Here is a 53,276-nt window from a genome sequence, read left to right as displayed (position 1 = left end):
CTCTCAGAAACTTGTCAATTCGGGGGGCTGTCTAGAAGCAAACCTCTAGGCCGCCAGCGGCGCGCCGCCCTCGTTGGTGAGCCGGGTTATAGGCGCGCCGCTCAGGGGTGTCAACAAGGCTGTGCAGATTTTTCAACAACTCCCTGTAGCCGTGGCGGGTCCCACCCTGCCCGCGCCATACCATCGCTTGGCAGACCGCTTACTGGCAGACCCTATCCTGCTATGGACAACGTCGCGCTAGAAGCAAAGCCCGGCATCCGCCGCCCTGCTCGTGCACGGCCGATAATTGCCGTAATACTGGCTCCTGTAGTAACGGTTACCATAATAACGGTTACCATAATAACGGTTACGGTAATGCCTGCCGTAATATCGGGTGCCATAATATGGTTGACGATAATATCCGTCACCATAGTAGTAACGGTTATCGTAATATGGTTCAGGATAGTATCCGCCACCATAGTAGCGACTTCCGTAGTAGCCTCCGTAATAGCCGCTGTTGGCGATTATGCTGCCGATCAACGCTCCGGCGACAAATGCCCCACCGGGGAGCCAGAAGTCGTCGTGCCGATGGTATCCCGAGCCATAGTAGCGGTGGCCACCATAGCCCCTGTGCCAGCCGTAATTGCCGCCTCCTCGAAAGCCATCCCGGATCTGGATGACATCGGACTGCGCGCTTTGAGCCCTCGGCACAAAGATCGGTGCGGCATCAAGTGGGACAGTGGCTGTTAGTGTAAAGGTTGCGACCAAGGCGGTCGCCAATGTGCCTGACAGGAACTGCATTGTCGCGTCCTCGCTATGGCAATCTTCGACAACGCCGTTCCCTGCTATTTTGTTCCGCGCAAATCGGTCGGGTCAAACGGAAGCAATCAATAATATTGGGAAGAACGCCCGCCGCAATAAGTGGCGGGCTTCTGGCGATTCGAGGGGTCGGGCCATAAGCTTGGCGCCTAAAGCACGTCGCGATCTTTCAGATTCGCTTGCCGCGCTTTAGGTCCTTGTTTTTGAGTATGTCTTTATCCCGAAACCGGTTCCCACTTTCGGGAGACATGCTCTACCTCCCGGCCACCTCGATCGCCGAGATGATTCCGCGTGTCATGTCGGTGGTGGTGCCGGTTCCCCTGATGTCCTTCGTCCTGGTGGCGGGGTTGGCGAGCGCCTTGACGATTGCCGCATCCATCAGGGCAGCGGCATCCACCGCTTCCGTGATCTTGCGGTTGTGGCCGAGCCACTCGATCATCATGCGGGCCGACTGGATCATCGCAAACGGATTGGCGAGCCCCTTGCCGGCAATGTCGGGGGCCGAGCCGTGTGTGGCCTGCGCCATGGCGATGTTGCCTTCCCCGATGCACAGGCCGGGAGCCATGCCCATTCCACCGACAAGCCCGGCTGCCTCGTCGCTCAGGATATCGCCGAACATGTTGGTCGTCACCACCACGTCGAAGCTTGCAGGGTCGCGAAGCAGCCGCATCGCCATCGTGTCGACGATCACCTCATCGACCGTCACCTCCGGAAACTCGCTGGCAACGCGGTGGCATTCCTCCACGAACATGCCGCAGCCGAGCTTGAAGACGGTGTTCTTGTGCACCACCGTCAGCCGCTTGCGCCGGTGCTGCGCAAGCTCGAAGGCAGCGCGGGCGACACGCGCCGAACCCGCCCTGGTGATGACGCGCACCGAGATCGTCACATCCTCGGTCGGCCGGAACTCGCCGGAGCCGACAACCACATTGCGGTCCGGCTGAAAGCCTTCATTGTTCTCGCGCACGATCACCAGGTCGACGCCGTCATGGATAGCGCCGAGACCGGGATAGGAGCGCGTCGGGCGGATATTGGCAAACAGGCCGAAGCTCTTGCGCATGATCGGATGCGGATTGATCGCGCCGGCAACCTTCGGATAGGCCTGATGGCCGATCGGCCCCAGGATGAAGCCGTCCATTTTTGACAAGGCTTCCATGGTGCCGGCAGGAAAGGTCGAGCCATGCGTGTCGAGCGCGGTGCGGCCTATCGGCAGCGGCCGCCAATCGATCGCAAGGCCGGCTTTGGCGGCCGCGACCCGTGTGACCTCGACTGCCGCCGGCACGATCTCATGGCCGATATCGTCGCCGTTGAGTATCCCGATGACGAGATGGTTGTTCATGAAAAGGGTCCTTTGGTGACTGGAGGATCGTGAGCGGGTCAGGTGCTTTTGCCGTCCATCCGGCGCGACAGGGTCTCGAAGGCCCTGAAAGTGAAAAGGATCGTCGTCATGACTACCGCGATGCGCATGATCTGGAATGCGGTTACGGTGGCGGCGTCCAGATGCATGGCGGTTGCGGTCAGGACCATCTCGGTGATGCCGGCGGGCGCGACGGCAAGCAGGCTGGTGACGAAGGAAAGGCCCGTCATCGCCGACAGGGCCAAGGCGAATAAAGAGGCGGCAGCGATGAGGAAGGCCGTGGTGACGAAAGCCGCGACGGTCACGCGCGGCAAACGCCTGACCATCTCCCGCCGGAACCGGCAGCCGAGCCACACGCCGATCACGACCTGGGCGACCGTCAGCACGGCATGCGGCACCGCAAAGGGCCCGAAACCGAAGCCGGCAACCAGCGCACCAAGGGCGGTAGGAACCAGCAGCCAGCTGTTGGGAAACCGCAAACGCCGCACCAGATAGGCCGCCGCACCGGAAACCGCGAACAGCGCCGCCAGCACCAGCGCCTCGCCCTCGAACCGCACCGGCACGGTGTAGACCGCCCCTTCCGCGCCGAAGATCGTCACCAGGAACGGCACCGTGGTGACGATGGCGATCACCCGGACGAGATGCACGACGGCGACGATATCGCTGTCGCCACCCTTTTGATGGGCGACGACGGCCATTTCCGCCAGGCCCGCGGCCGCGGTGGCAAAGAATGCCGTGCGCCGGTCGATCCGGGCGAGTTTATGCATCATGATTGCTGCCGTCGTGGTGGCGACAATGGTGGCGAGCGTGGCGAGAACCATCATCGGCATGAGTTTCAGCGTCGCCACCATGACTGCTGGAACGAAGCGCAGGCCGATCGCCAGGCCGACGGCCACCTGCCCCAATTCGCGGCCATAGGGAACAGAAGCGACCGGAGCGCCGCAAACCGCCGCAACGGCGCAAGCCGCGAGCGGTCCAAGCAGGTATGGCAGCGGTGCGCCGGCAAGCTTTGCAGCGCCCGCGCCGGCAAGCCCGACCACAAGCGCCAGGAAAATCCTTGCCGGCGAGCCGCCGAAAAAACCTCGCTCGCCGCTCCCATGAGTGGCCGGTTCGCGCATCGTGACGCTTGATGCGGTCAGGCGATCGAGATCAGGCGGCGGGTCACTTCATCCAGTGAAGTAAGGCTCTCCAGCTTGCGCACCAGTTCGACGATCTCGGCCGCCTTACCGTGAGCCATGCCGGCGAATTCGGCGTTCTCGATGAATTTGCCGGCAACCTCGTCATAGCTCATCGGGAAGGCCGGGCTGCCCTTGCCGAAATCGGCGCGGCCGGAAATCTTGCGGCCATCGGCAAGCTCGATATCGATCAGCGTGGTCATGAGGTGGTAGCCGGCGGCCTCGGCCACGTCGTCGATCACGAAGTCCACCTTCTCGATCATCGCCTTGACGTCATCGCGCTCGACTGCCGCATCGGTGAATTCGCTAAGGCCCGCACGACCATCCAGAAGCAGGATCGCCATGCAGAATTCCATCGAGAACTTGGCCTGGAGCTCGTCCTTCGGCCGGTGGTGGATAAGCGCGTTGGGCATATTGGAGTTGGTGCCGACGCGCACATGCCTGACGTCCTCGGCGCGGATATTATGCTCCTTGATGAGGCGCAGCATCTCGGTCATGCCCGGATGGGTGAGCGACCCCGACGGGTGCGGCTTGATGGAGACGCCGGGGCTGACGAATGTCCACGGCGCGCCGAGCTTGCCGAAGATGGCGTTCTGGTCATAGCCGCCGCCCGCCGCGGAGAAGAAGCCGCGCGGCGCTTCCAGGATGCGCGATGCGGCGGTCCATCCATAAGAAGCGAATTGCGCCGCCGCCACACCGCTTTCGGAGGCGCGTCCGGCATGGAAGGGCTTGGTCATGGTGCCGAAGTTCTCACGCAGGCCCGCCGACTGGCTGCCCGCGATCGACAGGGCGCGCTGCGTGGTGGGAACATCGAAGCCCAGCAATTTGGCACTTGCCGCCGCAGCCGCGAAGGGGCCGCAAGTGGCGGTCGCGTGAAAGCCGGTCTGATAGTGGCGCGGCGCTATGGCCTCGGCGATCTTGCACTCGACCTCGACGCCAAGATGATAGGCCAGCATGAAGTTCGAGCCGGACGCCTTGACCAGTTCGGAAACGGCAAGGGCTGCCGGAAGCGCCGGTGCGGTCGGGTGGGTCAGGAGCCCATAGACCCGGTCCTTGGCGACGGCGAGCTGGGTGTCGTCATAGTCGTCGGCATGGATGCCGACACCATTGGCAAAGGCGGCAAAGCGCGGCGCCACCTTGCGGCCCCCGCCGATCACGGTTGCAGCGCCCTCCCCCAGGGCGAGGTCGTCGAGATGCCGGCGAACCAGTTCGCCGCTTTTGGCGACAGCCCCCGAAAGCGCCAGGCCGAAGCCATCCAGAATCGATTTCTTTCCAAGTTCGACGAGTTCGGCCGAGAGGTCGTCGACTTTCGCCCGGACGATGAAATCGGCCACATATCTCGTCAGCTCGACGTCGATTGCACTGTTTTGGTTCATGCCATTCCTCTTCGGCCGCAACTGTCTGGGGAGTGAATCTCCAGCCGAAGATTGATACGTCAACTGTTAATTGTCAACAGTATTGTCTATGGAAATGCGGCGCTCTCCCAGCCGGGAGCCGGATGAATCAGGATTTTCCGGTGGCGTTCGGCGCGGTTCGCGACTTGCGCGCCGGTTTCGAGGGCGCGGACGCCGCCGTTTCCCCGGGCCGCCCCGCATTGCGGGTGCGCACTATGCCGTTGAGGATATGGGCCCGGCCCGCCGTCAGGGCGCGGATCGGGTCGCGCGATTCCAGCGCGTCCACGATCTCACGATGTTCGGCATTGGAAATCTTCAGCACATCCTGGCTCGCCAGGGCGCGGTAGCGCTGGATATGGAGTTCACGCACGAAGCTCTGATAGATCAGATGCAGCCGGTTGTTGCCCGCCATCTCGCCGATCTGCTTGTGGAATTCGAGATTGACGGGATAGTAGACATGGTAATCGCCCAGTTCGACGATCTCGTCCATGCGTTGCAGCAGCGCGCGAAGAATGGCTATCTGCGCATCCGTCACCCGTTCGGCCAACATCATGGCCATGCAGCCGAAAACGGCGGCGCGTGCTTCCGAAAGGTCCTGCGCCTCGTCGTTTGAAAGCGCGCGAATGAAGAAGCCGCGATTGGGGATTATCTCGATGAGTCCCATCGCCGCCAGCGCGCTGCAGGCTTCGCGGATCGGCCCGCGGCTGACCCCCAATTGCTGCGACAGGCCGTTCTCGTTGACGCGCTCATTCGGCTTCAATTCGCCATCGACGATCATGCGCTCGATTTCTGCCTGGACGACATTGGCAAGAGAGCGGGTGCGAAGGAAATCGATCGCGGAAAAATTAGGTGACTGTGTCAGATTGTCCGGCATCCAAAACCATCATGAGTTCCAGAACGAGGGGCATGTGGCGCGTAGTCGATATCCGCCCTTCTGTGAACCCTTCTCGTTCCATTTAGCAACAAAAACAACGAAAAGCGACGACCAACCTGCTCCGGCAGTGCGGCCGGCAGCTTGTCGCGTCGCTAGCCGCGCGCATTCATCTGCGCACCGCCGAGCACCGGAACACGATTGGCGGCAAACACGACCGCAAACGATGCGACAAGCAGAAGGATGCCGAGCACGCAGATCGCGCCAAGATCGCCGCTTTCATTGAGGTCGTAAATGATCACCGACACGAGCTTGGTGTTTGCCGTCGTAAGCAGGATGGTTGCCGACAATTCACGGATCGTCCCGACGAAGACGAAGCACCATGAGGCAACCACGCTGGTGCGCAGGAGCGGGGCGGTGATTTCCCAAAGCGTGCGCAACCGGGACGCGCCAAGAATGCGGCCCGCTTCCTCCAGTTCGGGATGCACGCCGGCAAAGGCCGAAGACATCTGCTGATAGCCGGCAGGCAGTTCGATCGTCATGAAAGCGATGAGCAGGATCCAAAGCGTGCCGTAGAGCTGGAAGGTCGGATTGGCATAGCTCAGGAACAGCCCGACACCCAGCACGATGCCCGGAATGGCCACCGGCGCAGTGGCGAGGAAGCCCAGATATTTCGCGCCGGGGATCGTCTTGCGGATCGCCAGATAGGACACCACCAGGGCGATTGCCGTCACCACGGTTGCCGTCAGGAAGCCCAGCAGGATGGTGTTGTAGAGGGCCATTCGCGTCGCCGAGAAATCGAACAGCACGAAGTTCCAGTGCCGCAGCGTCAGCGTATCGAAATTGATCGGATCGCCGACAGTCACGGTGAACGCCGTCTTGATCAGCGCCGCATAGGGGAAGAATATCGTCAGGCACAGCACGCCATAGACGAATGCCATCGCAGCCCATTTCCAGGGGCCCAGGCTCGTCAGCCGCGGCGTGCCGCTCTTGCCGCCCAGCACGGTATAGCCCCTGCGTCCGAGAATGGATTTCTGCGCGCGCAACAGCAGCATGGTGATCACCAGCAGCGGCAGCGCCGAGGCGGCCGCCAGCCCCAGGCGCGGCGGAAACTGGAACAGGCTCCATATCTTGGTGGTGATGACGTGGAAGCCGGCCGGCAAGGCCAGGATCGCCGGGGAGCCGAACATCGTCAGCGCCTGCAGCACGGCAATCAGCGTTCCGGCGAGTATGGCAGGCAGCACCATCGGGATCGTGACCTTGCGCAAGGTCGTCAATGCCCTGCCGCCGAGAATGGAGGAGGCATCCTCCAGGTCGGCAGGCACCCGGTCGAGCGCATTCGCCACCAGCGTGAACACGTAAGGGAAGGTGAAGCAGGCGATGGCAAAGACCAGCCCGGTGAAAGTGTAGATATTGACCAGATACGCGCCTGGTTCGAGCCCGAACACATAGCGATAGATGATGTTGACAATGCCGCTGTTGGGCGCGGCGATGATCTCATAGGCGATCGCGCCGAGAAATGGCGGCGTCACGAACGAGGCGGTCACCAGCATGCGGATATGGCGGCGGCCCGGCAAGTCGGTGCGCGCCACCAGCCAGGCCATCGGGGTGGCGACCAGGCAGGCCAGGGCACCCACGCCAAGCGCCATGCCGATCGCCAGCGCGTAGGCACGCACGAGTGCCGGATCGGTGACGAGGGCAGCAAAGTTGTCGAGCGTCGCGCCGCCGCCGGCATCGCTGCGAAAGCTGTAATAGATAAGCCAGAACAGCGGCAGGATGACCAGGATGCTCAGCACCACGGTCAACAGGGCGAAGGTAGGCCAGGAGAGGTCGATGCCGCGGCGCTGCGCGCCTTCGTTAAGTGCGATGCTGGTCATTGTCCTCATACCGGGCTGGAGGCTTTGGCGCATTCCCCGCCGGAGCGCGACCGGCGGGGAATGCGGGATTGCTGGGTCAGTCCGTCACGTCCCGAAATACTTCTCGTAGTTGGACTTGATCGTCAGGATCTCCGGCTCGAGCTGGGCAGGGTCGGAGTGCAGGAGCTTGATCTGCGAGATGGGCAGGCGTCCCTCCTTTTCCTTGACGTCGGGATGGAACGACCGCAGGCCGCCGAAATCGCTGTTGAGCTGCTGTGCTTCGAGCGAGAACAGGAACGAATAGAACAGCTTGGCCGCATTGGGGTTGGGTGCGTGCGCCAGCACGGCGGCGTTGCCGACCGCAAGCGGCGTGCCCGCCTCCGGATAGACGATCTTGATCGGCACGCCCTCGTCCTGCAGGCGGAAGACGTTATATTCGTTGCCGTCGACCTCAAGCACGCGCTCGCCCTGCGCAAGCTTCTTCGGCGGCTCGGTCGAGGACTGCACCTGCATGACGTCCTGCGTGCCGAGCTTCTCGAAATAGTCCCATCCAAGCAGGCTGGTGAGCGCAAAGGTGGCGGTCATGACGGTGCCGCTATAGCCGGGATGCGCCTTGACCATCTTTCCCTTGAAGCGGGGGTCGAGCAGGTCCTCCCAGGTCTTGGGCGCCTCGGCATCCGGCAACAGGTCCGAGCGATAGGCGATGACCGAAAGATGGGCGCGATAGGCAGCGAAATTGCCGTCGGGATCGCGTTCGTCGGCAGGCCACTTGTCCGCCACCTCCTGTGGAACCATCGGTTCCAGCCAGCCCTCGCGCTTGAAATAGGCGAAATGCACCGCATCCGACGTCTCGATGACATCGGCATTGTAGATGCCGGTGGAATATTCCTGGCCGATGCGCTGGAACACGCGCTCAGAGCCGGCCCGCTCCACCTGGACGGTGATTTCGGGATATTTCGTCTTGAACAGCTCGGCGAGCTTTTCTGCCACCGTCACATCCGTGGCGGTATAGAAGACCACCTTCCCCTCGGCCTTCGCCGCCGCTTCGAGTTCCGGCGTCACCTGATATGGCGCCGGCGCTTCCGCCATGGCGGACGACGACGCCATCATGCCCACCGCGAGAAGCGCGGCGGTAATCGGTCTATTCCACATGTTTCCTTCCTCCACTATTGCGCGAGCGCCCGACAGCTGTCTGGCGGAAAATTCAGCCAGACCTGCTGACCCACCGGGATCGCGACATCGACCGGTGCGATGGTGCGCACCGTTTCTCCACCAGTCAGCGAGACGAGATAATCGCGATGCGAACCCAGATAGATCTGGCGGGAGACGGTTCCCGTCGCCCAGTTCATGTCGACACTCGTCGGCTTTTTTTCCGAAAGCCGGATATCGTGGTGGCGTATGGAGACTGCCGTCTGCCCCTGCGCGGCGAACTCCCCGCTGGCGCAGCGCAATTTGATGTCGCCATCACAGACGACCACGTCGCCAGCCCCCTTCTGCCCCTTCAATATGTTGGTGCCGCCGATGAACCTGGCCACGAACTCCGTCTGCGGCCGCTGGTAGATGTCCTCGGGGCTTCCCGCCTGCTCGATCCTGCCGTCATTCATCACCACGATGATGTCGGCCGTCGTCATCGCTTCCACCTGGTCATGCGTCACATAGACGGTGGTGTAGCGGAACTCGTCGTGCAGCCGCCTTATCTCGAACCGCATCTCCTCGCGCAGATTGGCGTCGAGATTGGAAAGCGGCTCGTCGAGAAGCAGGATTTCCGGCTTGACCACCAAGGCGCGCGCCAGCGAAACGCGCTGCTGCTGGCCGCCCGAGAGTTCGCCCGGGTAGCGGTCCTCCAGCGGGGTAAGCTGCGTCGCCGCCAAGATGGTGCGCACGCGCGCGGCGGTCTCGATCGCCGGAACCTTGCGCAGCTTCAGGCCGTAGGCGACATTCTGGAATACCGTCATATGCGGCCAGAGCGCATAGCTCTGGAAGATCATCGACATGTTCCTTGCTTCCGGCGGAACCGTCGAATGCGCGGACGAGACCGTCTGCCCGCCGACCCGGATCGACCCGGCATTGGCCGGCACAAAGCCGGCAATGAGCCGAAGCGTCGTCGTCTTGCCGCAGCCGGACGGCCCCAGCAGGCAGACCAGCTTTCCCTTATCGACCGAGAGATTGACGTTTTTTACGACAGTCAGATTGCCATAGCTTTTGGCCAGGCCATCCAGTTCAAGAAACGACATCACACCTCCCCGTGTGACGGAGTCCGATCAGGACTGCTCCGTCGTCTTTTCATAAAACCTATGAGTGGAATTGCAGATTGTCAACAGATTACTAATAAGGCCGAAACTAGCAAAAGCTTATTAAGAAGGGTCACGCCCGGTAAAGAATTTCCACAGCGCCTCGTGGACGAGATCCGGTCGCTGCTCCTGCGGATAGTGGCCGCTCGGCAGCGCCCAGCCCCGTAGATCGGGCGCCCAGGGTGCCCAGGCCTCCAGCGGCCGGAAATGGCGGCCGCAATGGCTATTGTCTCCCCAAAGCACGAGTACGGGACAGTCGATCTTCCGCTTTCCGAAATCGGCGGTATCCATGGCCAGATCGACACTGACGGTCGCGCGGTAGTCCTCGCAGACGGCGTGAATCTGTTCAGGCGTCGCGCAGCGCTTGTATTCGGCCATCGCCTGTGGACTGAATATCTCCAGCCCGACGCCTTTCTTGTTGAGCTTGTAGTCCATGTAATAATTGAGATCGGCCGACAGCAGCTTTTCCGGGAAAGGCGCCTTCTGCGCCATGAAGAACCAGTGATAGGCTTCTATGCCCCAGCCGAGATTGATCCCCGTCAGCATATGATGGGTGGGCACGATGTCCAGCGCGGCCAGCCGTTCGATCCGCTCCGGAAAGTCCAGCGCCATGCGGAAACCGACGCGCCCGCCGCGGTCATGGCCGGCGACCTGGAACCGGTCGAAGCCGAAATGCGTCATGATCTCGGCATTGTCCTCGCCCATCGCACGGAAGGAATAGGCGGAATGATCCGGCCCTCCATCAGGTTTGGAACTGTCGCCATAGCCGCGCAAATCCGCCGCCACGACCGTGAAGCTCTTGGCCAATGTCGGCGCAACCTTGTGCCAGCTCACATGGGTCAGCGGGTTGCCATGCAGGAGCAGCAGCGGCGGGCCCTCCCCGGCTATCGCGACATTGATCTCTGCTCCCAACGTGCGCACCCGCTCATAACGGAAACCATCCATCAGGCCGGGATGATCCTTCGGAAGCTGCGGCATCATGGATGAGGGCTGGCTTGCTGACATCACGCTCCTCCTTCGCATCGGCACCGGTCGAGGCGCCATATCGATACATCATTCCTCATCATCAAAATTGTCAACAGTTTTTAATTGACAATTTTGATCCGCTTCGGCATCGGATATAACGTCAGCCTGCAGAAGAGGGATTCACATGCCAAACTACCGGATTGCCGCCATTCCCGGCGACGGCATCGGCAAGGAAGTCATCGCGGCGGGCCTGCGCGTGCTGGCGGCCTGCGCGGCACGCGACGGCGGTTTTGATCTCGCGGTGGAGCAATTCGGCTGGGGGTCGGACTACTACAAGGCCCATGGCGAGATGATGCCCGCAAACGGTTCGGAGCTGCTGAAACCCTTCGACGCCATCTATTTCGGCGCTGTCGGTGCCCCCGACGTGCCCGATCACCTGACGCTGTGGGGCTTGCGCCTGTCGATCTGCCAGCCGCTCGACCAATATGCCAATGTGCGCCCGACCCGCATATTGCCCGGCATCGCAAGCCCCCTTCGCGGCGTCACCGCGAAGGATCTCGACTGGGTTATCGTCCGCGAGAACTCCGAAGGCGAATATGCCGGCCAGGGCGGCCGTTCGCATCGCGGCCTGCCCGAGGAGGTGGCGACCGAGGTTGCGATCTTCACGCGCGCCGGCGTCGAGCGCATCATGCGCTTTGCCTTCGACCTGGCCCGCTCGCGCCCGCGCAAGCTCTTGACCGTGGTCACCAAGTCCAATGCCCAGCGCCACGGCATGGTGCTGTGGGACGACATCGCCCGCGAAGTCGCGAGCGATTATCCCGATGTCGCCTGGGACAAGATGCTGGTCGATGCCATGACCGTTCGCATGACGCTCAACCCCGCCTCGCTCGACACCATCGTTGCCACCAACCTGCATGCCGACATCCTTTCCGATCTGGCGGCGGCCCTTGCCGGGTCGATCGGCATCGCCCCGACCGCCAATCTCAATCCCGACAGGCGCTTTCCCTCGATGTTCGAGCCCATCCACGGTTCGGCCTTCGACATCACCGGCAAGGGCATCGCCAATCCCATCGGGACGTTCTGGTCCGCAGTGATGATGCTGGAACATCTCGGCGAAGCCGCGGCAGCGCAAAGGCTGATGCGGGCCATCGAGCGCGTCACCTCGGATGCTTCGCTGCACACGCCCGATCTTGGCGGCACCGCGACGACAAACCAGGTCACCGAGGCGGTCTGTGCCGCACTCCTGGGCGACAACCTGTAGGGAGGACTTCAGTTGACAGCCAGGCAATTCAGGATAGCGGTCATTCCCGGCGACGGGATCGGCAAGGAAGTGATGCCCGAAGGCGTTCGTGTCCTTGAAGCCGCGGCGGCCAGATTCGGCCTTGACCTCCACTTCGACCACTTCGATTTCGCCTCTTGCGACTATTATCTGCAGCATGGCCGCATGATGCCGGAGGACTGGAAGGACCGGATCGGCAGGCATGACGCCATCTATTTCGGTGCCGTCGGCTGGCCCGAAACGGTGCCCGACCACATCTCGCTCTGGGGCTCGCTGCTCCAGTTCCGGCGCGAATTCGACCAATATGTCAATCTTCGTCCCGTTCGCCTGATGCCTGGCGTGCGCTCGCCGCTGGCCGACCGCAAGCCGGGCGACATCGATTTCCTGGTCGTGCGGGAAAACACCGAGGGCGAATATTCCTCGATCGGCGGGCGGATGTTTCCGGGAACCGACCGCGAAATCGTCGTGCAGGAGACGCTGATGAGCCGGGTCGGCGTCGACCGCATCCTGCGATTCGCCTTCGATCTCGCCCGCAAACGGCCGAAGAAGCACCTTACCTCGGCCACCAAGTCAAACGGGATTTCGATCACCATGCCCTATTGGGACGAGCGGGTGGAAGAGATGGCCGGAGCCTTTCCCGATGTGCGCTGGGACAAATATCACATCGACATATTGTGCGCCCATTTCGTCCTCAACCCTGATCGCTTCGACGTGGTGGTCGCCTCCAACCTGTTCGGCGACATCCTGTCCGACCTCGGCCCCGCCTGCACCGGCACGATCGGCATCGCCCCCTCGGCCAATCTCAACCCGGAGCGCAACTTCCCCTCGCTGTTCGAGCCGGTGCACGGCTCCGCGCCGGACATAGCCGGCAAGGGCATCGCCAATCCGATCGGCCAGATCTGGGCCGGCGCCATGCTGCTCGACCATCTCGGCCATGCCGATGCGGCCGCGGCAATCGTCTCGGCCATCGAAATGGTGCTCGCCGACCGGAGCCTGCGCACCGGCGATCTCGGCGGCAGCGCCGATACGGTTACCTGCGGCAAGGCCGTCGCTAGCGCGCTCACACAAGCGCCGGTTGATGCCAGGAGGAGCGCATGACCGCTCTCCCGATCATTGCGCTGACGCCCGGCGACGCCACCGGCATCGGTCCCGAACTGACCGCGCGCATCCTGCATGACGGCCGCATGGCCCAAACCGCCCGGATCGTCGTCATCGGCGATGCTCGTGTGCTCGATCTCGGCATGCGGCAGGCCGGCGTTTCATTCGCCTACCGGCGCCATCACAGCCCTTCCCTGGTCGATTGGTCGGACAAGGCCGTCCCGCTCATCGACCTCGCCAACACCGATCCGGCCCTTTATGCGCCCGGCATCGCCAGCGCCGAGTCGGGCCGTCTCACCGGCGAAACCCTGGCGCGCGCTATCGATTTCGCCAAGGCCGGGGAAGTCGATGCCGTCACTTTCGCGCCGCTCAACAAGCGCGCGCTTTTCGACGGCGGCTGGAAATTTCCCGACGAACACAAGATGTTTGCCCATCTTCTCGGCCACACCGGCTATTTCAGCGAAATGAACGTGCTGGACAATCAGTGGATGTCGCGCGTCACCTCGCATGTCTCGCTGCGGCAGGCGCTCGACCAGATCGACCGGCCCTCGATCGAGGTTGCGATCGAACTGGCGACGACAATGATGAAAAAGGCCGGCATCGCCGCGCCGCGTCTGGCTGTCGCCGCCCTCAATCCGCATGGTGGCGAAGGCGGCCTGTTCGGAACCGAGGAGATCGACATCATTCGCCCGGCCGTCGAGGCCATGTCGGCCAGGGGCATTGCCTGCCAGGGGCCGTTTCCGGCCGACACGGTCTATCTCAAGGCATTTGCCGGCGACTATGACGGCGTGCTTGCCATGTATCACGACCAGGGCCAGATCGCGACCAAGATGCGCGGCTTCAACCGCGGCGTCACGGTCACCGCCGGGCTCGACATCGTCTTCACCACCCCGGCCCACGGCACGGCTTTCGACATCGTCGGCAAGGGTGTCGCCAGCACCGGCGCCTTCGAAGCGGCGATCGCGCTGGCCAGCCGGTTGGCCGCTTAGGTCGTGGACTCATAAATATGATCGAAATGGCGCCTGAAACGGCGATGAGATGCCAGGAGAAGCCCGCCGGTCGATGTGGTTCATCGGCCAAGGGCTTCGACGCCGCAGCTCGAAGCCGTTTCGGCGTCCGCAGGATGTGGTCCCTCTGGCCGGCTACTTTGTCGAAAAGGACTTGAAAATGGTCGACATTTCCGGCGCCTTTTCTCCTCGTATCCAACCAGATGGCCTCACACCATTTCGACCAGATTTATGAGTTCACGACCTAGACCGGCCATCGAACCGGCGATGCCTACACCATCAGCGCGCCGCCATTCACATGGATCGTCTGTCCGGTGACATAGCGCATTGCCGGGCCAGCCAGCATCCTTGCCATCGCGGCGACATCCTGCGGCGTTCCATGGTGCCCCAGCACATTCGTGCGGCTTGCATGGTGTTTGGGGTCCGCACCCGCGCGCTTGGTTTCGATCAACCCCGGCGCCACGCAGTTGACCGTGATCGCATCCTTGCCGAGATCATGCGCAAGCGCCTTGGTCAGCCCGACCAGCCCGGCCTTGGCCGCAATCACATGGGGGCGGTTGGCCGCGCCGCTATGCCCTGTAAGTCCTCCGATCGTGACGATGCTTGCCTGGTCGCTGAGCCGCAGCGGCTTCAGCGCAGCCTGTGCAAGGAGGAATACGCTGTCGAGGCAGAGCGCCATCACCTTGCGCCAGTCGGCGTAGGTCAGTTCGTCGATCGACGCCTCCGGCCGGATTGCGGCATTGGCAACCACGATGTCGAGCTTTCCGAATGCGGACAAGGCGCTTTCCACCATGCGCGCGGGAACCGCCGGATCGGCAAGGTCGCCGAGCACGACCGCCGCCCTTCCACCCGCCGCCTCGACATCACGTGCGGTCTGCTCGGCACTGTCGCGATCCTGCTGCGCATGGACGAGCACATGCGCTCCACCCTCCCCCAGCGCCACGGCAATCGACCGCCCGATATTGCGCGAGGCGCCGGTGACGATCGCAACCCGGCCTTCAAGTTCGTGAGCGCTCATTTCATCCTTCCTTATTTTCCGCCCGCCTAAGACAGGCGCGGTTTTCTCATCTTCGCGAAAAAGGGTTTGCCGACCGAGCCGAGCACGAACAGCGTCGCGACTGTCAAAAAGCCGAGCGAGATCGGGTCGGTCACGAAGATCGAATGATCGCCTCCCGAAATCACCAGGGCGCGGCGGTAATTGCTTTCGACGAGGAACCCAAGCACCAGACCGAGCACGGTCGGCAGGAACGGAATGTTCAAAAGCCGCATGATGAAGCCGACGACACCTGCGGCAAGCACAAGGCCGAGATCGAACAGGCTCTGGTGGATCGAGAACACGCCCGAGAAGATCAGCGCGAAGATGAAGGCGTTGAGATAGGCGCGCGGGCGGTTCACCAGCCAGATGCAAGGCCCCATCATCGCCATGCCGATGGCAAGTTGTGCAATGGAGGCAACGAGCAGCCCGCCATAGAGCCCGTGGACGACGGCGGCGGATTTGACGAAAATCATCGGGCCGACCGTGATGCCATGGATCAGGAAGCCGCCGAGCAGCACGGCCGTCGAGTTCGAGCCGGGGATGCCGAAGGCCAGCAACGGGATGATCGCCGTTGCCGACACCGTGTTGTTGGCGGTTTCCGGCGCGGCAATGCCTTCGGGCGACCCCTTGCCGAATTCCTCCTTGTGGCGCGACCAGCGCTTTGCCTCATTATAGGCGATGAACGACGCGACCGTGCCGCCGGCGCCCGGCATGATGCCTTCGAAAGTGCCGACCACATTCCCGATCATCTGGGAGGGTAGCAGGCGCTTGGCCAGTTTCCATCCGGGGAACTGGATTCTGGCCTTGCTCTCGACACGGATCGGCGCGTCTTTCTGCGTCGCCTGCACGAGGAGTTCGCTGACCGCAAACAGGCCGACCATGACCAGAACCGGCTCGATGCCGCCGAGAAGCTCCGCCGTGCCGAAGGTGAAGCGATTGCCCCCGGTCACCGGATCGGTGCCGACCGTTGCCACCATGAGGCCGAAGATACCGGCAATCATGCCCTTGACCAGCGAGCCGCCCGAGAGCGTGACGATGACGCTGAGGCCGAGGATGCCGAGGGCGAAATAGGACGGCGGACGGAAGGAAAGCGCGATGCGTGCCAGCGGCTCGCTGAGAACGACCAGCATCACCAGCCCGAACAGGCTGCCGATCACGCCGGAATAGAGCGAAATGCCGAGCGCCAGGCCCGCCTTTCCCTTCCGGTTCATCTCATAGCCGTCGATCACCGTGGCGGCGGCGGCATTGGTTCCGGGCGTGCGGATCAGGATCGCGGGGATCGAGCCGCCATATTCTGCGCCGACATAGGTCGAGGCGAGCAGGATGATCGCCGATGTCGGATCGAGCGCATAGGTAAACGGCAGCAGCAGGGCCATGGTGATGGACGGCGACAAGCCCGGCAGGGCGCCGCCGAGAATGCCCCAGGCAACGCCGACACTGGCCATCAATATCGCCGGTGTGGTGAACAGGATCTGGATCGACTGGGCAAGCGTGTCCAAAGCGATGGAATCCGGGCTAGAAGTAATTGATGAGTTCACCCGCCGGCAGGGGAATGCCGAGAACGAGCACGAAGAGGAGGTAGTAGAAGACTGCCCCGGCGATACCGATTGCAAAGACCCGCCACGTCAGGGCTGCGCCGCCATAAAGGGCGGCTGCGATGATCAGTGCGGCGACGGCGGGAACATATCCTGCGGTCCTGACGATCAGCAGATAGCCGATGCCGATGGCGAGCAGCCCGCCGGCGCGGGCTATGCCGCCCAGACCGCCGCGCTCGATTTCACCGGCCTCATCGTCTTCCGCCGCCGTGTCGGCCGCCTTTCCGGCTGCCAACGACCGGCGCCTGCGCCGCTCCGCCAGCAGCGCCTGCACTGAGAGGACGATCCCCAGCAAGACCATCGCCGTTCCGAGAACCCGCGGCAGGCCGGCAGGGCCGATGGCATCGTCAAGCGAGCTCGGCTGGATCTGCAAGGCCATTGCGAGGTAACCGGCGCCGAGCAGGATCGCCAGGACGCCACCCACCAGTTCGCGTGTCATTGGAGACGTTCTGCCGCTCGAAACCCCAGGCACGGCGCCGGGCGGAAGATCGCTTCGCAGGCAGCGGTCACTTGATCACACCTGATTGCTTCAGGAAGGCTTCGGTCTCGGCCGCGAAGGACTGGATGAACGGGCCATATTCGGCATGCGGGATGAAATCCGGCCGCAGGTCCGACGCCGTATAGGCTGCCTTGTATTCGGGATTGTCGAGAACCTCGGGGATCGCCTTTTCCCAGGCCGCGATGACATCGGCGGGAAGGCCCTTCGGGCCGGCTATGCCACGAAACTTCCGGGCAACGACGTCATAGCCAAGCGACTTGACGGTCGGGACATCGGGCAGTGTTTCGAGCTTCTCGTCGCTGAAGGTCGCCAGCACGCGGATCTGCTTTGCTTCGAGCTGCGACTTGACTTCCTGCACCTCGCCCACGCCGACATCGAGCGTGCCGTTCAGCACGTTGATCATCATGTCGCCACCGCCCTCATGGGTGACGATTGCGGCATTCTCAGCCCCCGCAGCCGTTTTCAGGCGCTCCAGAAGCTGACGTTCCAGAGAGGCCGGATTGGCCGCGCCCCATGTGCCGCGCTCTGCCTTGGCGTGGTCAATGACCGCCTGCAGCGAATCGTAAGGGCTGTCAGCGGCCGTATAGATCACCTCCGGATCGGTGAAGACATTCACCACCGGCTCCAGGTCCTTGTAGGTCGCCTCCGGATTGCTGAGGAGCGAGGTATAGATGAAGGTCGGCGTCGTCGCGTAGAAAATGGACCCGTCCGCAGGTGCCGAGGCAAGGCGTGCCAGGGCGTTTGCGCCCGAACCGCCGGTGACGTTCTCGACAATGACATTGGCGCCAAGTGCCGACGAAAGATATTTCGACAGCTCGCGCAAGAACACATCACTGCCGCCGCCGACGCTGGAATGGGTGATCAGCGTCACGGTGTCCTTCGGATAATCCTGCGCGGATGCAGATGCAGAGAACGCAGCGATGCCGAGCGCGAATGCGCCCGCCATGAACAAATGGCCTTTCATGAAACCCTCCCGGAGCAGTTCTTATGTCGGGCGATGAAGGCATACGGCACCTCATCTCCTCCCCGGCAGCGAACACTGCTACCGGGTCTGTAAATTGTCAAGTGTCTACAATTATCAACGCAATGGCATTTGCGCGGCCCGATGCCCTTCCCCGGCGCGCTTCACTTCTGTATCTGTCAAGGCGGGGTGGCTGACAGAGCGAATGGAGTGAATATCCGATGCGGAAGATCATTATCGCCGTGGCGGCTGTCGCCGCATTGAGCGGCTGCACCACGACCGAAAAGGACGTAAGCGTTGGCACGGCGGCCGGTGCGGTGATCGGCGGGATCGCCGGTGGCGGACGGGGCGCGCTGATCGGTGCCGGCGCGGGCGCTATTGGCGGGCTTCTGGTCCGCAACCTGCGCAATGGCTACTGCGAATACCGCGACCACAACGGGCGCATCTACACCGCCCGCTGCAGATGATTCAGTTCGTGATCCCGAAAGGGAGTCACGCGCCAACACGCAAACAGGGCAAGGTGACGATCCAGGGGAAACGTCACCTTGCCCTGCTTTGGCTGGATGCAGGTCGTCTAAAGCATTTCCAGCAAAAGTGTGAAACGGTTTTGCGTCCGGAAATGCGGCTAAAACAAAAGTTTAGAGCCGTTCCTCGATTCCGTTTAAACTAGAACGGCTCTAGCGAATCACCGGGCAGTTCGGCGCGCGGGCAAAGGTCACGTGGACGCGATCGTGCCATTTGCGTCCGCTGACCGTGATCGTGCGGCGGCTGACATCGACGATGCGAGCGCGGCGCAGGCCCATGCGGTCGGCCTTGTCGAGCGCCCGGTCGGGCGTGCAGGCGCGGCGATGGTGGCGCCGCTCCCAGCGGTCATCCCAGCGCTCACGCCGGTCCCAGCGATCGCGACGCTCCCAGCGCCCCCTGTCGTCATGATAGCCGTCCCTGACGAAGACGCCGAAACGGGCATCGCTGCCATTGCCGAGATTGAGATAGATGCCGTCGGCCTGGGCGCTGGCGGGCATCGCGGCAAGGCCGCCAAGGCCGATCATCGCCGAAAGCACCGCGGTCTTGAGCATATTGAACATTTTGGTCTCCTCGTTCGCTGCTGATCGGCGTCACTTGCCGAAGCGATGAGGCGAGATTGCGCCCTTCAAGCTGAACGGCCTTGGAACCAGCCGTTCATTTTCCATTCATCCGATAAATCATTGATAATTATTGAAATAAAGCGTGTCCGACGAGAGCCGCCGGCTCACGGCTCATGCTCCAGCATGTGGTCGAAATAGTCTTCGGGCTCGGCCATGTCGGCTTCCGACGCCGTCACGCGGCCGCGCACGGACATGCCGGCCTCATGCACGGTCTCGGGGCTGCCCGAAACCAGCGGATGCCACCAATAGAGATCGTGCCCCTCGGCCACCAGCTTGTAGGCGCAGCTTGCGGGCAGCCAGGTGATGGTGCGCACATTCTGCGGGGTCAGCCCCACGCAATCGGGCACGCGCGCAAGGCGGTTGGCATAGTCGCTGCAGCGGCAGCTTTTGGCGTCAAACAGCCGGCAGGCGACGCTGGTCCAGTAGATGTCTCCGGTGTCTTCGTCCTCGAGCTTGGAAAGGCAGCACTTGCCGCAGCCGTCGCAAAGCGATTCCCATTGCTCGCGGCTCATCGCCTCCAGCGCCGTTGTCTTCCAGAAAGGCTGTTTCATGGGCTGCATGTGGCCCGCAGGCAGGGCAAGGTCAAGGCCCGACAGGGCCGGCCACGGGTGGTGTTCACGAGAATGCCGCCTTCTTGCCAGATTGCCACCGCGCAATGACCTCGCCGCCGCCCTTATCCGGACCCGTCAGGAACCAAATTGCCGTGCTGGATGTTGGTGCAAAGTTGGGACTTATGACAGGAGAGACTAAATATGAAACGCCAACCTCGGATCTTGGCGGGGACAGCCCTTGGCCTGCTGATGGCGTCGGCGCCGTTGAGCGCCCTGCCGCTTCAGGCACAGGACACAGAATTTTCTCCGCGCTCCCAACAGATGGTTGCCAGGCAAGCTCCCTTGCTTTTTGCCCAGGCTGAAGAACAGCCGACCGAAGAGGAATTGCTGAAGCGCAAGCAACAGCAAGAGGAAAAAGCCGCGCCGGCCGAAGAGCCCGCCCCGGAACCCGAGGCGGCCCCGCCACCGCAGCCCGAACCCCAGGCCGAGCCTGAGCCGCAGCCAGAACCGGAGGAAGCCCCTCAATCCGAGCCGGCACCCGAGCCCGAAGCCGCACAACCGGAACCTGAGGCGGCCCCGCCACCACCACAGCCGGAACCCCAGGCCGAGCCTGAGCCGCAGCCAGAACCGGAGGCAGCCCCTCAACCCGAGCCGGCACCCGAACCCGAAGCTGCGCAGCCGGAACCTGAAGCGGCACCGCCGCCGCAGCCCGAGCCCCAGGCTGCGCCAGAACCGGAACCGGATGAAGCTGCGCCCGAGCAGCAGCCGGAACCCGAGGCCGAACCTCAACCTACACCGGAGGTAGCTCCCGAGCCGGAAGCAGCGCCTGAAGAGGCTCCAGCTCCGCAAGCAGCACCCGAGGCAGAACCCGAGGCAGCGCCCACGCCTGAAGCCAAGCCGGAAGCGCCGGCTGAGCCGCAGGCCGAGCAGCCAGCACAGGAAGCCCCTACCGAGGGCGAGGCTCCCACTCCCACCGAGCCCCCGGCAGCCGCGCCGGAAGCACCCGCCCCGGCCGAAGGCGAGCAGGCTCCGTCGGAAGGTGCCGCCCCTGCCGCACCGGAAGCTCCCGTCGAGGGCGAGGCCCCGGTGGAGGCCCCAGACGGCAGCGCCGCACCTATCCTCGATAGCCAGAAGGGCCAGCCCGCCGCTCCGCAGGCACCTGCCGCCGCACCGGAAGGCCAGGCTGAAGGCCAGCCTGCCGAGCAGCCGGCCGCCCCTGCGGCACCCGCCGAGGCCGCCCCCCCGCCGACCGATGACAGGGCTGCCCAGCAGGAGGTCCAGCCGGCCGAGATCCAGCCGGTCACGGCCGAGGAGGGCACGCGCGTCGAGCAGAAGAAGATCGATCTGGTTCGCCGCGAACGGCCGGAAGGCACCGAGGTCGTCAAGGAGTTCGGTGACCGCGTCATCATCCAGTTCAACAACCAGACCATCGTCGAAAGCAATGAGCGGCCGCGCATGACGCGTGGCGCGCGCGACGTCTATTACGAGGATCTGCCTCGCGGCCGTACCCGCGAAACGATCGTCCGCGAAGACGGCACCCGCGTCGTCACCATCCGCAATGCCTATGGCGATGTCATCCGCCGTTCGCGCATCGCGCCCGACGACCGGGAATATGTGCTGGTCTATGTCGAGGAAGACAATTACGACCGCGTGCGTGACTGGCGCGATCCGGGGCTCGACCTGCCGCCGCTGCGGCTCGATATCCCGGAAGAGGAATACATCCTGACATCGGAGCGGGCGAGCGACCCGGACGTCTATTATGAGTTCCTCGAACAGCCGCCGGTCGAGCGCGTCGAGCGCCTTTATTCGATCGACGAGGTCAAGCGCTCGGCCCGCATCCGCGACAAGACCCGCCGCATCGATCTCGATACGGTGACCTTCGAGTTCGGCTCGGCCGCCATCCCCGAAAGCGAAATCTCGCGGCTCGAGGGCGTGGCGACCGCCATGGAGCGCATCCTGAAGGACAATCCGGCCGAGACCTTCCTGATCGAAGGCCACACCGATGCAGTCGGCTCCGATCTCGCCAATCTGGCGCTGTCGGACAAGCGCGCCGAAGCGGTGGCCGAAGCCCTCACCAATGTGTTCGCCATCCCACCGGAAAACCTGACGACGCAGGGCTATGGCGAGCAATATCTGAAGGTGAACACACAACAGCCGGAGCGCGAAAACCGGCGTGTCGCCATCCGCCGCATCACGCCGCTGGTCGCCCCGGTGGCGAGCGCGAAATAGACGAAGCCGGCAGGGAGCGGGCGCGCTCGCTCCCTGCCGATCACGCTTTCGCGAGATGGCGGCAACGCCATTGACCCGCGAAGGTCCGGTCGCCACCTTCAAGGTGACGACGTTGGAGCATCGAACCGAAATTGGAATCCGGTGCTCGAACTGACAGACAGATCGCCAATCTGCGCTCGTCGGGTGCAGGGCGATCAGGGTTCCCTGCCCCGTCCCGCTTCAGGCGGGATCGCGGCGAAAGGGCCCGGCCGGTCCCCCTCCCCGGCCGGGCCCGCTTTTTTAAGCTTCTCCCCACCGGCGTCCGCCTTGTTGCAGTCCCGCTAATTTGACAATCCGCGATAGCCATCAATATTTCTAAGAGCTTGTCTCCCGAAAGTGGGAACCGGTTTCGGGAAAAGACATGCGCAAAACAAAGACCTAAAGCGCGCCAAGCGAATCCGAAGGATCGCAACGCGCTTTAGGAAGCCTGCGGGGGCGTTTCGGAGGAGATGCGAAATGACGGACGTTCCCGCCCCCGGCCCGGCCAAAGACACCGCCACGCTCGAGCCCAGCCTGCATCGCGTCATGGGTCCGTGGCTGCTGCTTTTGTTCATCGTCGGCGATATTCTCGGCACCGGCATCTATGCGCTGACGGGCCAGGTCGCCAAGCAGGTCGGCGGCGTGGTCTGGCTGCCCTTTCTGGTGGCGTTTGCCGTCGCCGTCGTCACCGCCTTCAGCTATCTGGAACTGGTGACGAAATATCCGCGCGCGGCCGGTGCTGCCCTTTATACGCACAAGGCCTTCGGCATCCATTTCGTCACCTTCATCGTCGCCTTCACCGTCATGTGCTCGGGCATCACCTCGCGCGCCTTTGCCGCCAATTTTTCTGAATCCTTCAACCTTGGGCTGGAAAGCGGCATCGGCGTCACCGTCATCGGCCTTGCCTTCATGGCGCTGGTCGCCATCATCAACTATCGCGGCGTTGGCGAAAGCGTGAAGGCCAATGTCGTGCTGACCTGCGTGGAACTGAGCGGCCTGCTCATCATCATCTTCATCGGGCTGTGGGCCATCGGCGCCGGCCAGGGCGACGTTTCGCGCATCACCCAGTTCGGCGGTTCGGAAAATCGCGGCGCGCTGTGGGGTGTCATCGCCGCCACCACGCTTGCCTTCTTTGCCATGGTCGGGTTCGAGGATTCCGTGAACATGGCCGAGGAAACCAAGGAACCGACTCGCATTTTCCCAAAAATCCTGCTGCTAGGCCTGTTCATCACCGGCACCATCTATGTGCTGGTCTCGATCTCCTCGATCACGCTTGTTTCGCCTGAGGAACTGGGCGAAGGCGAGACCCCACTACTCAAGGTGGTGCAGGCCGGCGCGCCCAATTTCCCGGTCTGGATCTTCGGCTTCATCACCATGTTCGCAGTCGCCAACAGCGCGCTCATCAACATGCTGATGGCAAGCCGCCTCGTCTATGGCATGAGCCGCGAGCATGTGCTGCCGGCAGCGCTCGGCGCCGTGCATCCATCGCGCCGCACGCCCTATATCGCCATCGGCTTCACCACGCTTCTGGCCTTTGCGCTCATCACCTTCGTCGGCGAGGTGCCAGCACTTGGCGGCACCACTGCGCTACTGCTGCTCTGCGTCTTCACGGTGGTCAACATCGCCGTTCTGGTGCTGCGCAGGGACGAGGTCGGCCACGAGCATTTCCGCACGCCGACCTTCCTGCCGATCGTCGGCGCGCTTGCCTGTGCCTTCTTTGCCGGGCCGTGGACCGGGCGTGATCCGTTCCAATACACCGTTGCCGGCGTTCTCATCGCCATCGGCATCGTGCTGTGGGTGCTGACCGTCATCGTCAATCGCGCCACCGGCGTGAAGCCGACCGAGCCTTCGATGGAAGAGATCGGCGGCTCTGGCCCGGTCAACTGACAGAGCGTGATCCCGAAGAGTTGCAGACTTGCCCCTCACCCTTACCCTCTCCCCGCAAGCAGGGAGAGGGGGGCACCAGCGTTGCGGCAAGCCTCCTTCTCCCCGTGCCACGGGGGTGAGGAGTGGTCCGCGAAGCGGACGAAAAGCCAACGATTTGGCTTTTCGAGTGACGAACGCCCGGAGCGCAAGCGAGGGCCTGTCCCGGCAGGGGGATGAGGGGCGATTCTTCTTGAAGCTGAACCGGTCTATCTATCCACCGAGCCCGACCACCTTCGTGTCGGTCTGCGAAAACACCTCCTCCGGCACGAAGAAATCGGCGGCCAGCGTGCCCTTGCCGCCGAGTGAATATCTGGAGAAATCCGTCACGCCTTCCTCGCGCAGCACCAGTTCGTCGATATAGAAATTCCCGGTCGCCTCGCGCGAAGGCCGCGTCAGGACCGCGTGGGCGGCATCGGCCATGATCGCGGCCGAGCGGCTCATCGAGGCGACAGCCTCGCCGCCGAGCAGATTGCGCACGGCGGCCGTGTCGATCGTCGTCAGCGGCCATAGCGAATTGACGGCAATGCCGTCCTTCCTGAACTCCGCGCTCATGCCCAGCGTGCACATCGACATGCCGAACTTGGCCATCGTATAGGCGACGTGGTCCTTGAACCATTTGGCCTCCATGTCGAGCGGCGGCGCCAGATTCAAAATATGAGGATTTTGCGCCAACCTCAGATGCGGAATACACATTTTTGATACCAGGAACGTGCCGCGCGTGTTGATCTGGTGCATCAGGTCATAGCGCTTCATGTCGGTTTCCAGCGTGCCGGTGAGCTGGATGGCGCTGGCATTGTTGATGCAGATATCGATGCCGCCGAACGCCTCGACGGTCTTTTCCACCGCCTGCCCCACTTGGCTTTCGTCGCGGATATCGCACAGCACCGGCAGCGCCCTGCCGCCGGCCTGCCTGATCTCGTCGGCTGCCGTATAGATCGTGCCGGGCAGCTTGGGGTGCGGCTCGGCGGTCTTTGCCGCGATCGTCACATTGGCGCCGTCGCGCGCGGCCCTAAGCGCAATCGCGAGCCCGATCCCGCGCGACCCGCCGGAGATGAACAGCGTCTTTCCCTTGAGCGACATGTCGGCCTCCTTGCTGATCCATGATCCTTGCCTGTACACATGGACTTGCGCAAGATGCCGCAGAGGCAGGAGTGACCGCCCTCCCTTCCCGTCACGTCCCGACCGCCTCGGGCGCATATTGCGCCAGGAACTCGGCGCTGGGTTCGATCGGCTTGATCACGTCGATCAGCACCCCATTGGGATCGGCAAAGATGAAATGGCGCTGGCCAAAGGCCTCGTCGCGCAGGCTGCGCAGGATCGGCAGCCCCGCCGCCACGATGCGCCCATGCACCGCATCCGGGTCCTCGACCTCGAAATTGATCAGCAGCCCTTGCGAGACCTTGCCGCGTGCAGCCTCTGGTATCGTCTCGTGATCCGCATCCACGATGCCGAGATTGACGCTTTCGTCCTCACCCGATTGCAGATGCACATACCAATCGCTTTCAAACAGCGGCTTGAAACGCAGATGGCTGACATAGAAATTCGCCGTGCCGGCAACGGCCTTGGTCATGACGACCGGATAGTAGCTCGTCGTTTTCATGGCTTTCCACTGCTCCCGATTTGACATACATTCTGCATGTTTTTACCTAATAACATACAGGCTGTATGTATGCAACAGAAAACCAGGCCTCGCTCCAACCGCGAGCGCACCCAAACCACGCGCGCAGCGCTGATGAGCGCCGCGCGTCTTCTGTTCACCGAGAAATCCTATGCCGAGACGGCAACGCCGGACATCGTGTCGGCGGCCGGCGTGACGCGCGGGGCGCTATATCACCACTTCGCCGACAAGCAGGACCTGTTTCGCGCCGTGGTCGAACAGGAAGCAGCCGTCGTCGCCGAAGAAATCGAACGCAATGCACCGCCGATGCTCAGCGCAAAAGAGGCGCTGATCAAGGGCGGCGAAGCTTTCCTTGCTGCAATGGCCGTTCCCGGCCGCACCCGGCTCTTGCTGCTCGACGGTCCGGCCGTGCTCGGCCGTTCTGAAATGGATGCGATCGACGCCAGGCACGGCGCCCGCACGCTGCGCGAGGGGCTGGCCATCGCAATGCGCGAAGGGGCGCTGCGCGAACTGCCGCTCGATGCGCTGACTGCGCTGCTATCGGCCGCCTTCGACCGCGCCGCGCTCGCCATCGAGGCCGGCGCTTCCTCGCAGGATCACGCCGCGGTTCTGGCCACCCTCATCGACGGACTGGTTGTCGAATAATAAGACCTAGCTGAAAATCCGTTCGCCCTGCTCATCCACCAGTTGCCGGCCCTTCTTGAGCGAAACGTCGACGGCATCGTCGAAGGCGGCGAAGCGGTCGGCACGGATGAAGCGGTGCTCCTTGAGCACGCCGTCGATTTCCTTGGAAACCACGCCGCAGGTCTGGAATTGGCCGCCTTCCTTGAACGGCGTGGCGCGGATCAGGAAACCATTGTGCTCGATTTCCTTGCCGGCGGCATCCTCTGCCTTGCCGGCATCACTCGCGCCACCACCAAAAAGACGCTTCAGAAAGGACATGCAAACCTCGCTCGTGATCGTGACGAAAACCGTAGCCCGTTCCCCCTGGCAGGTCGAGTATCATTCAGCCATGGGCACCGTTTGATAACTCGCCCGACCGCGCCGCATGCCCGGGAGACAGGGTTTCCTTCTCCCGGGCACGGAGCCTTTTCCCTTTCGGCCCGCTGCCCGAAGGCGTCCGGCGCTTCCACATGGCGCGCGGCGACTTGGCTCCGAACTGTCAGCCGAGCGAAGTGATGATTTCGCGATAGGCTCCCTCGGGGAACGCCTTCAGGGTGCGCGAGCGCACATTGCCGGCGCTGCCGATCTGCAGCGCAAAGCGCGCCGCCACGGCATCGTCGGGCGCCTCGCACACCGCCACCATGTCGTATTCGCCCATGGTGAGGTAGAATTCCTTGAAGGTGCCGCCCATATCGGCAAGCTGTTTTCTGGCGGCATCGAGCCGGCGCGGCGATTCCCGCACATTCTTCACGCCCTGGTCGGTCCAGTTGAGAAGCATGATGTAAGTGGTCACGATACACCTCCCTTGCGGTGCCGTGACGCGCGGGGATGGGCCGTGGTGCCGGCGCCGTAATCATCCTCCCCTCGCCCTGGCCCGTAAGTATGATCCCGATGCCGGGCAAACGCCAGAATTTATTCCAGAGCAATGCGCTCCGTCCCACCCCTCTCTGTCCTGCCGGACATCTCCCCCTCAAGGGGGGAGATTACGCTGCGATCAGGCCTCCACTCAAACGACGATGATAGAGTCGGACGGCGATAAGCGATTCAGAATGACGCGGGAGGGGCTATGAAGGCTGATCCCCCTTGAGGGGCAAGGCAATCGGATATGGCACGACCAACCCCCACTCTGCCTCGCTTCGCTCGGCACCTCTCCCCCTCAAAAGGGGAGAGGAAGGGTGCCAGCCTTGCGGACGGCATTCCTCTCCCCCGTCGAGCGGGGGAGAGGTGCCGAGCGAAGCGAGGCGGAGTGGGGGTCGAATTCCACAAGTGGAGAGATGTCCGGCAGGGGGTTGAGGGGCAATTTCCTCAACCGGAACCTCCCCCTAGCTGTCGAGGAAGCTCCTGAGCTTCCTGCTCCGGCTCGGATGCTTGAGCTTGCGCAGTGCCTTGGCCTCGATCTGGCGGATGCGCTCGCGTGTCACCGAGAACTGCTGGCCGACTTCTTCCAGCGTGTGGTCGGTGTTCATGCCGATGCCGAAGCGCATGCGCAGCACGCGTTCCTCGCGCGGGGTGAGCGAGGCCAGCACCCGCGTCGTCGTCTCGCGCAGATTGGCCTGGATCGCCGCATCGATCGGCAGGATCGCCATCTTGTCCTCGATGAAATCGCCGAGGTGGCTGTCCTCCTCGTCGCCCACCGGCGTTTCGAGGCTGATTGGCTCCTTGGCGATCTTCAGCACCTTGCGCACTTTTTCCAGCGGCATGGCGAGCTTTTCGGCCAGTTCCTCCGGCGTCGGCTCGCGGCCGATTTCGTGCAGCATCTGGCGCGAGGTGCGCACGATCTTGTTGATCGTCTCGATCATGTGCACCGGAATGCGGATGGTGCGCGCCTGGTCGGCGATCGAACGGGTGATCGCCTGACGGATCCACCATGTCGCATAGGTGGAGAACTTGTAGCCGCGACGATACTCGAACTTGTCCACCGCCTTCATCAGGCCGATATTGCCTTCCTGGATGAGGTCGAGGAACTGCAGGCCGCGATTGGTGTATTTCTTGGCGATAGAGATCACCAGCCGCAGATTGGCTTCCACCATCTCCTTCTTGGCGATTGCGGCTTCGCGCTCGCCCTTCTGGACCTGATTGACGATCTTGCGGAATTCGGAAATCGAGATCGCCGTCTCGGTGGCGAGGTTCTGGATTTCGGCGCGGATGTCCTGGATCGTATCCTGCTCGCGGGCGGAAAATTCCTTCCAGCCGCGCGTGGTCAGGGTGGCGACCTTGGCCACCCAGTTCGGGCTGAGTTCCGAGCCCTGGTATTCCTTCAGGAACTCGTCACGGCGCACGCCATAGCTTTCGGCCAGCCGCAGCAGCTTGCCTTCGTTCTGCACCAGCCGCTTGTTGATGTCGTAAAGCTGCTCGACCAGCGCCTCGATGCGGGCATTGTTGAGCGACAGCGACTTCACCGCAGTGATGAGTTCGTCCTTCAGCTCCTTCAGCCGGCGGTCCTGGCTCGGCGACAGCGTGCCGGTCGCCGCCAGGCGGTTTTCCACCTGCTGGTCCTGCAGCTTGCGCAGCTTCTTGTAGGTGTCGGCGATCAGGTCGAGCGTTTCCATGACCTGCGGGCGCAGCTCGGCTTCCATGGCCGCCAGCGACAGGTTGGCCTCGTCCTCGTCGTCCTCTTCCTCCTCGCCGCGGGTTTCGCCGCCGACATTGGTGATGTCGTCATCGTCGCGCGAGGCGCGGCGCTGCTGCTGGCTGTATTCGGGCGTCTTGGGCCGCTCCAGCTCTTCCTGGCGCTCCACCGAAGGCACCTGCTTGGCCTCGGGGCCGGCATAGGTGGCTTCAAGGTCGATGATCTCGCGCAGCAGGATCTTGGCTTCGTTGAGCTCGTCGCGCCAGATGATGATGGCCTGGAAGGTCAGCGGGCTTTCGCACAGGCCCGCGATCATGGTCTCGCGGCCTGCCTCGATGCGTTTGGCGATGGCGATTTCGCCCTCGCGCGACAGAAGCTCGACCGAACCCATCTCGCGCAGATACATGCGCACCGGGTCGTCCGTGCGGTCGGTCGGCTCCTTCTTGGCAGGCGTGGCGGCAACGGCCGTGCCGGTCTGCTCGGCCAGTTCGTTGGCGTCGTCTTCCGAATCGCCCGAGTTGCCTTCGCCGTCATTATCGTCGCTGACCTCGTCATCCTCGACGACATTGATGCCCATATCGGAAAGCATGGCCATCGTGTCCTCGATCTGCTCGGAGGTCACTTCCTCCGAAGGCAGCACCGAATTCAGCTCGTCCATCGTCACATAGCCGCGCTTCTTGGCGGCCTTGATCATCTTCTTGACAGCATCGTCGGAAAGGTCGAGCAAAGGCCCATCGGTTGCGCCCTCGCGTTCGGTCTCGACCTCTTCCTTTTCCTTTGTCGCCATTCTTTCGCTTTCTCCACGCAGCCGGTTGCGAAGCCTCGACGACTCCGATAACCGGGCAATACAACTTTCACGCTGAACCGCGATTTCCCCGACCCGGTAGCAGCGTGCGTCTTAAGTCCGGATTAACCCTGATATCTGGGGCGGATCGACCGCATCGTCCAGACCAATCTCCCATACCGTCATTTTTTTGGGTGCGGACCTGCCGCAGGTTAACTTTTCGAATCGTCCTGATTCCGCCATTCTGACGGAAGGTCAAGCGGCTGTCGCATGATTCGCCTTAAAAAAGCGAATCAATTGACGCATTCACTGCCTCCACAGCCGCGGCAAGCGCGGTTGCCATTACATCCGATCCGCTCGCCCCGACGATATCCCGAAGCCTTCGATAAGCGCCTCGGTCGCCTGCACGTCGCGAAATTGCGCCTGTATTTCCACCAGATGGCGGTAATTCTCATCGGTCGGGTCGGTCGCCAGTGCCGTCTCGGCCACTTTCAGCTCCTTATGTAGCGTGCGCGCGCTGCGGTGCAAGTGCAGCGCCTGGGCAAAGGCGTCGCGGGCGTCTTCCAGCGCCGCAGCCTCCAGCGCCGGCCACAGCCGCGCCTTCCTCACCAGCGCCACCGCCCGTGCCCAGGCCTCGCCAAGGCCGGCCTGCTCGATCATGGCGATGACGGAGGCGCGTTCATCGGCGGCATCATGGGCCAGCGCATCGATCACCACCCTGTGCAGATGGCGCAGATCCGGGTCCGACAGGTCGAGCTTTTCCACCTGCTCGAAATTCTCGTCGATCAGCCTTGGATGGTTGACCAGCGCCACCAGCATGGCGGTTTCGCGCAGCGGCATCACGCCACCGGCACGCTTGACCATCGCCGAACGCGCCAGGCTCTCCGACACCGCAAAGCGGCTCACCGCCGCACCCGGCCTGCCGCGCTGGCCGCCGCCGAAGCGCTGGTCCGGCCGGCCATCGCCTGTCCCCGGCCTTTGGCCACGCCCGCGCGCGGCGCCGAAAAAGCCGATCACCCGATCGCGCATTTCCTGCGCATAGTGGTAGCGCACGCTCTCGTCCTTGATGCGCTGGGTAAGCTCGCGCAGCGTCTTTTCAAGCTCGGCCCTGCGCTCGGGCGTGTCGAAAACGCCGTTCGACGTCTCGCGCATCCACAAAAGGTCGGCGAGCGGCCGGGCCTCCGACAGCACCTCCTTGAACGCCTCTGGCCCTTCCGCCTTGACCAGATCGTCCGGGTCCTTGCCTTCCGGCAAAAGCGCAAAGCGCGCCGTGCGGCCGGCCTGCACCAGCGGCAGCACCATGTCGGCGGCGCGCCACGCCGCCCGCATTCCCGCCTGGTCGCCGTCGAAACACAGCACCGGCTCGCCGGTCATGCGCCACAAAAGCTCGAGCTGGTTTTCGGTGAGCGCGGTGCCGAGCGGGGCCACGGCATTGTCGAATCCGGCCTGCGCCAGCGCGATCACGTCCATATAGCCTTCGACCGCAATCACCGTGCCGTCGCGGCCCATGCCCTTGCGGGCGCGAGCGAAATTGTAGAGCACATTGCCCTTGTGGAAGAGTTCGGTGTCGGGCGAGTTCAGATATTTGGCCGCCACTTCCGGCGACATGGCCCGGCCGCCAAAGGCGATGATCTTTTCGCTCCGGTCGCCGATCGGGAACATGATGCGATCGCGGAAGCGGTCATAGGAAACCGGGATGTCGTCGCCTGAATAGATCAGCCCGCAGGCATCCATCTGGGCGACGTCCACGCCCTTGCCGGCCAGATATTCCTTCAGCGCATTGCGGCTGTCGGGCGCATAGCCGATGCGGAACCGCTGTTGCGTTGCCGCCATCAGGCCGCGGTCGCGCAGATAGGCGCGTGCCTTCGCGCCTGCCGCGCTGTGCAATTGCTGCTCGAAGAAGCTTGCCGCCATCTCCATGACGTCATGCAGCGAGGCGCGTTCGCGCTCGCGCCGCTCCTCCTGTGCGTCGCGCACCGGCATCGGCACACCGGCCATGTCGGCCAGCCGTTCGACCGCCTCGGGGAAACTCAGGCCGTCGAGATCGGTCAGGAACTTGAAATGATCGCCCGAAACGCCGCAGCCGAAGCAATGGTAGCGGCCCTTCCTGTCCTCGCAATGGAAGCTCGGCGACTTCTCGCCATGGAACGGACAGCAGGCCCAGAAATCGCCGCGCGCGGTATTGGTCTTCTTGCGGTCCCACGAGACACGCTGGCCGATCACGGCCGAAATCGGCACGCGGTCGCGTATCTCATCGAGGAAGGCGGGTGGGAAGCGCATGGAACCGGCTCACTTTCAGTCCCATATAAGCGCCACCGTCAAAAGATACGACTCCCTTGCAACGACAATGCCCACTGTTCACAGGCCCCTGCCGGGCTTCCAAGCCATTTTCCGACCTGTCGCGTCGGCGCTGAACCACCCTGCCCGATGGACGAAAAATATTATCCGGCTAATGTACTTCCATATGAAAACACCGCTGATTTGTGACCTGGCGTTCCCGCCCCACCGCTCCCCGGTGGGTAGCCCGATCGCCTTTGGTACGACCCACCCCCACTCCGCCTCGCTTCGCTCGGCACCTCTCCCCCTCAAAAGGGGAGAGGAACTCAAGCGGGACGGGCGCCGCCGTCAAAGCTGCGTTTCCTCTCCCCCGGAAAGGGGGAGAGGTGGTTTGCAAAGCAAATCGGAGTGGGGGTCGAATTCCATATCCCATCGCCCTGCCCTGACGGCCGCCCGCCGTGCCCACGAAGGTGTGCGCCCATGAGCGGGTCGGTCGTGCTGCTGCATCTGGCCGGCGCTGTGGCGCTGATGCTCTATGCCACGCGCATGGTGCGCACCGGCGTCGAGCGCGCCTATGGCGACGTGCTACGCCACAGACTGCGCGCCACCATGAAAAACCCCTTCATGGCCGTCATCACCGGCACGGCACTTGCCATTGCCCTGCAGAGTTCCACCGCCGTCACCCTGCTGGTCGGCTCCTTTGCCGGGTCCGGCATCGTCGGCGGCATGGCAGGCCAGCTTGCCGTGCGCGGCGCCGAGATCGGCTCGGCGCTGGTGGTCAAGATCCTCTCCTTCAACCTGACGCTTCTGGTGCCGATCTGCCTTGCCGCCGGCACGACCGTATTCCTGGCGACCGAGCGGCGCAGCTGGCGTCAGTTCGGCCGCATCCTCGTCGGCATCGGGCTTCTGGTGCTGTCGCTGGAAATGATCGGCCAGGCCTCCGAGCCGCTGCGCGACAGCAAATTGCTGCCGGTCATCGTCGATTATTTCTCCGGCGATCCGATCACCGCCTATCTGCTCGCTGCCCTGATGACGTGGCTGTTCCATTCTTCAATCGCCGCCGTCCTGCTTCTGGTGGCGCTGGCCGGGCGCGGTCTCATCCCGCCGGAACTCGGCATCGTCATGGTGCTGGGCGTCAATCTCGGCAGTTCGGTCATCGCGCCGCTGCTGACGCGCGCCTCGCCGCCCGGCGTGCGCGTGGTGCCGGTCGGCAACCTCTTGATGCGCGGCGCCGGCTCGCTGGCGGTCCTGACGCTGTTCCTGTCAATCGAGCCGCCGGTGGCGTTCCTCGGCTCGACCGTGCCCGACCAGATCATCAACGCCCATATCGCCTTCAACGTCATCATCCTGCTTGCCGGCATCCCGCTTGCAGCACTCGTCTACCGCGCCTCGCAGGCCATCGTCGCCTGGGGCACCCCTGCCCAGCCGCCGGAGGCGCTGGAGACGATCGAGATCAGCGCGCTTGACGAAAGCGCTCTCGACACGCCGAGCCTGGCGCTTGCCAATGCCACGCGCGAGGTGGTGCGGGTCTGTGAGACGGTCGAGGTGATGCTGACGCGCATCATCGAGCTTTACGAGCATGCCGACGAGGCCGACATCAAGGCGCTGGCAGCCCTTGACGACCGGGTCGACCGCAAGCACGCGGCCATAAAGATCTATCTCGCCAAGGCCACCATCCGCCAGATGACCGAGGACGAGGCGCTGCGCTGCCAGGAACTGATCGGCGCCTGCGTCAAGCTGGAACAGGTAGGCGACATCATCGTGCGCAACATGCTCATCCATGTGCAAAAGAAGCTCGCGGGCCATCTCCAGTTCACCGAAGAAGGCTGGCACGAATTGAGCAGCTTCCACGCATCGGTACTGGCCAATGCCCGGCTTGCCTTCAATGTGCTGATCTCGCGCGATGCGCGCACCGCCCGCCAGCTCGTGCAGGAAAAGGACCGCCTGCGCGATTTCGAAAAGGAGGCCAGCCACAGCCATTTCCTGCGGCTGCGCGAAGGCAGCGCCAAGAGCGTCGAGACCAGCTCCATCCACCTCGATACCATCCGCGACCTGAAGCAGATCAACTCACTTCTGGCCTCGATGGTCTATCCGGTGCTGGAGGAACAGGGCCTGCTAAGCGATTCACGCCTCAAGGCCCTGTGAACTCACCCTAGCTCCATATCCAGTCGGCTGGCAGCCAGCGGAAGCCCATGCCCTCCTTCACCACATGGCCCACCCCAGGAAATGGATAGTGATATCCGGCAACCAGCAGCCGCTCGGTGGCGGCACGATCGAGCAGGGCGCGGCGCGTCTTTGCGGCCTTCTCGCGATCATGATCCCAGATGATCTGCCATTCCGGCTGGTCGAATGAGATGTGGATGCTGGGAATGGCGTCGCCCGTCAGCAGCAATTGCTCCTTGCCCGACCCTATCAGCAGCGAGATGTGGCCCGGCGTGTGCCCTGCCGTATCGACGCTGGTCACGCCCGTCACGACGTCGGCCCCGCTCTTGATCGGGCGAACCCGGTCGCCAAGCGCGGCAAAGGCCTTCTGTATTCCCGGCACATTCTCCACCGCCCATTTCGGCAGCTTCGATGCCGCATCCGGCGCGTTCCAGACATCGAGTTCGACTTCGGAAAGGACCAGCTCGGCATTCGCAAACTGTTTGACCGGATCGGCATCGAGCCCGCCAATGTGATCGGGATGGCAATGGGTGAGCACGACCGTATCGATCGTGTCGGGCGCAATGCCCGCCCCCTCCAGCGATCCGGCCAGGCGCCCGGCATTGGTCGCCCAGTCCTTGCCCGCGCCAATGCCGGTATCGACCAGTAGGCGCTTCTGCCCGGTGTCGATCACCAGCGGGTTGAGCTGGAGTTGGAACATGTCGGCTGGAATATAGTGCGCCTCAAAATAGGCCGTCCTCTCCGCTTTCTCGACATTCGTGGCGATGCTGTCGGTGGGCAGCGCAAACACGCCGTCACAAAGTGCGGTGATGCGGAACTCGCCGAGCTGAAAGCGATAGAAGCCGGGCGCGTCGTTCGAAGCAGCGGCTTTCGCCGCGGCTTCATGCGGCCTTGCGCCGCCGGCCGCAAGCACCGCGCCAGCGGCCGTCATCTGCAGCAGATTGCGTCGATCTAGGACAAGCATGGGAACCCCCTTGCTGCTGGACCGCCCGAAACCCCGTCGATCAGGTTTTGAAACGCTTATATTAGCACGACGTGAATAAGCTGGCGATCAGCGAAACCTCCAGCCTTCATATGAACCCGGACGCATCGCGTCTCTCGCCAGATATGCCGAAGATGGAGCATCGGACCGAAAAATGGGGAAATGGCGCCTGAACCGGGTGATGAAATGCCGGGAGAAACCCACAGGTCCATGCGCCCCATCGGCCCACGGCTTCGACGCCGCAGTTCGAAGCCGTTTCAGGCACCATTTCGACCGGATTGAGACGTCCGGACCTTGGGCTCTGCAAGCAGGCTTACTCACATTCCGATTGCAGGAATACCGATTTGATGCTATTGCAAATCATTCTCATTTGCATCGCTGAAGCGAGATTGAAATGTGGTTCCGCGAACGGGTCAGCAGGCGCGGCCTGCTCTGGGGAGGATTGTCGGCTGCAGGCGGAAGCGTGATGCTGGCCGGCGGCTCCTCGCTGGCGCAGTCAAGCCATTCCGGGCATGGAGAGGCTGCGGCCGTCAGTCCCGCTATTCCTTCCGATCATAGCTCCGGCCATGGCGCGATGACCACCGTTGGCGAGGTCGATGACGAGCGCAATGGATTCGATCCTGCTAAGCTGTTGACGGATTGGGAGACGGGCACGGTCTCCACTCTATCCGATGGCCGCAAGCTGCGCACTTTCGAGGTGGAGGCGGTCGACAGGGAGATTGAGATCGCCCCTGGAGTGATGTTTCCGGCCTGGACCTATAATGGCCGTGTGCCGGGTCCGGCACTGCGCGCGACCGAGGGCGAGCGGTTGCGCATCGTCTTCAGGAATCTCGGATCGCATCCGCATTCCATGCATTTCCACGGCATCCACTCCGCCCGCATGGACGGCGTTCCGGGTGCCGGGCTGATCGATCCAGGCGATGAATTCGTCTATGAGTTCGACGCGCGGCCGTTCGGCTGCCATCTCTATCATTGCCATGCCCTGCCGCTCAAACGCCACATCCACAAGGGCATGTACGGTCTTTTCGTCATCGATCCCGACCCCGCCCTTCACCCGGAACATGAAGAGATCGCCCGCTCCCGCCTGCTCGGCACACCCGAGAATGTGCAGTGGCAGGAATTCGCCATGGTGATGAATGCCTTCGACACCAATTTCGACAATGAGAACGAAGTCTATGCGGTCAACACGATCGCCCACGCCTATATGAAACGCCCCATCACCATCGCCCGCGACCGCCCGGTGCGGATTTATCTTGCCAATGTCATCGAGTTCGATCCGATCAACTCATTTCATCTGCACGGCAATTTCTTCGACTATTTCGAGCAGGGGACGACCCTCACCCCCACGCTGAAGACGGTCGACCTCATCACCCAGGTCCAGGCGCAGCGCGGCATTCTCGAATTCACCTATGGCGAGCACGAGCCGGGACTCTACATGTTCCATCCGCACCAGTCCGAGTTCACCGAGCTCGGCTGGGTCGGCATGTTTAATGTCGTGGAGACCGTCGCATGAGCGAGGCTCCCCGCGCACCGGCCGCCGATCCCACCCCCGCCCTCGCCCAAAGACGCTTGCCACTGCTATGGCTTCTTCTGCCATTGGCCGCCCTCGGTCTGGCGATTGCCTGGCTCATCACCGCCGACCCGCTGAAAAATTTCAGCAACGGCGCACCGCCGGTCGAGAGCCTGACCTTCGAGCGCACGATCCTGTCGTCGGATGGCATCCGTGTTCTGGTGCGTGCGGGCGGCTCGCAGCCCATGAGCATCGCCCAGGTCCAGGTGGACGATGCCTATTGGCAGTTCACTCAGGAGCCTGCCGGACCGCTCGACCGCGGCGCCACGGCATGGCTGCATATACCCTACCCCTGGACGCTCGGAGAGGCTCACGCGATCAATGTCGTCACCAATACCGGCGCCACATTCGCCCACGAGATCGCCGTTGCTGTCCCCACCCCGACGCGGGATGCGACAAGCCTTGTCTCGCAGGCGATGCTGGGGCTGTTCGTCGGGCTCGTGCCTGTCGTCATCGGCATGATGTTTTATCCCGCCTTGCGCGGCGTCGGCCGCAACGGCATGAATTTCCTCCTCGCCTTGACCGTCGGCCTGCTGGCATTCCTGGCTGTGGATGCAACGGCCGAAGCCTTCGAACTTGCCGGCGAAGCCGCGGCGCTGTTTCAGGGGCAGGCAATGGTCGTGCTTGCCGCCGCCGCCGCTTTCCTGCTCCTGATGGCTGCCGGCCGTCGCGATGGCGCGCCAACCGGGCTGGCGCTCGCCAGTTTCATTGCGCTCGGCATCGGCCTTCACAACCTTGGCGAAGGGCTTGCCATCGGCGCGGCCTTTGCTGCCGGCGCGGCCGGATTGGGAAGCTTCCTGGTCCTGGGCTTCATGCTGCACAACATCACCGAGGGCATCGGCATATCCGCGCCGCTGCTGAAGAAACGGCCTCCCATCTGGATATTCGCCGCGCTTGCGCTGCTTGCGGGGGGTCCGGCAGTGATCGGCCTGTGGCTGGGCAGCCTCGCCTACGCGCCGCAATGGTCGGCGCTCGCTCTCGCCATCGGCGCCGGAGCAATCGCGCAGGTCATCGTCGAAGTCACGGCCTATCTCATGAGATCGGACGGAAGGGGGAGCATCGCACTGACCTCGCCCGCCACCATTGCCGGCCTGGTCGGCGGCTCGGCCCTCATGTATATCACGGCGATGCTGGTGAAGCTCTGATCGGCGCCGGCACGAAAGCGCGCCGGCACCTAGAGCCGTCTTACACTACTGCAACAGCGTCTTGACGATGCCGCTTGCCTTGGAAAAATCCATCTGGCCGGCATATTTGTCCTTGAGCGCGCTCATGCAGCGGCCCATGTCGCGCAGGCCCTCAGCGCCGACCTCGTCGACCACGCGCTTGCACGCCTGCTTGACGTCTTCTTCGCAAAGCTGCTTGGGCATGAATTCGCGGATGACCTCGATTTCCGCCCGCTCGATTGCCGCAAGCTCGGGCCGGCGCCCGTCGTCGAAGGCCTTGGCCGATTCCTCGCGCTGCTTCACCATCTTGGCCAGAATCAGCATGATGTCCTCATCGCCCACCGGATCCTTGCCGGCGCCGCGATTGGCGATGTCGCGATCCTGGATGGCGGCATTGATCAACCGCAGCGTTCCGGTTCTGCGCTTGTCATGCGCCTTGAGCGAATCCTTCAGGGCCTGGGCGATCATATCGCGCATGGCGAATACTCCTTGGTAGCGAGGCGCGGGACCATAGCGATGATCCTTGTCGGCGAAAAGACGCCGCCCGGTTCAATTGCGATTGCACATCGGCTCCGGCCTTGGCCAACGCCCGACACAAACGCCATATCGACGGTCAGGTTCCTGTTTCGTCTGAACGCCCCGTGTCCGGCCGGACGCGCAAAAGGCATCATAACACTTTGATATCGCTCCGAAAACCGGTATCCTCCTTTCGGAGCGATGCTCTAAAAAGAATCCGTGACCTCGGCTGTCGCAATTGTTGACCGCGTTGGTGCCTTCGCCTATTGTCCGCGCCTTAGCAGGACTTGTTTGGGATTTGCATGGGAGGGCCGCGACGCTCGCGACACCCCGTGCCTTTCGGCGCATGATATGGCCCTTCCGGGCCGATACTGCAAGAGCGCCGCGCTTGGCCATACCGGCTCCTAAGCCCTTCTCGCGACGGGGTCCGTCCGGGCAGCAATGACGGCACAGCCGTCGAAACGAACATGACGGCGACCCCGCCGCCTGCACGACCGGCACGGCATTTCGCCGTCGATTTGAGACCAAGGCATTTTTTGCCGTTGGATGAAACATGGAGTAGTTGATATGGCCGCGACCACCGCCCCCTGGGCCACCGAAGTGCCGACCGCCGTTCTGGTTCTGGCCGATGGCACGGTCATCGAAGGGCGCGGCCTGGGCGCGACAGGCAGCGCGGTCGCCGAAGTCTGCTTCAACACCGCGCTCACCGGCTATCAGGAAATCCTCACCGACCCCTCCTATGCCGGCCAGATCGTCACCTTCACCTTCCCGCATATCGGCAATATCGGCGCCAATGACGAGGACGTCGAATATCTCAACCCCACCACCCACAACGGCGCGGTCGGCGCCATCTTCAAGGCCGACATCACCAACCCTTCCAACTATCGCTCCCAGGGCGGGCTTAACCAATGGCTGAAGCGGCGCGGCATCGTCGCCATGGCAGGCATCGACACCCGCGCGCTCACCGCGCTCATCCGCGAGAAGGGCCTTGCCAACGCCGTCATCGCCCATGCGCCCGACGGCAAGTTCGATATTGAAGCATTGAAACGCCAGGCTGCCGATTGGTCCGGCCTTGTCGGCCTCGATCTGGCCAAGGAGGTCACTTCGGGCCAGTCCTCGACCTGGCGCGAGACGCCCTGGGTGTGGAATGAGGGCTATGGCGAGCAGACGGAGCCCGCCTTCCATGTCGTGGCGGTCGACTACGGCGTCAAGCGCAACATTCTGCGCCTGCTTGCCGGCCTCGGCGCTGAAGTCACCGTGGTGCCTGCCACCGCTGCCGCCGAAGACATCCTGGCGATGAAGCCGGACGGCATCTTCCTGTCCAACGGCCCCGGCGATCCGGCCGCCACCGGCGAATATGCGGTGCCGATCATCCAGGACCTGCTCAAGACCGACCTGCCGATCTTCGGCATCTGCCTTGGCCACCAGATGCTGGCGCTGGCGCTCGGCGGCAAGACCCGGAAGATGCATCAGGGCCACCACGGCGCCAACCACCCGGTCAAGGACCACACCACCGGCAAGGTCGAGATCGTGTCGATGAATCACGGCTTCGCGGTCGACTCAAAGTCGCTGCCCGAAAGCGTTGAAGAGACTCACGTTTCGCTGTTCGACGGCTCCAATTGCGGCCTCACGCTCACGGGCCGGCCGGTGTTTTCGGTCCAGCACCACCCCGAGGCCTCGCCCGGCCCGCAGGATTCCAACTGCCTGTTCCGCCGCTTCACCGATCTGATCCGCGAACGCAAGGGCGAGCCTGCTCTGGCGGAGTAAGGGCAGCGCTCCTCACCTACCCCTCATCCGACATGAGGGGTAAAAAAGCTCGCCCCGCCAAACAACTACACCCTCGCCGTCTCGACCTTGACCACGCCTTCCGGCTTTTCCACCTTGAGCACGAAGGCGGCCAGCGACAGGGTCAGGAAGATGCCGCCAAGCACATAGGGCGCGCCGGCAAAACTCACCGGCGCATTCGGCCCGGTGAACCAGGCGAAGATGCCCGTATAGAGCAGCGGCGTGATGATCGAGGTGATCGAAAACAGGCTGGTCATGGCCCCTTGCAGCTCGCCTTGCGCCGACGGCGGCACCTTGGCTGCGGCAAGGCTGCGCAGCGGCGGGTCGGCAAGCGCCTCCAGGCAGGTCGCCACGATCACCACATAGACCAGCCAGCCTTCCCAGGCCACGGCATAGCCGAAGGCGGCAATGGCGGTGAAGGAAAGGCCGACCACGGCAGTGCGCCATTCGCCCAGCCTCGGGATGACGCGCGGCAGCACCAGCGCCATCACCAGCGCGCCGCCCATGCCGAACACGCCGAGCGAAAAGCCGATCTGCTGCTCGCTCCAGCCATAGCGATAGCTGGCGACGAAGGACCACACGGCCGGATACATCATATGGCCGAGCGTCATCAGGAAGAACACCAGCCCCAGCCAGCCGATGCCGCGATAGTTGCGCATCTGCTTCAGCGCGCCGAGCGGGTTGGCACGGCGCCATTCGAACACCCGCCGGTGCTTGCGCTCCAGCGTTTCAGGCAGCAGGAAATAGCCGACGACGAAGTTGAGGAAAGCCAGCACGGCTGCGGCATAGAACGGCACCCGGGGCCCGAACTCGCCAAGCAGGCCGCCCAGCACCGGGCCGATCACGAAGCCGACGCCGAAGGCTATGCCGAGCAGGCCGAAATTCTTCGCCCGGTTCTTATCATTGCTGACATCGGCGATGAAGGCGGCCGCCGTCGAATAGCTGGCCCCGCTGATGCCGGCCAGCACCCGGCCCACGAACAGGACCCAATAGGACCACGCCAGCGCGCAGATCAGATTGTCGATGGCAAAGGTCAGCACCGAGGCCAGCAAGATAGGCCGGCGCCCGAACCGGTCGCTGAGATTGCCGATCAGCGGCGCAAACAGGAACTGCATCGCCGCATAGACGAAGAACAGCCATCCGCCCTCGATCGCCGCCTCGCTGATGCCGACACCGGTCAGTTCCTGCAGATAGGCCGGCAGCACCGGCATGATGATGCCGATCCCGGTGATATCGAGCAGCAATATCGTGAAAACGAGCGCAAGGCCCCGTCTGGCGGTTTTATCGTCGACCATTTCGATGTCTTTCGCAAATAACCGCCCGGGGCAAGGCGGACGCTATTTGTAGCCGAAGCCGGAGCTCAGAACAATACGGGAACGCAAACTGCGGTCGCGACTACTGACAGCGGGTGGAAGACCCAGAACCCTGCGGCTTTTGCCAAGCTGGGAAGGCCTGTATCTCCAAACCTGGGAACAGTTCTGGCGGCGCCAGATCGGCTTTATTCCAACAACAAAAAGGGGAAATGGTTGGGCGCATACTTGATCTATACTTTTACGTTTCAGATTATTCATTGATGGCGATTCGATATCCGCTTTCTCCCAAAACTCTCGTTCTTTGCGATTACGCAATGGGAGGTTTCCGTCCTCCTGAAATGGTCAAGCGACGCCCGGCAATTGTAGTATCGCCACGTCTTCCTCACCGCGACGGCCTCTGTAGCGTCGTACCGATCTCCCTGACCGCACCAGCACATGACGTGCCTTACGTCGTGAAGCTGAATTTCACCGAACCGCGTCCAGTCCCATTCGATTCGCCAATTGCTTGGGCAAAGTGTGATCTCGTAGCGGCGGTTTCATTTGAACGTCTGGACTTGTTTCGAACCGCGCGCGATCAGCAAGGCAAACGCAAATATCTTACGCTCAAGCTGTCCGACGAAGATTTCGACCGCGTGAAACTCGGCGTTCTCTGCGGCCTTGGATTTCAGTAGTTTGACATTTCCCCATTTGAGCCCATATTGGGGAAGATCGCTCGCGGTGAAAGCCGTTGAGCCTCAAGACCTCGTCAGAGGCGGACCCCACCATGGCGATACCAAGCCCGGTGGGGTTTCTTGTATCTGCCTGCCGCCGCGTCCCGACTGCTACGTGCCGTGGCGGTCACATGCGAACCCACGCAGTCAGTTCGTCATTCAAATCGGATTGTTGAACGTGTCGCAATCCTCGAGCTTGCCGCTCTGGAAGCCGCGGTTGAACCAGGTCACTCGCTGTTCGGACGTGCCGTGGTTGAAGCTTTCGGGCACGACATAGCCTTGCGTGCGGCGCTGCAGCGTGTCGTCGCCGATCTGCTGGGCAGCGTTCAGCGCTTCTTCCAGGTCGCCCGCATCGAGCAGGCCCTTCTGGTCGGTGAAATGCCCCCAGATACCGGCAAAGCAGTCCGCCTGCAGTTCCACCCGCATCGACATCTCATTGGCCTGCGCTTCGACCATCGACTGCCGCATCTGGTTGAACTTCGGCAGCACGCCGGTCAGGTTCTGGACATGGTGGCCGACCTCATGCGCCAGCACATAGGCCTGCGCGAAATCACCGGCTGCGCCGAACTGGCGCTCGAGCTGGTCGTAGAAGGTCAGGTCGATATAGAGCTTGTGGTCACCCGGGCAGTAGAACGGGCCGGAAGCCGACGAGGCAAAACCGCAGGCTGACCTCGTCTGGCCTGAAAACAGCACCATGGTAGGCTCTTCATAGGTCAGGCCTTCGGCCTGGAATATGCCGCTCCAGACATCTTCGGTCTCGGCCAGCACGGTGGAGACGAATTGCGTCATCTCGTCATTGGATTTCACCGCACCCGGCTCGCTCTGCGTCACCTGCCCGCCGCCGCCCGGAACGCCGTCGCCGCCCGCCAGGATTTCCAGCGGATCGATGCCGCAGGCCCGCAAGGCGAAGAAGATCACGATCAGGATGATGATGCCCGAAAGACCGCCACCGCCGGCCCGGCGCACCCCTCCGCCGCCCATCGGAATGCGGAAACCGCCGCCGCGTCCAAGGCCGCCGCCGCCGAAGCCGCCGCCCTGGCCGCGTTGATCCTCAACATTGGTGCTCTGCCGACGGCCTCTCCAGCGCATGCCTACCTCATCCAGCAATTTCGATGTGCCACAGGCACTGTCCCGCCAAACTGACAATTACCCCAACGGTTGCATCAAGTCACAGAAATTTTGGCAAGGCCGGCTTGAGGCCCGCGTGGGCCTTCGCAATATCCATTCCCAACCACAGGCAAAAAGTGTAGCTTTTGCAACGGAGGAATTTGCGAACCGACGCGAAGCGAGGTCGCTCATGACCACCGAGCAGGACGTTGCAAGGCACTACAGCCACGGCGCACTCGAACGCGCGATCCTCGATGCATTGCAAACCTCCGGAAAGGACATCGGCCACCTCGACCCGGCCGATCTTGCCGGCGTCGACGAATTTCACTTGGGCTGGCTGGCGGCCACCACCGACCTGGCCCACGACCTGGCCCTTTCGCCGGGCATGAAAGTGCTCGATGTCGGCTGCGGCATCGGTGGCCCGGCCCGCTATTTTGCCGAGCACCACGGCTGCACCGTCACCGGCATCGACCTCACCGATGAATTCGTCAGCGTGGCAACCTCGCTCACCGATCGTTGCGGCCTTGCCGATCTCGTCTCCTTCCGGCAGGGAAGCGCGCTCTCGCTCCCTTTTGAGGACGAGAGCTTCGACCGCGCAACCCTGATCCATGTCGGCATGAATATTTCCGACAAGGCCGCCACCTTCGCCCAGGTCCACCGGGTGCTCAGGAAGAAGGGCGTCTTTGCCGTCTACGACATCATGAATGTCACCGGCGAGGATCTGCCCTACCCCATGCCTTGGGCGGATTCGCTCGCCACCAGTTTCGTGGATGCGCCGCAGACCTATCGCGACCTGCTCAAGCAGGCGGGCTTCGTGTTGCGCTCGGAAAAGAACCGTCGCGAAATGTCGCTCACGCTTGGCCGCAAGATGCGCGAAGACGTCGAAAAGCACGGTCAGCCGCTGCTCGGCCCCCATACCGTGATGGGCGCCGCCGCCCCGATTCGGCTCGGCCATGTCATGCTGGCCCTCGCCGCCGGCACCATCGCCCCGATCCAGATGCTCGCCCAGAAGATGTGAGAAAAAGTAAACACCGTCATCCCGGCCAAGGGAGCGAAGCGACCGCGAGCCGGGACCCATTCCGCGACCATGCCGAAAGTGGCGGAATTGGGTCCCGGATACGCTGCTTGCTTACCCTGCGCAGCGTTCCGGGATGACGATGGCGCAATCAATGCTGCTTGGTCGCAGCACTCTTGCCGTCGGAACTGCGCGAGCGTTCCTCGAAGCGCTTTTCGCCCTTTTTCAGCTCGCTGCCGGTCCTTGCCTCGGTCTTGCGTTCTTCCCTGGCTGCCGCTTGCCTCAGCCCCTTGGCGGCTGCCTTGCCCTTCTGTGTCGGTGCTTGCTTGACGCCCATTGCCGTTCCTCCGGAAAGCCCCGCGCGACCACCGCGCAGGCGCCTGCCAACGCGCTTGCCGCAGCTTGCGTTCCACAACGTAAATATCCGACGGGATTTCGCGCATTTTCGGGGTTACAAGCGCGACTTCATTTGCCTATAAGGCACCCTTAGCCTGACAAGACAATTTGCTGTGCCGCCGGCCGGGCCGCCCCGTGCCGGACTTTTTGTGCAGCACGAACAAGAACGGACCCCGCCGATGCCAAAACGTACCGATATCAAATCGATCCTGATCATCGGCGCCGGGCCCATCGTCATCGGCCAGGCCTGCGAGTTCGACTATTCCGGCACCCAGGCCTGCAAGGCGCTGAAGGAGGAAGGCTACCGGGTCATCCTGGTCAACTCCAACCCGGCCACCATCATGACCGACCCGGAACTGGCCGACGCCACCTATATCGAGCCGATCACGCCTGAGGTCGTCGCCAAGATCATCGCGCGTGAGCGCCCCGACGCGCTCTTGCCCACCATGGGCGGCCAGACCGCGCTCAACACCGCATTGTCGCTGCGCCGCATGGGCGTGCTGGAGCGTTACAATGTCGAGATGATCGGCGCCGATGCCCACGCCATCGACAAGGCCGAGGACCGCGCGCTCTTCCGCGAGGCGATGGCCAAGATCGGCCTCGAGACGCCGAAATCCATGCTCGCCAACGCCACCGACGTCAAGGACGCCGACCGCAAGACCCATGAGGCGCGCCGCGCCGAGCTGAAGGCCATCCATTCCGGCGCCGAACTCGATGCCGCGCTCGACAAGCTCGAGACCGAATGGAACCTCGGCGAGGGCGACCGCAAGCAGCGCTACATCAACCACGCCATGGGCGTTGCCGCCACCGCGCTTGACCAGATCGGCCTGCCGGCCATCATCCGCCCCTCCTTCACGCTGGGCGGCACCGGCGGCGGCATCGCCTATAACCGCACCGAATTCTTCGACATCGTCCAGTCCGGCCTCGACGCCTCCCCCACCACCGAAGTGCTGATCGAGGAATCGGTGCTCGGCTGGAAGGAATATGAGATGGAGGTCGTGCGCGACCGCGCCGACAACTGCATCATCATCTGCTCGATCGAAAACGTCGACCCGATGGGCGTGCATACCGGCGATTCGATCACGGTCGCCCCGGCGCTGACCTTGACCGACAAGGAATACCAGCTGATGCGCAACGCCTCGATCGCGGTGCTGCGCGAGATCGGCGTGGAGACCGGCGGCTCCAATGTCCAGTTCGCCGTCAACCCGGCCGATGGCCGCCTCGTCGTCATCGAGATGAACCCGCGCGTCTCGCGCTCGTCGGCGCTCGCCTCCAAGGCCACCGGCTTTCCTATCGCCAAGGTCGCGGCCAAGCTTGCCGTCGGCTACACGCTGGACGAGCTCGACAACGACATCACCGGCGGCGCCACGCCCGCCAGTTTCGAACCCTCGATCGACTATGTCGTCACCAAGATCCCGCGCTTCGCCTTCGAGAAATTCCCCGGCGCCGAGCCCATCCTGACCACCGCCATGAAGTCGGTCGGCGAGGTCATGGCCATCGGCCGCACCTTCCAGGAATCGCTGCAGAAGGCGCTGCGCGGGCTGGAAACCGGCCTCACCGGCCTTGACGAGATCGAGATCCCCGGCGTCGGCAATGACGACAATGGCGACGAGCGCAACGCCATCCGCGCAGCGCTGGGCACGCCCACGCCCGACCGGCTTCGCATGGTGGCGCAGGCGATCCGCATGGGCACCTCGCTGGAAGACGTGCATTCCATGTGCAAGATCGACCCGTGGTTCCTCGAACAGATCGCAGGCATCCTTGCCATGGAAACCCGCATCCGCGAGCACGGCCTGCCGCAGGACGCAGCCAATCTGCGCATGCTGAAGGCGATGGGCTTCTCCGATGCCCGCCTCGCCTCGCTCACCGGCAGCGATGCCGACGACGTCCAGAAGCTGCGCCAGAGGCTCGACGTCCACCCGGTCTACAAGCGCATCGATACTTGCGCTGCGGAGTTCGCCTCGCCCACCGCCTATATGTATTCCACCTATGAGGTGCCCTTTGCCGGCGCGCCGCGCTCCGAGGCGCAGGTTTCCGACCGCAGGAAGGTCGTCATCCTCGGCGGCGGGCCCAACCGCATCGGCCAGGGCATCGAGTTCGACTATTGCTGCTGCCATGCCTGCTTCGCGCTGGGCGAGGCCGGCTATGAATCGATCATGATCAACTGCAACCCCGAGACGGTCTCCACCGACTACGACACTTCCGACCGGCTCTATTTCGAGCCCCTGACGGCAGAAGACGTGCTGGAAATCCTGCGCGCCGAGCAACAGGCGGGCACGCTTGCCGGTGTCATCGTGCAGTTCGGCGGCCAGACCCCGCTCAAGCTTGCCGAGGCGCTGGAAGCCGCCGGCATCCCAATCCTCGGCACCTCGCCCGACATGATCGACCTTGCCGAGGACCGCGACCGCTTCCAGAAGCTCCTGCACAAGCTTGGCCTCAAGCAGCCCAAGAACGGCATCGCCTATTCGGTCGAGCAGGCCCGCCTGGTCGCCGCCGAGCTCGGCTTCCCGCTGGTCGTGCGCCCGTCTTATGTGCTCGGCGGCCGCGCCATGCAGATCATCCATTCCGAAGGCATGCTGCAGAGCTACCTGCTCGACACCGTGCCGGGCTTGGTGCCGGAAGACATCAAGCAGAAATACCCCAACGACAAGACCGGCCAGATCAACACGCTGCTCGGCAAGAACCCGCTTCTGTTCGACACCTATCTGGCGCGCGCCGTCGAGGTCGATGTCGACTGCCTGTGCGACGGCAAGAACACCTTCGTCTCGGGCATATTGGAGCATATCGAGGAGGCCGGCATCCATTCGGGCGACAGTGCCTGCTCGCTGCCGGTGCACACGCTTTCCTCCGATATCGTCGACGAGATGGAGCGCCAGACGGCCGCCATGGCCAAGGCGCTCAATGTCGGCGGGCTGATGAATGTGCAGTTCGCCATCCAGGACAACAATGTCTATGTGCTGGAGGTCAACCCGCGCGCCTCGCGCACCGTGCCGTTCGTGGCCAAGACCATCGGCCGCCCGATCGCCAAGATCGCCGCGCGCATCATGGCCGGCGAAACGCTGGACGCGGCCTTCGCCCATTACGGCGACAAGCCCGACGCCCGCAATCCCGGCCACATCGCGGTCAAGGAAGCGGTGTTCCCCTTTGCCCGCTTCACCGGCGTCGATACGCTGCTCGGCCCCGAAATGCGCTCGACCGGCGAGGTCATGGGCCTCGACCGCGATTTCGCGCTGGCCTTCGCCAAGAGCCAGCTCGGTGCCGGCGTCGACCTGCCGCGTTCGGGCACGCTGTTCGTGTCGGTACGCGACGAGGATAAGGAAGGCATCCTGCCCGCCGTCAAGCGCCTTGCCGGCCAGGGCTTCAAGGTGCTGGCCACCGGCGGCACCCAGCGCTTCCTCAAGGAGCATGGCGTGGAGGCCGAAAAGATCAACAAGGTGCTGGAAGGCCGCCCCCATATCGAAGACGCCATCCGCAACCGCCAGGTGCAGATCGTCTTCAACACCACGGACGGCCAGAAGGCGGTCTCCGACTCCAAGTCGCTGCGCCGCGCGACCCTGATGCAGAAGGTGCCCTACTACACCACGCTTTCAGGTGCTGCCGCCGTCGCCGAAGCCATCGCCGCGCTCCGTGCCGGCAGCCTGGAAGTCCGCCCGCTGCAGGAATATTTCTGAGCGGCCGAAACTGCTGATCTCCCCCCCCTGTGGGGGAGAAAGCGATTTCAGCATCTTAGCGGAGCAGGCGCTTCAGCGCCATCAGCGACGCTAAGTGCTAGAAATCGCAAGAGAGGGGCTTTGAAGCGCACTACGCAATCCGTCGCTCCGTGTAAGTGAGATCCGGTAGACAAGAGGGCTGCTGGAAATCAGCAGTCCACCGCTAACCTCTACGAATTCTCGGTATCCCGACCATCCGGTTCCTTTGCGACACCCTTGAAGGGCCCAGGTGTCTGCTTCACTTCCATGAATTCGCCTGTCCTCTCGTCCCGCTTTTGATAGAGCCCATCCGGCCGTTCAAACTGTGTTCTGCCCTTAACGGCACCACGACGAAACCCCTCGCCGGTATTCTTGCCCATTGCCCGCTCCTTTGTCTGCGAATCTAACTGGCTGCGCTAATGTTCTTGAAATGTTCTACAGAGTCAATAGCGGCAACTACTGCTCCCCGATCAAGCCTCACTCTCAGAGCGCTGCCTCAGAAACATTGATCTTCGAAGCTTTGCTTCTAGCCTTTTCCAGTCTGCTGGCAGCCTTTCGCATCCGCGCATGTGCTTCCTTAGCCTTGTCCCCCTCGATAGTGTCTCGCTTGATCACTTCATTCTCGATCAGTTCCACAAGGTTATCGTTGCCAACCTTTACGTCTGGGAACAGCTTACGGATTTCACGGCGAACAGCGGAAACTATCGGCTCAGTTCGCATGATGGCGGAGACTGTAAACTTGTTGAGAAGTTGCGCCTGCTGATGAAAAGCTTGCATTGCGTCGGTAGTCAGGCCCTCCTTAGCAAATAGGAAGAGGGTTTGCAGGTGATCTTCATTCTTTGGGCTAATATCCGCTAAGATAATACGACATACTTCTTCATGACTGATTTGATTGGCAACATAGATTCGCACCAGCCGCCATTCGACCGCATTCGTAAGAATGACCCAGTGAATCCCCTGATGCGCGCCGTAATCGATGACCTGTCGAAGATGGTTATCGGAGAGACTGTTGCCCGCCGATTTCACTTCTACGAGCAGCCGAAGCTGCCCACCTATTTTTATCGCCAGATCACAGAAGGTGGCTTTGATCTGATGTTCGGCGGTTAGTTCCTCATATTTGTCGTAACCAAAGACGTCAGCCAAAATGTCCTTAATCAAGGTAACCGTGTCAGCCTCTGCAACATCCGCTTTCTGCTGCGCAAGTGCGATACGCTGATATTTCTTCAATGTCGACGCGATGCGCTCGACAAATTTTTTCGGTAACTTTGCCAAAGACTCGCCCTCCCTTCTCCCAACCGTGATTTGAGGATGACTTTGCTTGAAAGACAAGTAAAAAATCTAATTCGCGTTTTATGCCACAGACGTAGCTTTTACACGCGGGATAAGCTTTATCAGGAATGCTTGGTGGCAAACTGGGTTCAGTTCCTCGCTCCGACGTAAACGCACCACCACAAGAGGACAAAACCCCCGCCCTCCCTGCCGCCAACCCTTTGATTTCCCTCACACCGCCACCGCAAAAGCCCCATATCCATCCACCCCCTTTCACCACCCTTCATAATCCCTCGCAGTTTCTCCTGCGGGAACGCCGATCATGACGGTGATTACGCGGGGAGGAACCGGCTTCCGACCTTGCGGCTAACGTGGCCGTGGGGGCGGACCCGGAAAGTTCGCAATGGATGGCGGCTTAATTAAAGGCCGGCCCGCCCTTCGGGGCTGCCGGTTGAGATCAGCGGCAAGCGCTGGGCCGTTATCCGGAAAGGCATTTCTGCCGCTTGCGGCGGGAAGGCCGTTCCCGGCCTCGGGCGATCCCGGCGAACGTTCGGAGACAAAGCCGGACGGGCGGCCGCAAGGTCGCATATCTAACTAAAACGAGCGTCCGAACGGCCGCCCGTCTTCCCGACCTCTCGAAAAGAGGTCCGTTCTTTGTCAATGGCCAGACGGACAAAAATCCGGGCGTGGCGATGATGAAACGCGCGGCGCTGCTTCCTCGCCCCTCTGGGGAGAGGTGGTTTGCGTGAGCAAACCGGTGAGGGGGGCTTACAAGACGAGAGGGACGAAGCGGGCGATCCAGGCGAACACACCCCTCTCCGCCTCGCTACGCTCGGCACCTCTCCCCAGAGGGGCGAGGAACAGCGCCAGACGCGCCACCGCCAATCCCCTCCTCTCTTCATCTTGGGGAGAAGGGGTAATCGCCTCAGGCAGCAGGACTGGGCACTGGCGCAAAGGCGGGCAGAACGGCAGGCTCCTGCATCGGCGCTGTCCGGAAATCGTCTTCCATCGGCGAGGCGGTGGGCAGTCCGAGATTTGCGGGTGCGGCCACCGGCAGCACTTGCGGCACCTCCACCGGAGCCATCTGTCTCATGCGGCGGCGGTCCTTGCCAAGGCCGGTCGCCTCCAGCATGCCGAGGCGCTTGGCGTCGTAATAATAGCCGCGCGCGTAAAAGCCCACCGCGCGGTCATAATCGCCATCGGCCACCAGATAGGCGCCGCGCAGATAGCGCACCGCATATTTCAGGTTGGTCTCGGCATCGAGCAGCCCGCTGGCCGGGCCGCGATAGCCCATGCCCTGCGCGGTGTCGTGGCGGATCTGCATCAGCCCCCAGTAAGGCCCGTTGCGCTGGCCGGGGTCGAAAGTGCTCTCGCGCTTCACCACGCGCCGCACCAGGGCGACCGGCACTTCGTAATGCTCGGCATAGCGCGCAATCAGCGCATCCAGCTCGGGGCTGCGCGCGGCAACCGTTGCCGGGCCGAAGCGGGCATCGGGCGCGGGCGTGGCGGCATAGGAACTGACGCCGAGCGTAAGCTTTGTCTCCGCATCGCCCGCATCGGCAATCGCGATGTCGGCACCGCTGCTCGGGGTCGGCACAAGGGCCACCATATCCGGCAGCACCGGGTCTTCGGGAAAATTCAGCGCCAGGCTTTCCACCGGGGCCTCGCCGGTGGTCGAGCAGGCCGAAAGCGCCAGCGGGCAAAGCACGGCTGCCGCCAGCAAGGATCGGGAAAATGAAGGCAGATGCGCGCTCATGCTTGGCTGTTCAGATTGTCCCGCCCGAATCACTTCTTAGCCGAGCCGCAAAGCATCGGCAACTGCGCAACGCGCGGCTGTGTCGCTCTATGCCACGGCACAGCGGCGCTGCGGAACCCCGAAAATGCATTGCCGGCCAATGTTCCTGCTTTGTACCGAAGGGCAAATGTGGTAGAAGACGGCTCCAGACCCGGACGGGAACCATGACTTCAGGCCTCTCCACTCATCTGTTCGAGACGCAAATCGGCTGGATCGGCATTGCCTGGAGCGATGCCGGCCTGGCCCGGCTGCAACTGCCGGAGCGCGACCGCGCCGCCACGCTGAGGCGGCTTCTGGCGACCCTGCCGAGGCATGGCAATGAGGCGGTGCAGGCCGTCGACACCCTGCCGCAGGAGATCGCAGAGATTGTTGCGGCAATCACCCGCTATGCAGCCGGGGAGGCGGTCGATCTGTCGAGGATTCCGGTCGATCTTGCCGGCGTCGACGAATTTCGGCTGGCGATCTATGACGCGGCGCGCAAGCTCGGCTTCGGCGAGGTCGTCACCTATGGCGAACTTGCCACCCGTGCCGGCCATCCGGGCATGGCGCGCGAAACCGGCCAGGCGCTGGGCTCGAACCCGGTGCCGCTGGTCGTGCCCTGCCATCGCATCCTGGCCGCCAGCGGCAAGATTGGCGGCTTTTCGGCTCCCGGCGGCTCGGCCACCAAGGAAAGGCTCTTGGCCATGGAAGGCGTGCGCGTCGGCCCGCCCCCGCCCGCGCAGGCCTCGTTCGGCTTCTGAAGCCCGCGCGATCAGGCGTCAATGCAGCCTGAACAGCATATTGTCTTCCGGATCGACCTGGATGCATTCGCGCACCGGGCAGGAATTCGTATCGGCCGCCGGAACAAAGGCGGTTTCGGCCTGCTCATTGTGGTGGCAGAAGCGCCGGTCGGCGACATAGCGGCCATAGCGCTGGATCGAGGGGTCGCGCGGCGAGCGGAAGCGCAGTATCGCCGCCCCGTCGCCCGAAACGATCGCCTGGATCTCGGCGCAGGGCCGGCCCTCCGTCTCATAGCGCGAAATGGCTTGCGCTTCGGCAGCAATCAGGGACAGACAGGTGGCCAGCAACACGGCTTTCATGATCACCTCCACGACAGGCGCAGGCGGCGGACCTAGCAAACCGGGGCCGACAGCGCGGCGGTTTATTTCAAGTGCAGGTTGCTCGCAAAATGCGGCCTAAACCATAGCGAAAAACGTATCGCCGGATCACAAGCGGGTGAAGATCGCCTCGGCCTGGCTCTTGTATCGCCGCACCAAACCGATTATATCAGTCGCGTTGATATTTCGGCCGATCGATCTATGGTGCCGCGATTTCCTCGCGTTTGCTGATATCTATCTCCAAAATCTCGATACAAGCGGCCGGGTCCGCCCGGTCTAAAAGTTGCAAACGCAAGGAAAGCAAGAATGGCAACTGGTACCGTAAAGTGGTTCAACGCGACCAAGGGTTATGGGTTCATCCAGCCTGACGCCGGCGGCGCGGACGTTTTCGTCCACATCTCCGCTGTCGAACGCGCTGGCATGTCGACCCTCAATGAAGGCCAGAAGATCAACTTCGAGATCGAGCAGGACCGCCGCACCGGCAAGTCGTCCGCTGGGTCTCTCTCCAAGGCCGGCTGATTTGGCGCATTGCCGGGAAAGCCCATCGGGCTTTCGCTACCGGCGATGCGTTAGCTGAAAGGCGCCAGCGCGCATCGGATCGCTGAATTCGAAGCGCGCGGCAAGTCACGGATGTACTGGCGGCCGCGCGTCAAGCGCGCCGGAGTTCAGGGCTAGGACGTCGAAGCGGCGGATTGCCGCCGGCCCCGATCCCTAAACTCCCGGATCAGCCAGCCTGGAGCACGATT

At 62.8% G+C, this 53,276-nt stretch carries 46 protein-coding genes; 16 read left to right on the top strand and 30 right to left on the bottom strand.

Going from position 1 to position 53,276, the window contains the following annotated elements; all coding sequences use genetic code 11:
• Nucleotides 1-237: 237 nt before the first annotated feature.
• From EET67_RS17560 to EET67_RS17520, 9 genes are all read right to left on the bottom strand, one after another.
• On the bottom strand, nt 238-780 hold the full coding sequence (locus tag EET67_RS17560) for a BA14K family protein (RefSeq protein WP_128627501.1): 543 nt from the start codon (nt 778-780) through the stop codon (nt 238-240).
• Between the two features lie 271 nt (nt 781-1,051).
• Nucleotides 1,052-2,134, bottom strand: coding sequence for an isocitrate/isopropylmalate dehydrogenase family protein (locus EET67_RS17555; protein WP_128627500.1), 1,083 nt, complete (start codon nt 2,132-2,134; stop codon nt 1,052-1,054).
• Nucleotides 2,135-2,172: 38 nt separating this feature from the next.
• Complete coding sequence (locus EET67_RS17550) at nt 2,173-3,270, bottom strand: AbrB family transcriptional regulator (RefSeq protein ID WP_128627499.1); 1,098 nt, start codon at nt 3,268-3,270, stop codon at nt 2,173-2,175.
• Between the two features lie 17 nt (nt 3,271-3,287).
• Complete coding sequence (locus tag EET67_RS17545; protein WP_128627498.1) at nt 3,288-4,703, bottom strand: MmgE/PrpD family protein; 1,416 nt, start codon at nt 4,701-4,703, stop codon at nt 3,288-3,290.
• A gap of 127 nt (nt 4,704-4,830) precedes the next feature.
• Nucleotides 4,831-5,595: an FCD domain-containing protein gene (locus tag EET67_RS17540; RefSeq protein WP_128627497.1), complete on the bottom strand. Its 765-nt coding sequence runs from the start codon at nt 5,593-5,595 to the stop codon at nt 4,831-4,833.
• A 152-nt stretch (nt 5,596-5,747) separates the two neighbouring features.
• Nucleotides 5,748-7,469 (bottom strand): ABC transporter permease, encoded by a 1,722-nt coding sequence (locus EET67_RS17535; protein WP_210211134.1) that lies wholly within the window; start codon nt 7,467-7,469, stop codon nt 5,748-5,750.
• An 84-nt stretch (nt 7,470-7,553) separates the two neighbouring features.
• Entirely contained in the window at nt 7,554-8,600 is a 1,047-nt protein-coding gene (locus tag EET67_RS17530) for an ABC transporter substrate-binding protein (protein ID WP_128627495.1), read from the bottom strand.
• Between the two features lie 14 nt (nt 8,601-8,614).
• Entirely contained in the window at nt 8,615-9,682 is a 1,068-nt protein-coding gene (locus EET67_RS17525; RefSeq protein WP_128627494.1) for an ABC transporter ATP-binding protein, read from the bottom strand.
• Nucleotides 9,683-9,802: 120 nt separating this feature from the next.
• Nucleotides 9,803-10,744 (bottom strand): alpha/beta fold hydrolase, encoded by a 942-nt coding sequence (locus EET67_RS17520; RefSeq protein WP_245450989.1) that lies wholly within the window; start codon nt 10,742-10,744, stop codon nt 9,803-9,805.
• Nucleotides 10,745-10,889: 145 nt separating this feature from the next.
• Here EET67_RS17520 and EET67_RS17515 point away from each other — a divergent pair, with 145 nt between their 5' ends.
• Genes EET67_RS17515 through EET67_RS17505 form a run of 3 tightly spaced genes read left to right on the top strand, consistent with a single transcriptional unit; the run spans nt 10,890 to nt 14,071 of the window.
• Nucleotides 10,890-11,966, top strand: coding sequence for a tartrate dehydrogenase (locus EET67_RS17515; protein ID WP_128627493.1), 1,077 nt, complete (start codon nt 10,890-10,892; stop codon nt 11,964-11,966).
• A gap of 12 nt (nt 11,967-11,978) precedes the next feature.
• Nucleotides 11,979-13,082 carry a tartrate dehydrogenase gene (locus EET67_RS17510; RefSeq protein WP_128627492.1) on the top strand — a complete coding sequence of 368 codons (1,104 nt, stop codon included), beginning with the start codon at nt 11,979-11,981 and terminating at the stop codon, nt 13,080-13,082.
• Nucleotides 13,079-14,071 carry a PdxA family dehydrogenase gene (locus tag EET67_RS17505; RefSeq protein WP_128627491.1) on the top strand — a complete coding sequence of 331 codons (993 nt, stop codon included), beginning with the start codon at nt 13,079-13,081 and terminating at the stop codon, nt 14,069-14,071. Before EET67_RS17510 ends, EET67_RS17505 begins: the two co-directional genes overlap by 4 nt.
• A gap of 289 nt (nt 14,072-14,360) precedes the next feature.
• On the opposite strand, the gene EET67_RS17500 is transcribed toward EET67_RS17505, so the two are convergent.
• From EET67_RS17500 to EET67_RS17485, 4 genes are all read right to left on the bottom strand, one after another.
• Nucleotides 14,361-15,107 carry an SDR family NAD(P)-dependent oxidoreductase gene (locus tag EET67_RS17500; protein WP_128627490.1) on the bottom strand — a complete coding sequence of 249 codons (747 nt, stop codon included), beginning with the start codon at nt 15,105-15,107 and terminating at the stop codon, nt 14,361-14,363.
• A gap of 26 nt (nt 15,108-15,133) precedes the next feature.
• Nucleotides 15,134-16,624: a tripartite tricarboxylate transporter permease gene (locus EET67_RS17495; RefSeq protein ID WP_245450987.1), complete on the bottom strand. Its 1,491-nt coding sequence runs from the start codon at nt 16,622-16,624 to the stop codon at nt 15,134-15,136.
• A gap of 16 nt (nt 16,625-16,640) precedes the next feature.
• Nucleotides 16,641-17,159, bottom strand: a complete 519-nt coding sequence (locus EET67_RS17490; RefSeq protein ID WP_128627489.1) for a tripartite tricarboxylate transporter TctB family protein — start codon at nt 17,157-17,159, stop codon at nt 16,641-16,643.
• 67 nt (nt 17,160-17,226) lie between these two features.
• Nucleotides 17,227-18,183, bottom strand: coding sequence for a Bug family tripartite tricarboxylate transporter substrate binding protein (locus EET67_RS17485; RefSeq protein ID WP_128627488.1), 957 nt, complete (start codon nt 18,181-18,183; stop codon nt 17,227-17,229).
• A gap of 218 nt (nt 18,184-18,401) precedes the next feature.
• On the opposite strand from EET67_RS17485, the gene EET67_RS17480 reads away from it, so the two are divergent.
• Nucleotides 18,402-18,647 carry a YMGG-like glycine zipper-containing protein gene (locus EET67_RS17480; protein WP_128627487.1) on the top strand — a complete coding sequence of 82 codons (246 nt, stop codon included), beginning with the start codon at nt 18,402-18,404 and terminating at the stop codon, nt 18,645-18,647.
• A 210-nt stretch (nt 18,648-18,857) separates the two neighbouring features.
• Here the strand turns inward: EET67_RS17480 and EET67_RS17475 are convergent, their stop codons facing one another.
• Nucleotides 18,858-19,265 carry a hypothetical protein gene (locus EET67_RS17475; RefSeq protein ID WP_128627486.1) on the bottom strand — a complete coding sequence of 136 codons (408 nt, stop codon included), beginning with the start codon at nt 19,263-19,265 and terminating at the stop codon, nt 18,858-18,860.
• 164 nt (nt 19,266-19,429) lie between these two features.
• Nucleotides 19,430-19,876 carry a YcgN family cysteine cluster protein gene (locus EET67_RS17470; protein ID WP_128627485.1) on the bottom strand — a complete coding sequence of 149 codons (447 nt, stop codon included), beginning with the start codon at nt 19,874-19,876 and terminating at the stop codon, nt 19,430-19,432.
• A gap of 201 nt (nt 19,877-20,077) precedes the next feature.
• Here EET67_RS17470 and EET67_RS17465 point away from each other — a divergent pair, with 201 nt between their 5' ends.
• Together EET67_RS17465 and EET67_RS17460 are read left to right on the top strand one after the other, a co-directional pair.
• A complete protein-coding gene (locus EET67_RS17465; RefSeq protein WP_128627484.1) occupies nt 20,078-22,105 on the top strand; it encodes an OmpA family protein in 2,028 nt (675 codons plus the stop codon).
• Nucleotides 22,106-22,600: 495 nt separating this feature from the next.
• Entirely contained in the window at nt 22,601-24,010 is a 1,410-nt protein-coding gene (locus EET67_RS17460) for an APC family permease (protein ID WP_128627483.1), read from the top strand.
• 249 nt (nt 24,011-24,259) lie between these two features.
• On the opposite strand, the gene EET67_RS17455 is transcribed toward EET67_RS17460, so the two are convergent.
• Entirely contained in the window at nt 24,260-25,129 is an 870-nt protein-coding gene (locus EET67_RS17455; protein WP_128627482.1) for an SDR family oxidoreductase, read from the bottom strand.
• Between the two features lie 91 nt (nt 25,130-25,220).
• A complete protein-coding gene (locus tag EET67_RS17450) occupies nt 25,221-25,649 on the bottom strand; it encodes a VOC family protein (RefSeq protein WP_128627481.1) in 429 nt (142 codons plus the stop codon).
• A gap of 69 nt (nt 25,650-25,718) precedes the next feature.
• Between EET67_RS17450 and EET67_RS17445 the strand changes: the two genes are divergently transcribed.
• Nucleotides 25,719-26,312 (top strand): TetR/AcrR family transcriptional regulator, encoded by a 594-nt coding sequence (locus EET67_RS17445; protein ID WP_128627480.1) that lies wholly within the window; start codon nt 25,719-25,721, stop codon nt 26,310-26,312.
• 6 nt (nt 26,313-26,318) lie between these two features.
• On the opposite strand, the gene EET67_RS17440 is transcribed toward EET67_RS17445, so the two are convergent.
• The 4 genes from EET67_RS17440 to dnaG form a co-directional block, all read right to left on the bottom strand.
• Nucleotides 26,319-26,609: an HlyU family transcriptional regulator gene (locus EET67_RS17440; RefSeq protein WP_128627479.1), complete on the bottom strand. Its 291-nt coding sequence runs from the start codon at nt 26,607-26,609 to the stop codon at nt 26,319-26,321.
• A gap of 220 nt (nt 26,610-26,829) precedes the next feature.
• A complete protein-coding gene (locus tag EET67_RS17435; RefSeq protein ID WP_128627478.1) occupies nt 26,830-27,123 on the bottom strand; it encodes a GYD domain-containing protein in 294 nt (97 codons plus the stop codon).
• A gap of 529 nt (nt 27,124-27,652) precedes the next feature.
• Nucleotides 27,653-29,686, bottom strand: a complete 2,034-nt coding sequence (gene rpoD / locus EET67_RS17430; protein WP_128627477.1) for an RNA polymerase sigma factor RpoD — start codon at nt 29,684-29,686, stop codon at nt 27,653-27,655.
• A gap of 339 nt (nt 29,687-30,025) precedes the next feature.
• Complete coding sequence (dnaG, locus tag EET67_RS17425; RefSeq protein WP_128627476.1) at nt 30,026-31,963, bottom strand: DNA primase; 1,938 nt, start codon at nt 31,961-31,963, stop codon at nt 30,026-30,028.
• A gap of 477 nt (nt 31,964-32,440) precedes the next feature.
• Between dnaG and EET67_RS17420 the strand changes: the two genes are divergently transcribed.
• Nucleotides 32,441-34,105, top strand: a complete 1,665-nt coding sequence (locus EET67_RS17420) for a Na/Pi cotransporter family protein (RefSeq protein WP_128627475.1) — start codon at nt 32,441-32,443, stop codon at nt 34,103-34,105.
• A 7-nt stretch (nt 34,106-34,112) separates the two neighbouring features.
• Here the strand turns inward: EET67_RS17420 and EET67_RS17415 are convergent, their stop codons facing one another.
• Nucleotides 34,113-35,087: an MBL fold metallo-hydrolase gene (locus EET67_RS17415; RefSeq protein WP_128627509.1), complete on the bottom strand. Its 975-nt coding sequence runs from the start codon at nt 35,085-35,087 to the stop codon at nt 34,113-34,115.
• A gap of 412 nt (nt 35,088-35,499) precedes the next feature.
• On the opposite strand from EET67_RS17415, the gene EET67_RS17410 reads away from it, so the two are divergent.
• Nucleotides 35,500-36,618: a multicopper oxidase domain-containing protein gene (locus EET67_RS17410; protein ID WP_128627474.1), complete on the top strand. Its 1,119-nt coding sequence runs from the start codon at nt 35,500-35,502 to the stop codon at nt 36,616-36,618.
• Entirely contained in the window at nt 36,615-37,820 is a 1,206-nt protein-coding gene (locus EET67_RS17405; RefSeq protein ID WP_128627473.1) for a ZIP family metal transporter, read from the top strand. Before EET67_RS17410 ends, EET67_RS17405 begins: the two co-directional genes overlap by 4 nt.
• Nucleotides 37,821-37,865: 45 nt before the next feature.
• Here EET67_RS17405 and EET67_RS17400 read toward each other — a convergent pair whose 3' ends face one another.
• The gene (locus tag EET67_RS17400) at nt 37,866-38,315 is read right to left on the bottom strand and encodes a GatB/YqeY domain-containing protein (protein WP_128627472.1); all 450 of its coding nucleotides are present in this window, start codon (nt 38,313-38,315) and stop codon (nt 37,866-37,868) included.
• Between the two features lie 606 nt (nt 38,316-38,921).
• Here EET67_RS17400 and carA point away from each other — a divergent pair.
• The gene (carA, locus tag EET67_RS17395; protein ID WP_128627471.1) at nt 38,922-40,121 is read left to right on the top strand and encodes a glutamine-hydrolyzing carbamoyl-phosphate synthase small subunit; all 1,200 of its coding nucleotides are present in this window, start codon (nt 38,922-38,924) and stop codon (nt 40,119-40,121) included.
• A 65-nt stretch (nt 40,122-40,186) separates the two neighbouring features.
• Here carA and EET67_RS17390 read toward each other — a convergent pair whose 3' ends face one another.
• A complete protein-coding gene (locus EET67_RS17390; protein WP_128627470.1) occupies nt 40,187-41,434 on the bottom strand; it encodes a TCR/Tet family MFS transporter in 1,248 nt (415 codons plus the stop codon).
• 113 nt (nt 41,435-41,547) lie between these two features.
• Between EET67_RS17390 and EET67_RS17385 the strand changes: the two genes are divergently transcribed.
• Nucleotides 41,548-42,123: a type II toxin-antitoxin system PemK/MazF family toxin gene (locus EET67_RS17385; protein ID WP_128627469.1), complete on the top strand. Its 576-nt coding sequence runs from the start codon at nt 41,548-41,550 to the stop codon at nt 42,121-42,123.
• 198 nt (nt 42,124-42,321) lie between these two features.
• Here EET67_RS17385 and ypfJ read toward each other — a convergent pair whose 3' ends face one another.
• Nucleotides 42,322-43,251 (bottom strand): KPN_02809 family neutral zinc metallopeptidase, encoded by a 930-nt coding sequence (gene ypfJ, locus EET67_RS17380; RefSeq protein ID WP_128627468.1) that lies wholly within the window; start codon nt 43,249-43,251, stop codon nt 42,322-42,324.
• A 208-nt stretch (nt 43,252-43,459) separates the two neighbouring features.
• On the opposite strand from ypfJ, the gene EET67_RS17375 reads away from it, so the two are divergent.
• Nucleotides 43,460-44,287: a class I SAM-dependent methyltransferase gene (locus tag EET67_RS17375; RefSeq protein WP_128627467.1), complete on the top strand. Its 828-nt coding sequence runs from the start codon at nt 43,460-43,462 to the stop codon at nt 44,285-44,287.
• Nucleotides 44,288-44,435: 148 nt separating this feature from the next.
• Here EET67_RS17375 and EET67_RS17370 read toward each other — a convergent pair whose 3' ends face one another.
• Nucleotides 44,436-44,621, bottom strand: coding sequence for a hypothetical protein (locus EET67_RS17370; RefSeq protein WP_128627466.1), 186 nt, complete (start codon nt 44,619-44,621; stop codon nt 44,436-44,438).
• A 238-nt stretch (nt 44,622-44,859) separates the two neighbouring features.
• Between EET67_RS17370 and carB the strand changes: the two genes are divergently transcribed.
• Nucleotides 44,860-48,351, top strand: coding sequence for a carbamoyl-phosphate synthase large subunit (gene carB / locus EET67_RS17365; protein ID WP_128627465.1), 3,492 nt, complete (start codon nt 44,860-44,862; stop codon nt 48,349-48,351).
• Nucleotides 48,352-48,560: 209 nt separating this feature from the next.
• Here the strand turns inward: carB and EET67_RS17360 are convergent, their stop codons facing one another.
• From EET67_RS17360 to EET67_RS17350, 3 genes are all read right to left on the bottom strand, one after another.
• Entirely contained in the window at nt 48,561-48,749 is a 189-nt protein-coding gene (locus EET67_RS17360) for a hypothetical protein (protein ID WP_128627464.1), read from the bottom strand.
• Between the two features lie 103 nt (nt 48,750-48,852).
• On the bottom strand, nt 48,853-49,641 hold the full coding sequence (locus EET67_RS17355) for a type I restriction enzyme HsdR N-terminal domain-containing protein (protein WP_165899939.1): 789 nt from the start codon (nt 49,639-49,641) through the stop codon (nt 48,853-48,855).
• A gap of 922 nt (nt 49,642-50,563) precedes the next feature.
• Nucleotides 50,564-51,394: a lytic transglycosylase domain-containing protein gene (locus EET67_RS17350; RefSeq protein WP_128627462.1), complete on the bottom strand. Its 831-nt coding sequence runs from the start codon at nt 51,392-51,394 to the stop codon at nt 50,564-50,566.
• A gap of 203 nt (nt 51,395-51,597) precedes the next feature.
• On the opposite strand from EET67_RS17350, the gene EET67_RS17345 reads away from it, so the two are divergent.
• Nucleotides 51,598-52,173, top strand: a complete 576-nt coding sequence (locus EET67_RS17345; RefSeq protein ID WP_128627461.1) for a methylated-DNA--[protein]-cysteine S-methyltransferase — start codon at nt 51,598-51,600, stop codon at nt 52,171-52,173.
• Nucleotides 52,174-52,191: 18 nt separating this feature from the next.
• On the opposite strand, the gene EET67_RS17340 is transcribed toward EET67_RS17345, so the two are convergent.
• Nucleotides 52,192-52,512, bottom strand: a complete 321-nt coding sequence (locus EET67_RS17340; protein ID WP_128627460.1) for a hypothetical protein — start codon at nt 52,510-52,512, stop codon at nt 52,192-52,194.
• A gap of 324 nt (nt 52,513-52,836) precedes the next feature.
• Between EET67_RS17340 and EET67_RS17335 the strand changes: the two genes are divergently transcribed.
• Nucleotides 52,837-53,049, top strand: coding sequence for a cold-shock protein (locus EET67_RS17335; protein WP_128627459.1), 213 nt, complete (start codon nt 52,837-52,839; stop codon nt 53,047-53,049).
• Nucleotides 53,050-53,276 lie beyond the last annotated feature (227 nt).

It is taken from the genome of Borborobacter arsenicus, from assembly GCF_003934165.1.
Classification (GTDB): domain Bacteria; phylum Pseudomonadota; class Alphaproteobacteria; order Rhizobiales; family Rhizobiaceae; genus Pseudaminobacter; species Pseudaminobacter arsenicus.
This window is presented reverse-complemented; position numbering and strand designations above follow the sequence as displayed.

Coding starts and splice junctions, on each gene's coding strand:
- dnaG (WP_128627476.1), bottom strand. CDS start 31,963: ATGCGCTTCCCACCCGCCTTCCTCGATGAGATACGCGACCGCGTGCCG.
- EET67_RS17335 (WP_128627459.1), top strand. CDS start 52,837: ATGGCAACTGGTACCGTAAAGTGGTTCAACGCGACCAAGGGTTATGGG.
- carA (WP_128627471.1), top strand. CDS start 38,922: ATGGCCGCGACCACCGCCCCCTGGGCCACCGAAGTGCCGACCGCCGTT.
- EET67_RS17560 (WP_128627501.1), bottom strand. CDS start 780: ATGCAGTTCCTGTCAGGCACATTGGCGACCGCCTTGGTCGCAACCTTT.
- EET67_RS17555 (WP_128627500.1), bottom strand. CDS start 2,134: ATGAACAACCATCTCGTCATCGGGATACTCAACGGCGACGATATCGGC.
- EET67_RS17505 (WP_128627491.1), top strand. CDS start 13,079: ATGACCGCTCTCCCGATCATTGCGCTGACGCCCGGCGACGCCACCGGC.
- EET67_RS17455 (WP_128627482.1), bottom strand. CDS start 25,129: ATGTCGCTCAAGGGAAAGACGCTGTTCATCTCCGGCGGGTCGCGCGGG.
- EET67_RS17540 (WP_128627497.1), bottom strand. CDS start 5,595: ATGCCGGACAATCTGACACAGTCACCTAATTTTTCCGCGATCGATTTC.
- EET67_RS17490 (WP_128627489.1), bottom strand. CDS start 17,159: ATGACACGCGAACTGGTGGGTGGCGTCCTGGCGATCCTGCTCGGCGCC.
- EET67_RS17420 (WP_128627475.1), top strand. CDS start 32,441: ATGAGCGGGTCGGTCGTGCTGCTGCATCTGGCCGGCGCTGTGGCGCTG.
- EET67_RS17530 (WP_128627495.1), bottom strand. CDS start 8,600: ATGTGGAATAGACCGATTACCGCCGCGCTTCTCGCGGTGGGCATGATG.
- EET67_RS17515 (WP_128627493.1), top strand. CDS start 10,890: ATGCCAAACTACCGGATTGCCGCCATTCCCGGCGACGGCATCGGCAAG.
- EET67_RS17445 (WP_128627480.1), top strand. CDS start 25,719: ATGCAACAGAAAACCAGGCCTCGCTCCAACCGCGAGCGCACCCAAACC.
- EET67_RS17350 (WP_128627462.1), bottom strand. CDS start 51,394: ATGAGCGCGCATCTGCCTTCATTTTCCCGATCCTTGCTGGCGGCAGCC.
- ypfJ (WP_128627468.1), bottom strand. CDS start 43,251: ATGCGCTGGAGAGGCCGTCGGCAGAGCACCAATGTTGAGGATCAACGC.
- EET67_RS17440 (WP_128627479.1), bottom strand. CDS start 26,609: ATGTCCTTTCTGAAGCGTCTTTTTGGTGGTGGCGCGAGTGATGCCGGC.
- EET67_RS17480 (WP_128627487.1), top strand. CDS start 18,402: ATGCGGAAGATCATTATCGCCGTGGCGGCTGTCGCCGCATTGAGCGGC.
- EET67_RS17520 (WP_245450989.1), bottom strand. CDS start 10,744: ATGTCAGCAAGCCAGCCCTCATCCATGATGCCGCAGCTTCCGAAGGAT.
- EET67_RS17410 (WP_128627474.1), top strand. CDS start 35,500: ATGTGGTTCCGCGAACGGGTCAGCAGGCGCGGCCTGCTCTGGGGAGGA.
- EET67_RS17405 (WP_128627473.1), top strand. CDS start 36,615: ATGAGCGAGGCTCCCCGCGCACCGGCCGCCGATCCCACCCCCGCCCTC.
- EET67_RS17485 (WP_128627488.1), bottom strand. CDS start 18,183: ATGAAAGGCCATTTGTTCATGGCGGGCGCATTCGCGCTCGGCATCGCT.
- carB (WP_128627465.1), top strand. CDS start 44,860: ATGCCAAAACGTACCGATATCAAATCGATCCTGATCATCGGCGCCGGG.
- EET67_RS17345 (WP_128627461.1), top strand. CDS start 51,598: ATGACTTCAGGCCTCTCCACTCATCTGTTCGAGACGCAAATCGGCTGG.
- EET67_RS17475 (WP_128627486.1), bottom strand. CDS start 19,265: ATGTTCAATATGCTCAAGACCGCGGTGCTTTCGGCGATGATCGGCCTT.
- rpoD (WP_128627477.1), bottom strand. CDS start 29,686: ATGGCGACAAAGGAAAAGGAAGAGGTCGAGACCGAACGCGAGGGCGCA.
- EET67_RS17545 (WP_128627498.1), bottom strand. CDS start 4,703: ATGAACCAAAACAGTGCAATCGACGTCGAGCTGACGAGATATGTGGCC.
- EET67_RS17450 (WP_128627481.1), bottom strand. CDS start 25,649: ATGAAAACGACGAGCTACTATCCGGTCGTCATGACCAAGGCCGTTGCC.
- EET67_RS17460 (WP_128627483.1), top strand. CDS start 22,601: ATGACGGACGTTCCCGCCCCCGGCCCGGCCAAAGACACCGCCACGCTC.
- EET67_RS17340 (WP_128627460.1), bottom strand. CDS start 52,512: ATGAAAGCCGTGTTGCTGGCCACCTGTCTGTCCCTGATTGCTGCCGAA.
- EET67_RS17400 (WP_128627472.1), bottom strand. CDS start 38,315: ATGCGCGATATGATCGCCCAGGCCCTGAAGGATTCGCTCAAGGCGCAT.
- EET67_RS17500 (WP_128627490.1), bottom strand. CDS start 15,107: ATGAGCGCTCACGAACTTGAAGGCCGGGTTGCGATCGTCACCGGCGCC.
- EET67_RS17375 (WP_128627467.1), top strand. CDS start 43,460: ATGACCACCGAGCAGGACGTTGCAAGGCACTACAGCCACGGCGCACTC.
- EET67_RS17415 (WP_128627509.1), bottom strand. CDS start 35,087: ATGCTTGTCCTAGATCGACGCAATCTGCTGCAGATGACGGCCGCTGGC.
- EET67_RS17525 (WP_128627494.1), bottom strand. CDS start 9,682: ATGTCGTTTCTTGAACTGGATGGCCTGGCCAAAAGCTATGGCAATCTG.
- EET67_RS17360 (WP_128627464.1), bottom strand. CDS start 48,749: ATGGGCAAGAATACCGGCGAGGGGTTTCGTCGTGGTGCCGTTAAGGGC.
- EET67_RS17535 (WP_210211134.1), bottom strand. CDS start 7,469: ATGACCAGCATCGCACTTAACGAAGGCGCGCAGCGCCGCGGCATCGAC.
- EET67_RS17550 (WP_128627499.1), bottom strand. CDS start 3,270: ATGCGCGAACCGGCCACTCATGGGAGCGGCGAGCGAGGTTTTTTCGGC.
- EET67_RS17465 (WP_128627484.1), top strand. CDS start 20,078: ATGAAACGCCAACCTCGGATCTTGGCGGGGACAGCCCTTGGCCTGCTG.
- EET67_RS17370 (WP_128627466.1), bottom strand. CDS start 44,621: ATGGGCGTCAAGCAAGCACCGACACAGAAGGGCAAGGCAGCCGCCAAG.
- EET67_RS17390 (WP_128627470.1), bottom strand. CDS start 41,434: ATGGTCGACGATAAAACCGCCAGACGGGGCCTTGCGCTCGTTTTCACG.
- EET67_RS17470 (WP_128627485.1), bottom strand. CDS start 19,876: ATGAAACAGCCTTTCTGGAAGACAACGGCGCTGGAGGCGATGAGCCGC.